Annotated in this window: 48 protein-coding genes (2 of these 48 cut by a window edge); 7 read left to right on the plus strand and 41 right to left on the minus strand. The window is 53.4% G+C overall.

Annotation, left to right across the window (positions count from 1 at the left end; all coding sequences use genetic code 11):
* The 17 genes from WMW72_RS02930 to WMW72_RS03010 form a co-directional block, all read right to left on the minus strand.
* Positions 1-201: the start of an SGNH/GDSL hydrolase family protein gene (locus tag WMW72_RS02930; RefSeq protein ID WP_341413900.1), read on the minus strand. It extends 462 nt beyond the left edge of the window; 201 of the gene's 663 nt are visible here — the first part of the coding sequence; its start codon is at positions 199-201; its stop codon lies beyond the left edge, outside the window.
* Positions 202-344: 143 nt separating this feature from the next.
* Positions 345-1379: a glycoside hydrolase family protein gene (locus WMW72_RS02935; protein ID WP_341413901.1), complete on the minus strand. Its 1035-nt coding sequence runs from the start codon at positions 1377-1379 to the stop codon at positions 345-347.
* The gene (locus tag WMW72_RS02940; protein ID WP_341413902.1) at positions 1376-3823 is read right to left on the minus strand and encodes a glycoside hydrolase family 95 protein; all 2448 of its coding nucleotides are present in this window, start codon (positions 3821-3823) and stop codon (positions 1376-1378) included. The genes WMW72_RS02935 and WMW72_RS02940 overlap by 4 nt, the downstream gene beginning before the upstream one ends.
* 56 nt (positions 3824-3879) lie before the next feature.
* Positions 3880-5826, minus strand: a complete 1947-nt coding sequence (locus WMW72_RS02945) for an alpha-L-fucosidase (protein WP_341413903.1) — start codon at positions 5824-5826, stop codon at positions 3880-3882.
* Positions 5798-7678: a cache domain-containing sensor histidine kinase gene (locus tag WMW72_RS02950; protein ID WP_341413904.1), complete on the minus strand. Its 1881-nt coding sequence runs from the start codon at positions 7676-7678 to the stop codon at positions 5798-5800. The genes WMW72_RS02945 and WMW72_RS02950 overlap by 29 nt, the downstream gene beginning before the upstream one ends.
* Entirely contained in the window at positions 7675-8691 is a 1017-nt protein-coding gene (locus WMW72_RS02955) for a response regulator transcription factor (RefSeq protein WP_341413905.1), read from the minus strand. Before WMW72_RS02955 ends, WMW72_RS02950 begins: the two co-directional genes overlap by 4 nt.
* 132 nt (positions 8692-8823) lie before the next feature.
* Entirely contained in the window at positions 8824-10389 is a 1566-nt protein-coding gene (locus WMW72_RS02960) for an extracellular solute-binding protein (protein ID WP_341413906.1), read from the minus strand.
* A gap of 163 nt (positions 10390-10552) precedes the next feature.
* On the minus strand, positions 10553-11416 hold the full coding sequence (locus WMW72_RS02965) for a carbohydrate ABC transporter permease (RefSeq protein WP_341413907.1): 864 nt from the start codon (positions 11414-11416) through the stop codon (positions 10553-10555).
* A gap of 16 nt (positions 11417-11432) precedes the next feature.
* Positions 11433-12392: an ABC transporter permease gene (locus WMW72_RS02970; protein ID WP_341413908.1), complete on the minus strand. Its 960-nt coding sequence runs from the start codon at positions 12390-12392 to the stop codon at positions 11433-11435.
* A gap of 584 nt (positions 12393-12976) precedes the next feature.
* Positions 12977-14725, minus strand: coding sequence for a hypothetical protein (locus WMW72_RS02975; protein ID WP_341413909.1), 1749 nt, complete (start codon positions 14723-14725; stop codon positions 12977-12979).
* Entirely contained in the window at positions 14722-15819 is a 1098-nt protein-coding gene (locus tag WMW72_RS02980) for a TolB family protein (protein ID WP_341413910.1), read from the minus strand. Before WMW72_RS02980 ends, WMW72_RS02975 begins: the two co-directional genes overlap by 4 nt.
* Entirely contained in the window at positions 15816-17372 is a 1557-nt protein-coding gene (locus tag WMW72_RS02985) for an extracellular solute-binding protein (RefSeq protein WP_341413911.1), read from the minus strand. Before WMW72_RS02985 ends, WMW72_RS02980 begins: the two co-directional genes overlap by 4 nt.
* A gap of 95 nt (positions 17373-17467) precedes the next feature.
* Positions 17468-18364 carry a carbohydrate ABC transporter permease gene (locus WMW72_RS02990; RefSeq protein WP_341413912.1) on the minus strand — a complete coding sequence of 299 codons (897 nt, stop codon included), beginning with the start codon at positions 18362-18364 and terminating at the stop codon, positions 17468-17470.
* 1 nt (position 18365) lies between these two features.
* Positions 18366-19352: an ABC transporter permease gene (locus WMW72_RS02995; RefSeq protein WP_341413913.1), complete on the minus strand. Its 987-nt coding sequence runs from the start codon at positions 19350-19352 to the stop codon at positions 18366-18368.
* 243 nt (positions 19353-19595) lie between these two features.
* The gene (locus WMW72_RS03000; RefSeq protein ID WP_341413914.1) at positions 19596-21932 is read right to left on the minus strand and encodes a helix-turn-helix domain-containing protein; all 2337 of its coding nucleotides are present in this window, start codon (positions 21930-21932) and stop codon (positions 19596-19598) included.
* A gap of 266 nt (positions 21933-22198) precedes the next feature.
* Positions 22199-24784, minus strand: a complete 2586-nt coding sequence (locus WMW72_RS03005) for an asparaginase domain-containing protein (RefSeq protein WP_341413915.1) — start codon at positions 24782-24784, stop codon at positions 22199-22201.
* A 25-nt stretch (positions 24785-24809) separates the two neighbouring features.
* Positions 24810-25988 carry an asparaginase domain-containing protein gene (locus WMW72_RS03010; RefSeq protein ID WP_341413916.1) on the minus strand — a complete coding sequence of 393 codons (1179 nt, stop codon included), beginning with the start codon at positions 25986-25988 and terminating at the stop codon, positions 24810-24812.
* A gap of 330 nt (positions 25989-26318) precedes the next feature.
* Here WMW72_RS03010 and WMW72_RS03015 point away from each other — a divergent pair, with 330 nt between their 5' ends.
* The 4 genes from WMW72_RS03015 (at position 26319) to WMW72_RS03030 (ending at position 31222) form a co-directional block, all read left to right on the plus strand.
* The gene (locus WMW72_RS03015) at positions 26319-27353 is read left to right on the plus strand and encodes an agmatine deiminase family protein (protein WP_341413917.1); all 1035 of its coding nucleotides are present in this window, start codon (positions 26319-26321) and stop codon (positions 27351-27353) included.
* 39 nt (positions 27354-27392) lie between these two features.
* Complete coding sequence (gene aguB, locus WMW72_RS03020; protein ID WP_341413918.1) at positions 27393-28268, plus strand: N-carbamoylputrescine amidase; 876 nt, start codon at positions 27393-27395, stop codon at positions 28266-28268.
* Positions 28269-28634: 366 nt separating this feature from the next.
* Entirely contained in the window at positions 28635-29792 is a 1158-nt protein-coding gene (yhbH, locus tag WMW72_RS03025; protein WP_341413919.1) for a sporulation protein YhbH, read from the plus strand.
* A complete protein-coding gene (locus WMW72_RS03030) occupies positions 29789-31222 on the plus strand; it encodes a SpoVR family protein (RefSeq protein ID WP_341413920.1) in 1434 nt (477 codons plus the stop codon). The genes yhbH and WMW72_RS03030 overlap by 4 nt, the downstream gene beginning before the upstream one ends.
* A 216-nt stretch (positions 31223-31438) precedes the next feature.
* On the opposite strand, the gene WMW72_RS03035 is transcribed toward WMW72_RS03030, so the two are convergent.
* On the minus strand, positions 31439-31639 hold the full coding sequence (locus tag WMW72_RS03035) for a cold-shock protein (protein WP_072330115.1): 201 nt from the start codon (positions 31637-31639) through the stop codon (positions 31439-31441).
* A 320-nt stretch (positions 31640-31959) separates the two neighbouring features.
* The gene (locus tag WMW72_RS03040; RefSeq protein WP_341413921.1) at positions 31960-32742 is read right to left on the minus strand and encodes a Cof-type HAD-IIB family hydrolase; all 783 of its coding nucleotides are present in this window, start codon (positions 32740-32742) and stop codon (positions 31960-31962) included.
* A 188-nt stretch (positions 32743-32930) separates the two neighbouring features.
* Here WMW72_RS03040 and WMW72_RS03045 point away from each other — a divergent pair, with 188 nt between their 5' ends.
* Positions 32931-35114: a PAS domain S-box protein gene (locus WMW72_RS03045; protein WP_341413922.1), complete on the plus strand. Its 2184-nt coding sequence runs from the start codon at positions 32931-32933 to the stop codon at positions 35112-35114.
* Between the two features lie 121 nt (positions 35115-35235).
* Here WMW72_RS03045 and WMW72_RS03050 read toward each other — a convergent pair whose 3' ends face one another.
* The 10 genes from WMW72_RS03050 to WMW72_RS03095 all read right to left on the minus strand — a co-directional run bounded on the left by WMW72_RS03050 (position 35236) and on the right by WMW72_RS03095 (position 47062).
* Positions 35236-36351: a PQQ-dependent sugar dehydrogenase gene (locus WMW72_RS03050; RefSeq protein WP_341413923.1), complete on the minus strand. Its 1116-nt coding sequence runs from the start codon at positions 36349-36351 to the stop codon at positions 35236-35238.
* A gap of 204 nt (positions 36352-36555) precedes the next feature.
* A complete protein-coding gene (gene ptsP / locus WMW72_RS03055; protein WP_341413924.1) occupies positions 36556-38295 on the minus strand; it encodes a phosphoenolpyruvate--protein phosphotransferase in 1740 nt (579 codons plus the stop codon).
* Between the two features lie 2 nt (positions 38296-38297).
* Positions 38298-38576, minus strand: a complete 279-nt coding sequence (locus WMW72_RS03060) for an HPr family phosphocarrier protein (protein WP_341413925.1) — start codon at positions 38574-38576, stop codon at positions 38298-38300.
* Positions 38577-38655: 79 nt separating this feature from the next.
* Complete coding sequence (locus WMW72_RS03065; RefSeq protein WP_341413926.1) at positions 38656-40095, minus strand: PTS transporter subunit EIIC; 1440 nt, start codon at positions 40093-40095, stop codon at positions 38656-38658.
* A gap of 31 nt (positions 40096-40126) precedes the next feature.
* Entirely contained in the window at positions 40127-40630 is a 504-nt protein-coding gene (locus tag WMW72_RS03070; RefSeq protein WP_341413927.1) for a PTS sugar transporter subunit IIA, read from the minus strand.
* Between the two features lie 19 nt (positions 40631-40649).
* Entirely contained in the window at positions 40650-41543 is an 894-nt protein-coding gene (locus WMW72_RS03075; protein ID WP_341413928.1) for a BglG family transcription antiterminator, read from the minus strand.
* A 210-nt stretch (positions 41544-41753) separates the two neighbouring features.
* Positions 41754-42023, minus strand: a complete 270-nt coding sequence (locus WMW72_RS03080) for a hypothetical protein (RefSeq protein ID WP_341413929.1) — start codon at positions 42021-42023, stop codon at positions 41754-41756.
* Positions 42024-42077: 54 nt separating this feature from the next.
* Entirely contained in the window at positions 42078-42812 is a 735-nt protein-coding gene (locus WMW72_RS03085) for a response regulator transcription factor (protein ID WP_341413930.1), read from the minus strand.
* A 76-nt stretch (positions 42813-42888) separates the two neighbouring features.
* A complete protein-coding gene (locus WMW72_RS03090) occupies positions 42889-45090 on the minus strand; it encodes an ATP-binding protein (RefSeq protein ID WP_341413931.1) in 2202 nt (733 codons plus the stop codon).
* Between the two features lie 43 nt (positions 45091-45133).
* Positions 45134-47062, minus strand: coding sequence for a DUF2334 domain-containing protein (locus WMW72_RS03095; protein ID WP_341413932.1), 1929 nt, complete (start codon positions 47060-47062; stop codon positions 45134-45136).
* A gap of 221 nt (positions 47063-47283) precedes the next feature.
* Here WMW72_RS03095 and WMW72_RS03100 point away from each other — a divergent pair, with 221 nt between their 5' ends.
* The gene (locus WMW72_RS03100) at positions 47284-47451 is read left to right on the plus strand and encodes a hypothetical protein (RefSeq protein ID WP_341413933.1); all 168 of its coding nucleotides are present in this window, start codon (positions 47284-47286) and stop codon (positions 47449-47451) included.
* A gap of 92 nt (positions 47452-47543) precedes the next feature.
* Here WMW72_RS03100 and WMW72_RS03105 read toward each other — a convergent pair whose 3' ends face one another.
* Both WMW72_RS03105 and WMW72_RS03110 read right to left on the minus strand, forming a co-directional pair.
* Positions 47544-47804 carry a hypothetical protein gene (locus WMW72_RS03105; RefSeq protein ID WP_341413934.1) on the minus strand — a complete coding sequence of 87 codons (261 nt, stop codon included), beginning with the start codon at positions 47802-47804 and terminating at the stop codon, positions 47544-47546.
* On the minus strand, positions 47779-47928 hold the full coding sequence (locus tag WMW72_RS03110; RefSeq protein ID WP_341413935.1) for a hypothetical protein: 150 nt from the start codon (positions 47926-47928) through the stop codon (positions 47779-47781). The genes WMW72_RS03105 and WMW72_RS03110 overlap by 26 nt, the downstream gene beginning before the upstream one ends.
* Positions 47929-48083: 155 nt before the next feature.
* Here WMW72_RS03110 and WMW72_RS03115 point away from each other — a divergent pair, with 155 nt between their 5' ends.
* On the plus strand, positions 48084-48215 hold the full coding sequence (locus tag WMW72_RS03115) for a hypothetical protein (RefSeq protein ID WP_341413936.1): 132 nt from the start codon (positions 48084-48086) through the stop codon (positions 48213-48215).
* Between the two features lie 145 nt (positions 48216-48360).
* On the opposite strand, the gene WMW72_RS03120 is transcribed toward WMW72_RS03115, so the two are convergent.
* The 10 genes from WMW72_RS03120 to WMW72_RS03165 form a co-directional block, all read right to left on the minus strand.
* Positions 48361-49152, minus strand: a complete 792-nt coding sequence (locus WMW72_RS03120) for a methyltransferase domain-containing protein (RefSeq protein WP_341413937.1) — start codon at positions 49150-49152, stop codon at positions 48361-48363.
* Between the two features lie 143 nt (positions 49153-49295).
* Positions 49296-50315, minus strand: a complete 1020-nt coding sequence (locus tag WMW72_RS03125; RefSeq protein WP_341413938.1) for a copper amine oxidase N-terminal domain-containing protein — start codon at positions 50313-50315, stop codon at positions 49296-49298.
* A gap of 44 nt (positions 50316-50359) precedes the next feature.
* The gene (locus WMW72_RS03130; protein WP_341413939.1) at positions 50360-50962 is read right to left on the minus strand and encodes a hypothetical protein; all 603 of its coding nucleotides are present in this window, start codon (positions 50960-50962) and stop codon (positions 50360-50362) included.
* A 3-nt stretch (positions 50963-50965) separates the two neighbouring features.
* The gene (locus WMW72_RS03135; RefSeq protein WP_341413940.1) at positions 50966-51697 is read right to left on the minus strand and encodes a hypothetical protein; all 732 of its coding nucleotides are present in this window, start codon (positions 51695-51697) and stop codon (positions 50966-50968) included.
* A gap of 25 nt (positions 51698-51722) precedes the next feature.
* Complete coding sequence (gene rfbB, locus WMW72_RS03140) at positions 51723-52724, minus strand: dTDP-glucose 4,6-dehydratase (protein ID WP_341413941.1); 1002 nt, start codon at positions 52722-52724, stop codon at positions 51723-51725.
* An 87-nt stretch (positions 52725-52811) separates the two neighbouring features.
* Positions 52812-53690, minus strand: a complete 879-nt coding sequence (gene rfbA / locus WMW72_RS03145) for a glucose-1-phosphate thymidylyltransferase RfbA (RefSeq protein ID WP_341413942.1) — start codon at positions 53688-53690, stop codon at positions 52812-52814.
* Positions 53691-54027: 337 nt separating this feature from the next.
* Positions 54028-55170, minus strand: a complete 1143-nt coding sequence (locus tag WMW72_RS03150; RefSeq protein ID WP_341413943.1) for a DegT/DnrJ/EryC1/StrS family aminotransferase — start codon at positions 55168-55170, stop codon at positions 54028-54030.
* A gap of 4 nt (positions 55171-55174) precedes the next feature.
* Positions 55175-55813 (minus strand): acetyltransferase, encoded by a 639-nt coding sequence (locus tag WMW72_RS03155; RefSeq protein WP_341413944.1) that lies wholly within the window; start codon positions 55811-55813, stop codon positions 55175-55177.
* The gene (locus WMW72_RS03160) at positions 55806-56402 is read right to left on the minus strand and encodes a sugar transferase (RefSeq protein WP_341413945.1); all 597 of its coding nucleotides are present in this window, start codon (positions 56400-56402) and stop codon (positions 55806-55808) included. Before WMW72_RS03160 ends, WMW72_RS03155 begins: the two co-directional genes overlap by 8 nt.
* An 802-nt stretch (positions 56403-57204) precedes the next feature.
* Positions 57205-57671 carry the final stretch of a hypothetical protein gene (locus WMW72_RS03165; RefSeq protein ID WP_341413946.1) on the minus strand. It continues 778 nt past the right edge of the window, so 467 of the gene's 1245 nt are visible here — the last part of the coding sequence; the start codon falls outside the window, past its right edge — the gene reads right to left on this strand; its stop codon occupies positions 57205-57207.

A 57671-nucleotide genomic window follows, 5' to 3' on the forward strand; every position in this document is an offset into this window, starting at 1 on the left:
GCGGACGGTATTGCCCGATATGCCCGTATTGATGAGCCTCAGCTTCAGCTCTGGATACGTCGATTGCAGCAGCGCGTTGATTGCCGAAACGTATCCGGTGCCGTACGCATCGTTGCGGCCTTCCCCATACGGACGTTTGCGGCCGCAATCCGTAATGGAATCTCCGATCAGGACAAGCTTGTCTTCTTGGGCAAATAGCAATTGGACCCTCTCCCTTTTTGCAACCGTTTACCTCGCATATTGTACACCTGTGCTTCACAGCATTCAAGCGAAAAATACGTCTGGCTTGCCAGGGAAAATAGGTAGGAAACCGCCGATAGGATAAGGGTATCTATGGAAAAAACTTATTCAGGCGCTATAGGGATGACCATATTCCAGGTTTCAGTAGCATGCCGGAAGCCGCCGGGGCCGTCCGCCGTCGCGGCAAATAAATGGGTCGGCCTGCCGTCCTGGAACAGCAGGAACGGCCGCTCCAGCTGGCCCATCCGGCGCGTGACTCCGTCCTCCCACAGAATATCTCGGGAATAAGCCTTCGGCCTGTCCGACAGATGCCAAGCCAGGCCGTCGGGAGATAAGGCATGAATACCGCCATGCTTCTCTCCGCATAGATGGCCGTCCATATCCTTGGCGATCATCTCATACTGCAGCCCGTTGTTCCATACGAAAGGGTCCTCGATATGGAACCGTTCCGGCTGGAAAACAGGCTCCTCCATCAAGCGGCGGTAAGGTCCCTCGGCCTGATCGGCCCAAGCTGCGCCGATCGTCATCTGCCCGTGCTCACGCCCTACGTAGGCCCGGGCTTTGTAGATCAGCAGCACCGACCCGTCCGGGTTCACGCAAGGGGCCGGATTGGACGTAAGGTAGCTGTCGAACTTGCCGGGTCGCGTCTCCAGGATCGGCTTGTCCGGACGGCTCCAGGGACCGAATACCGATGAAGCTGTGGCAATGCCGACACGCTTGCCCGCACGGGCCACGATGCAGCGCGGGTCGTCCAAGCCAAATGCTTCCACAGGCGAAACCTCCGGCAGCGGATGCGTAGAGCCCATATAATACAGCACATACCGGCCGTTCTGCTTCGTAATATGCGGGTTATGCGCGCTGCAACCGTCCCAATAGGCCGGACTTCGTGCCCCTAGCACGACCTCCTCGAACCGGTACGGTCCTTCCGGGGTATCGGAAGATGCGCGGACAATCTCCGAGGCGACCAGCCAGCCCGGATGCATCGGCAGATGCTTGGGCCAACGGGAGGCGAACATATGGAAGCGGCCGTCCTCTCCACGGATGACGGAGCCGCACCATACCCAGTAGCCTTCCATGCGGAATCCGCCCTGTAGGGGAGCAGGGAGCAGACGATCCGCCAAGCTTGCGTTGCTCGTCACTTCTCTTCGCCCCCTTCCGCTTCGTTGATAGGCTCCAGCCTGTAAGCCAGGCCAGGCTTGGCTTGCCAGGCGAGCAGGTACTCTCCCGATGCCGCTTCCTGCACGGACAGGCTTCCCGTATCTGCATCCGAAGCTTTCGCCGATCCTTCCCCACTTCCGTACCCAGCATAGGTGTCAGCTACAGAAGCGGACACGATGCGCAGCGGCACGGCGCTCCGTATACGGCATCGCCCTGTCAGATTCGCGACAATATCCGCCTGCGTTAGCGTGCCGTCTCTCCAGCGCATGTCGACGGTAAAGCCTCCCCTGGCCCGAAGCCCGGATACGCTTCCCTGATCCCAGGCCCCGGGCAGCGCAGGCAGCAGATGCAGCTCTTCCTGATGGCTCTGCAGCAGCATCTCGGCCATCCCGGCCGTCCCTCCGAAGTTCCCGTCGATCTGGAAGGGCGGATGCGCGTCGAACAGATTCGGATACGTGGAGTGGCTGAGCAGCCGCCTCACGTACGTATAGGCCTGCTCTCCGTCGCCGAGCCGGGCAAACATATTGACGATCCAGGCGCAGCTCCAGCCGGTATGCCCGCCTCCGTGAGCCAGCCGCTCCAGCAAGGTCGTGCGGGCGGCTGCAGCCAGCTCAGGTGTCCTTCTCGGATCGATACCCGTGCCCGGATGAAGGGCAAATAAATGCGAGATATGCCGGTGGCCCCGGTCGGCTTCCTCATACTCCTCCAGCCACTCCAGCAGCTGCCCTCGGCTGCCGATCTCCACCTCAGGCAGCTTGGTCCGTGCGGTCTCCAGACGTGCTGCGAAATCATCATCGCCGCCAAGCAGCGCCGCGCTCCGGCAGCAAGCTCCGAACAGCTCCCGGACGATCTGGGTGTCCATGGACGGTCCCATGCACATCGCCCCCTGCTCGCCGCTCGGAAGCACGTACGTATTCTCCGGCGACAGCGACGGACCCGTGACAAGCCGGCCGTCCGGCAGCTCCGTCATATAATTCAGGAAGAAAACCGCCGCTTCCCGGAGCACTGGATACGCCCGCTCCGCGAGGAATTTCGGATCCCCGGTAAACAAGAAGCGCTCCCACAGATGCAGGCTGAGCCATGCCCCTCCCATCGGCCACAGCACGCTCGTCGGCAGAATGCCCTCCGGCCGCGTTTCGCCCCACAGATTGGTGTTATGATGCGCGACGAAGCCTTCGCAGCCGTACAGCTTGCGGGCCGTTTCCCGCCCATGGGGACGCATCCGGTCCAGCAGGTCGAACAAAGGCTCATGGCATTCCGACAGACCGCATACCTCCGCAGGCCAATAGTTCATCTGCGTATTCACATTGATGGTGTATTTCGACTCCCACGGAGGTGTAAAGGAATCATTCCACAGCCCCTGCAGGTTCGCAGGCAGGCTTCCCGGTCGTGATGAGGCAATCAGCAGATAGCGGCCATACTGAAAATATAACTGTTCCAGTCCAAGATCTGGCTTTCCCTGCCGCATAAGCTCCAGCCGCTCATCGGTGGGCAAATCCTCAGCACCTGAAGCATCTGAAGCATCTGATGCACCTGAAGCGCCTCCAGCGTTTCCAGCCTCTCGGCCCAGCTCAAGCCGCACCCTCCCGTACAGTGCCGAAGCATCCGCTACATGCCTGGCGCGCAGCTCCGCATAGGGGATAGCCGCCGCTCGCTCCAGCCGCCCGACTACCGCAGACTGCGGGTCGCTCTCGCGAAAGGTGCTCGCCGCCGCCAGCAGCAGCGTCACCCGGGTAGCCCCTTCGATCTGGATAAAGTCACCAAGCATACGGACGACCCCATCCTCCGCCACCGCCTGAACCGCACAACAGAAGTCCACGCCGTTCCGGCCGCACTCGCCGTTCATCAGGATGCGGTCCGTGCCGTCCGCGCGGGTGTCGCCTTCGTACGGACGACGGTTCAGATTAACGCCTAGTCTCAGTCTGCCCGGCTCGCTGCAGGTCAGCCGAACGACCAGCATCTGATCCGGCTCGCTGCTGAAATACTCCCGGCGGTAGACCGCCCCGCCCGCTTCATACGAGACCTCGGCCACGGCCTCATCCAGCCGCAGCTGACGGTGGTAGCGATCCGCCTGCGCCAGCTGTCCGTGATGGAATAGCCTCAGATCGCCTAACGGCTGATAGGGGGCAAAATATTTGGGCGTGGAGAACACGCCCATCCGAGCCAGCTCGGTCGCTTCACTCAGGCGTCCCTCCAGCAGCAGAGAGCGAACCTCCGGCAGCACGGCAGCCGCGTCCGGATTCTCTCCGCTGCGCGGTCCGCCATACCAGATCGTATCCTCATTGAGTCCGATCCGCTCCTCCTTCACCTGACCGAAAATCATTGCCCCCAGCCGCCCGTTGCCCAGAGGCAGTGCTTCCGTCCATACGGAGGCCGGCTTGCGATACCATAGGCTGTTCCGATCTGACATCGGTTCTCCACTCATCGTCTGTCCTCCTTCTGACATGTATGTTAAAGCTCTTTGTCCCTTCAGGTTTTCGCTTAAAGAGACAGCAGCTCCAGTCTTTTCATCTGCACGCATGCCTGTACAACGTCCGGCTCCCAAACTAAACGAAGCCTGTAAGAAGCTCCACCCTCCAGGCCGATCTCTCCCGCCAAGGCAGCTACGAATTGCTCCTTGCTCTCTGTAGTCCTCACCGGCACACGGAACATTTGGGCAGCAGCCTTCACGTCGGCATCTGTGTTCTCGACTCCACCATTCCCCTGCCTAACCACGCTCACGACGAAGGTTCCCAGGCCCACTTCCTCCTGCTGACTCTCCATCTGCATAGCAGCGGAAGAGGCTGTATCGTCTCCGGCTTCAACAGGACTCTTAGCCTCATTGACCGGCTCCGCGCCATAGACAACCGACAAAGCGAACTGTCCGGGCTCATTCGTCCGGAACGTCCATTCTGCTGCATCATCGGCGCTGCTCCAGCCGAGGAGGTTATCCCGGCCTACCTTGCCCGTATCGTAACGAAGCGTCGGACCTGCGATCTCCGCGTCGAAAGCCCCGAACCGGTTCGGATACGTTCCAGCCGACAAGAGCGAGACGTCCGTCGCCTCTAGGCGGCCGTTCTCCGTCTCGCATTCCACCACAAGCACGGATACATCGCCATCTGGAGCCGAAGCCGGAACACGCAGCCTCACATCGTCTGCGCTCACCCGTTCCACGACAAGCGGCCGGCGCTCAGGGTCCGCCAGCAAATACGCTGTCTTCACCGGACTACGCAGCCCTGGGACAAGCAGCTGGCCGTCCTCTGGCCACTCGAACACATGGGCATACAAAGTCCCGCCCTTGACTGTGCACCGCCCCCATGGAGGGATGCCGACAGGACTTTGCTCCGTACCGTGTATCGCTTCCCCGTTCACCTTCATCCACCGGGCCAGCTGGACCATCAGGTTCAGCGATGCCGGATCCCATGCCCCGTCGCCCATCGGACCAACATTGATCAGAAAGTTGCCGCCTCGGCTTACCACATCGATCATCTGGGTCAAGATGGTGCCGATCGGCTTCCACTGATCATCCGTCTTCTTATACCCCCAGGAATCATTCAGCGTGACAATCGACTCCCAATCCCGGCGCGGAGGGCGGGCATAGGGCTGATTGTCGGCCGTATTGCCGTAATCGCCCATCGGCTCCAGCCATACGCGCCGATTTACCAGACAATCCGGCTGCACGCCGTAGACCTGCTCCAGGAACGCTTCTCCCTGCTGCTCGGTCAGCTTATGCCCGCAGTCGAACCACATGACCCCGACAGGGCCGTACTTCTCCAGCAGCTCCTTCACCTGCGGCAGCGCCCGCTCCTGCAAGTACCGCTCGTAGCGCCTGCGCTTGTCCTCGTCGCTCACCCAGGAGGCGACCTCATCGTACGCCCCGATATTGCCCAGGTAATCCCAAGTATTTCCTTGGGAATCCGGATGATGCCAATCCATCGCATGGGAATAGTAGATGCCCAGCTTCACATCCTGCTCGCGACACTCATCGGCCAGTTCGCGCAGCGGATCGCGCCCGAACGGTGTCCGGCGTACGATGTTATAGTCCGACACGTCCGAGTCGTACATGGCAAAGCCGTCGTGATGCTTGGCCGTGAAGACGAGATACTCCAGCCCCGCCTCCTTGGCGGCACGCACCCAAGCCTTCGCATCGAACCGTTCGGCGGTAAACTCTCCGGCAATACCGGCATATTCCGCATCCGGGATGCGGGCACGCAGCATCAGATGCTCCGCGTACGAGCCCTTCACTTCCTCGCCTTTCCAGATCCCCGCAGGCAGCGAATACAAGCCCCAGTGAATAAATAGTCCGACGCGCGCCTCGCGCCACCAGGCCATTTTGGCGTCTTGTGCCTGCATGGCCTTATGCCGCTGTCGGTCTTCAGCCTGAAGCCCTGCCTGAGATCTTCCTGCGGAAGTTCGGGCATCATCCATCAAATCCTCTTGCTCGTTCATCCGTATCCACTCCTTGCAGCTCTTGACGTTTATCTTGTTTCTCCCGCTTCTCATCCAGACGAGGCATCCTCATGATCATTCTCGTGCCCTTGTCCTCCTGGCTTTCGATGCTCAGCCCATATTGATCCCCGTATACCATCTGAATACGGCGATGCACATTCACCACTCCGATGCCGCCCGCTTTCCCTTGTGGGGAGACGTCAGCCAGCCGGTTGGCGCTTAGCTTCTCCCGGAGCTGCGCCAGCGCCTCTTCTTCAATCCCGGCTCCGTTATCCTCGACACTGATCCAGAACATATCCCCATCCATGCCGCCATCGATGCGGATGTAGTGATAATCCTCAATCCCGTCGGGAAAGGCATGCTGGAACACGTTCTCCACCAGCGGCTGCATGGTCAGCCGGACCATATGATGCAGCAGAAATTCCGGGGGCACGACGACATCGAGCTCGAACTCCCGGCCGATCCGGTGCTGCAGGACGACGATGAACAGCATCACATGCTTAAGCTCATTGGCTACCGTAATTTCCTCCAGATTCGTCTGCACCGAGTAGCGCAGCATATAAGCGAGCGCCTTGACGATCTCGGATATTTCCTTGGAATCGCGCACGAAAGCATAGCACACGATCGTCTCCAGCGTGTTGTACAGGAAGTGCGGATTGATCTGAAGCTGCAGCGACTGGAATTCCGCCTTCTGCCTCTCCAGCCGGTTCTCCTGATCGCGCAGCTCCGCCTGGTACACCTTGTCCACCAGCTCCGAGAGACGGCCCACCATCGTATTGTAGCGCTTCATCAGCTCGGCGATTTCGTCGCGGTGCTCGGGAACGGGGATGATGGCCCAGTTCCCCTTCTCCGTCTCCCGCATCGCCTCCTTCAGCTCCTGGAGCGGCCGTGTAATGGAGATGCCGAAGCGCCGGGCCAGCCATAGCGACAAGGCCAGTGTCAGCGCCCCAACAACGATTGTCGAGGTGCGGATCGTCTGCACCGGACCTTGCAGCTCGTCCAGCGGCATGGAGATCACAAGCCGCCAACCGCCGAAGGACGACCGCCGGCTCATATACATCCGCTCGGCTCCCCCCTCCCCGGAGACGAAAGCCTCATTCCCAGCCTGCAGCACCTGCTCCTTCAGCTTGGGCGACAGCTTCGATCCAACCAGCCCCCGGTCAGGGTGATAGACAAAGGTGCCTTCCTCGTCGGCAATAAAGAAGTAGCCATTGTCACCCAGATCCATTCCCTTCCACAAGCTCGACAACTCCGCCGAGCGCAGCTCAATGGCGAGCACCCCCCGGTTATTCGGGGAAGAGAGCCCCCGGATTTGCCTGACAAGCGTAAGCGTCTTGTTCTGCTGGTCGGGCAGAATGCTCCGGTTCAGGATCGCCAGCGAGCCGTCGGGCTTCGACGCCTGCTTGTACATCTCAGCGTATTTCCGGGTTTCTTCCTGGGAGAACGAATAGCCCAGCGTATCGTTATAGAAGGTCAGCGCATTGCCCTCGAAGCTCATCAGATACACCGCCGCCACCTCCGGGTTGCGGATGAACACCGAATCGATGCTGCTTTCCTTGATCATTTTACGGTTTTCATAATACAGATAGCCCTTCTCATCCGCCGGCAGGTCCAGGAACCGCTTCATCTCGACATTCGAGAGCAGAGACACCATCGAGCGCTCGTAGGATTGCAGGTACAAGTCGGTGTGATGCACAGCATTGCCGGCAATTTGCGACATCTGCGTCTCGATCAGCTTATCGAGCTCCGACGAGGACATGTAGTAGGAAAACACGCCTACGCCCGTCATGGAGACGAAAATCACGATCAGGAAGGACAGCAGCAGCTTCGGGTAAAGTCCGGCCCTTTTCATTTGATCCCGAGCGAGCTGCGGTATTCGGACGGAGATACCCCGACGATTTTCTTGAAGGTTTTCGTAAAATGCGGATAATCGTCATAGCCGACCTCAGATGCCACATCAACGGTCCGCAGATGAGGGAAAGCGAGCAGCTCGCGCGCCTTCTCCATTCGGCGGTTGATGCGGTAGCTGACGAAATTCTCGTGAGTCAGCTTCTTGAACAGCGCGCTGAAATAGGTCGGAGTCAGTCCGACCATCTCGGCGACCTCCTTCAGCGTTATTTCCTGGGACAGGTGACTGTCGATATAGGCCTTCGCCTCCTGCATAGGGTCCTTGAAATTACCCTTGCGCGAGGCAGACAGCTCATCCGTGATCGATTGCAGGCAGGCCTCAAATTCCGCAAACAGCTCCGCCTTGCTCTGACCGCTCATCGCATAACGTCCCGTCGCCTTGATCGGACGGTTTTTCTCTTGAAAGCGCTTGTAAAGAAGGTCCATCGCATCATTCTGCTTGCTTCTCAGCTGCTGCGTATTGAGATGGGCGCAATCCTCTCTCCACTCCGCATGCATACGGCTCATCTCATCGCCCTGCAAGGACCAGATATGCTGCTCCATCCGCTCGATCCATTCCACATAGCGCGATACTGGCACATAGCCTTGAAGCTGCGCCTTCATCAGCTGATCGAGAGTTTCGTGCAGATCGGGCGCCGTCACAGGTTTGAGCAGGTAGTGCTTGACTCCGTAGGACAGGCATTTCTGGGCATAATCGAAATCATTGTAGCCCGAGATCACCACGGTCTGAATATGACTGTATCCCTGGTAGACATAGCGGCAAAGCTCCAGTCCATCCATCTTCGGCATCCGGATATCCGTCAGAATAATATCCGGCTCGTTCTCAGCGATTCGTTCCAAAGCCTCGGCACCGTTCGCGGCTGTCTCGATAGCATCGAACGCAGGCACATAATGTTCGGCCATCTTCAGCAGCCCCGTACGAATAATCGGTTCGTCATCCACGACTAGCAATCGCATGCTTTCGCCCCCTTGTGCTCTGATCTTACTACGCTGGCGTATGCCGGGCAATGGACGATACAGGCAACCGGGCACCGGCACGCTCGGCAACAATCGCCGGATGCGGACGGAACCCGGCCACAAGCTTCTAAACTATTTACGGTTTTCGAGGACGTTCACGCCTTCTTTCTTGGCGTACCGCTCGCTCGCTTCCTTCACAATGTCATTGCCGCCCTTGGACTTCCATTCCTCGACCACCTTCGGCCAGTCGGAGATCGGCTCCTTGCCGTAGATCATCTTGATCATATGATCGACGATAAGCTTGGGAGGCGTGTCGCTGCCTTGGGGCGCCAGATCCGGATAGGTCGCGAACGAAGTCAGGTCCGGCGTGAACATGACGCTGCCCAGTCCTTCCTTGCCCAGTACGTTATCGAAGGCCTTCATCAGATCCTGCCCGTCCTTGGTCATCTCCGAACGGACACGGTTGAAGCCGGCATCGCGGATGAACCACAGCGTATTGGAGCGGAAGATATCCTCATCGACCTCTTCCTTCGTTTTCGGCTGCTTGAAGTTGATCTTGCTGCCTTCCTTCGTGTAGTTCTCTCCTTCATTGCCGAAGCTGAAGAAGTTCTGGGCCTCGTCGCTCTGCATCCATTCCAGGAACTTGATGATGCCAATGGCCTTTTCCTTGCTGACCTTCTTGTTAATGAACGTGCTTGTCGTGACCGGGCTGTACAGCAGATGCCCGCCATAGCCCTCCGGCCCCTTCGGCGCCGGGATGATGTCGATTTTGACATCGGGCACGGACTCGACAATTTTCGTCCGGTAGTTAGTCAGGCCTTCCGCGTTGGCGCTCCACATACCGGCTTTGCCGGCTTGGATGTTTTTGCCGTAGTCTCCGCTGGAGATCGTAGCGAAATCCTTCGGAATAAGTCCCTCGTCAAACATCGTCTTGTACGTCTGCAGCGCTTTCATCATATTCTCGCTATCGAAGAATTTCGGCACAACCTGACCGTCCTTCACTTCGAACTGACTGCCGATCGCATCAAACGAACCGAAGAACGTATCCGCATACTTAAAGTTCTCACGCATCTGGTACGGATGCTCGACCCCCAGCTTCTTGAAGGCGCGCATCACATTCAGCAGCTCGTCCAGCGTCTTGGGCGCCTGGAGTCCGGCCTTCTCCAGCAGGTCCGTCCGGATGAACAGAGCCCTTCTGGACGGGTTGGACAGCCACGCCGGGATGCCATAAATCTTGCCTTGGTAGCTGGTCTCGGCCCAGGCTTCCTTCGGAATGTTTTTCAATAGGGTCGGCGCATACTCCTTGAGCAGATCGTCCAGCGGCATGTACAGGCCAGCTTCCACAGAACCCGCCATCGCCTTGCCGGTCGCCCCGCCTACTGTCTGGACCGCATCGGGAATGTCGTTGCCTGCGAACATAACGGCCATCTTCTGGTTGAACTCCTTATGCGGGATCAGCCGGATATCCATATCTACGTTCGCCAGCTGCTCCAGCTTTTTAACCCATTTATCTTCATTGATATTGGGCGAGCTCTCGGCATACGCGTTGCTCCCCGACGTGATTGAGATCGAGAATTTCGTTGGGCCCGCGGTAGCTGTTCCTCCCTGTGTGCCCCCTGTTTCCTGCGGAGCGCTGGAACAGCCGGCCGCCGACACGGCCAGTGTGCCGGCAAGTACGGAACTGACTATCTTTTTCATAGCATGGAGTCCCCCTCTATTAATCTGAGTGATGACCGGTCAGGTCGACAAAGAGCCTTTTGCTTAACGTGGCTTGATCCGGTGGGTTTTATGATAACGCGGCAGGCCAGATCATCCCATTGGGATTTTTACGTTCCTGCTGTGTTTTTTAGCGTTCTGTCCGTCAGGACTTGATCGAGCCGATCAACATCCCCTTGATGAAGAATCGCTGCAGGAACGGATACACCATCATGATGGGCAGCGCAGAGAATGCGATAACCGCCATCTTGACCCCTTCAGGCGACATCGCACCGAACACCTCGAATTGATCGGATGAGCCGAACTGGTCGGTGATGACGATCTCCCTGAGCCGCACCTGAAGCGGGTACAAGGTCCGGCTATTGATATAATACAGAGCGTTGGAGTATGCGTTCCACAGGGAGACGCCATAGAACAAGCCCATCGTCGCCATCGCCGGCTTGGAGAGCGGCAGTACGATGCTCCACATGATCCGCAGTTCCCCCGCTCCGTCCATCCGTCCGCAATCGATCAGCTCGTTAGGCAGATTCAGGAAGAAGGAGCGCATGACGAACAGATTATAAGCACTAATCGCCCCAGGAATGATCAAAACCCAGATGGTATCGATCATGTGCAGGTTTTTCAGCAGTAAATAGTTCGGAATCAGCGGCGCATGGAAGATCATCGTGACCAGCACAAGCATCAGCACATACTTGCGCCCGGCAAACTCCGGTCTGGACAGCGGATAAGCGAGCATGGAGGTAAACGCCAGGCTGATGAAGGTGCCGAAGGCCGTTACGAACACGCTGACGCCGAAGGACCGCCAAATGGATAAGTCATTCAGGATGATACGGTAATTCGCCAGCGTCGGTTCCACGGGCCACAGAAACACACTTCCGCTATTGATGGCCTTATCGGCGCTGAGCGATAGAGAGATGACATGGAGAACGGGAAACACCATCGCGCAGGCCAGCAGTGTCATCACCAGATAGTTTGTATAATCGAACCACGTATTTGTCTTGGTATGCATCGCTTCTCACCGCCTCCTAGTAAAGACCCTGATCGGTCACCCGGCGGCTGAGCGTATTGCCGATGACGATCAGAATAAGCCCGACGACCGACTTGAACAGTCCGATCGCGGTCGTATAGCTGTACTGCCGCTCCTGTAAGCCCGCCCGGTAAATATACGTATCGAGAATATCTCCGTTGACAGCATTCAGCGGGTTCAGGAACACATATACGCGCTCGAAGCCGAAGTCCAGGAAATTGCCGATATGCAGCAGGAACAGAATGACGATGGTCGGCAGGATGCAGGGAATCGTGATCGACAGCGTCTGCCGCAAGCGGCCCGCTCCGTCTATTCGCGCCGCCTCGTACAGCTCCGGGTTGATTCCGGCCAGCGCCGCCAGATACACAATCGTTCCCCAGCCGCTATCCTTCCAGACGCCTGCGCTAACGAGGATCGTGCGGATGTACGAATCCTCACCTAGGAAGTAAACGGACTCGATACCGAACAGATTCAGTATATGATTGACAACCCCGGTCGTCGGTGAGAGGATGCCGACCGCAATTCCCCCGATAATAACCCAGGACAGAAAGTGCGGGACATAGATGACCGTCTGCACGATCCGCTTGTACATCGCCAGGCGCATCTCGTTGAGCAGCAGCGCTAGGAGGATGGGGACAGGGAAGGCAAAGACGAGATCATAGAGGCCGATCAGAATCGTATTGAAGAGAATATTCGTGAATTCCTCATACGCAAACATCCGTTTGAAATGGGCCAGTCCCACCCAAGGACTGCCAGTGATGCCCTTGAAGATGTTGTAGTTCTGGAAGGCCATCACCGAGCCGAATAATGGAATATATTTGAATACTACGAAATAGAAAATACCGGGTATCGAGATAAGGTAGATAGCCGGGTACTTCCTCATCAATCGCCAGACTTCTCTGGCCCGCGACGGGGACTTGACGGTGCTCCGGGCAGCTTGCTGCAGGTTGGCGGGCATGGGGCTTTCCTCCTTGTGTCGTAAGTTCTGCTCCTAGCTTACAACGCAAAAAGCGGGCCAACCATGGGGAAACTTGCATCCGAACTGTGTTTTCTTACGATTCGGATATCAAGTTTTCCAGATTGGTCCCGCTTTAGAGGGATCAGCCTTCCGTTATTAGCAAGCTTCCCATAGGGAAAGCTATCTTCCCTCCGGGTAAAGAAATGCCGCCCGGCTTATGCCTGAGCTCCCATCACGCGAAGCCATGCTTGCGACCGTATCCCCCTGCTTGATCGGCATCGTCCCCATAACAGGTATTCTTCCCGGTCTAGGTAATGGTTGGGCGCTTGTGTTGAAAGCGCTTATAACACTTCATCATTCTAGCAAATCTAGAGGCGGGCTGCGATGCACAATGTACAGAAAAAGTTGGACTAAATAAAGCTATTCAACGGGTGTCCGCAAAATACACAGGACCATCGTTAGAGGTGATTTTTCGATTACAAAATCAGAAAGGTGACGGCGAATGATCCAATCAGCTTCTTCAATAGGTCAGGCAGCGCGTTGTCTTTCCCCGGTTAGCCTTCTGAAGTGCTAGGCGGAACCATTCAGGTCTGCACCGCCTCGTGAAAGAGCTCATGGCGGCTGAGCGGCTTGCCTCCCTGCCGCAGAATCAGCTGGGCCTCACCTTTTCCCAGCATGGCCGTCACGGTACCGTCGCCCTCCAATCGGATGCCCGCATCAGGCCCTTCATCCGGTTGTCCCAAGGATAGTGCAAACAGAAACAAAACCCGCTCCATCTCATGAAAGTCGATGTCCCGGGTCGCCCCGCTATACAAGACTACATCCAGACCGATCACCCCATCCGCCTCCGTTCGCTCCAGACGGAACGGACCGAGACCACTGGCTTCCCCGTGCAGGAATTGCAGACGCATCTCCACATCCAACGCTTCGAATCGGACACAAGCCTCCCTTCCCTCCCGTACCGAGCATACTGGAGCCTGACGCTTGCTTCCGATCTCCAGACGGATGCGCAGGTCGGAAGCAGCGATCCGGCCGTCCGCCGGATCGAGATTCGGATGCGTGTCGCCTCCATCTAGCGCAAACCGGATGCCAAACAGTGCATTACCCTCCCGCTGCTCGCCGATATAGACAGCCGAGCAATAGTCGTATCCATCATGCAGCACGCGGAGCCTGACATAAGAGTGATCCGCCCCCGAGCTTCCGGCGAAGGCGAGCAGGTTCCGGCATTGGTTCCACATGATCCCGTGGTTGAAGGAGCCCAGCGTCCAGGACGGCGTCATATACGTATAGGCAGTCCTCGTGCGGAACTCCCCGGACTGCGGCAGTTCCCTCAGAAGCTCCCGTGTGCCTGGCTCGGTCAACAGCGGAAGCAGACGCTCGGGACAACGGATGCCGTTGCCGTACCACTCCAGCTCGTAATGCATCTTCTCCTCGTCCACGAAAGGGATGGTTCCTTCGCAAGCCATGTACAGGAAGGACAACCGGGACTCCTTAAGGAATGTATCGTATGATCTCGCATGCGGTCCGGCCCATTCCAGCGTGCCCGCGTGAAAATGCTCCGCTATCATCGTCCAGGTCAGCTCCAGCAGATCCCCGGCAAGCTGCAGACTCTCCTCATCGCTGACCTGAGCCACGAGTCCCGACAGCTCGACGATGCAGACAATCCCATAGGCTGGGCTGTTGTATTCCAGAAAGCTGCCTGACTGCATCGTATAGGCGTGAAGACGCTGCAGACGGGTGATGCCATAATTCCGGATACGTCCATCCTGCAGAACCTCTCCCCCGACCAAGGTCACGAAGGTTCCCATAATAGCGATATTGGTGTATTCGGGCCCGACGTTGCGCCGGATAATGGACTCGCAGCAATGCCTTACCGCATCAGCCACCAGTTCTCTCAGCTCCCCGGGCATGACTCCTCCATGGCGGATCAGAATCAGCAGCAGCCGCTTGCCGATAAAGTCGGCCCAGTTCCAGTCCGGCGGAGACATCTTGGCTAACGGTTCTTCCCAGAACCACGACCAGATGCCGTAGGTCGCCGACTCCGTGTTCTGATCCTGAAGCGAGATCACTTGCCGGATGATGGCATAGGCCCGCTCCCGGTATGCAGCGTCTCCCTCATCCAGCAGTCCCAGCGCATAGTCCGTCGTATCCCGGATCGGATAAGCAAACTCTGCCTGCTTGATGGTCGTATGATAGCCAGGGCTGGAGAAAGGCCGGCGCAGCATCCCGTTGTCCGGATTGTAGCTGTCATGCATGGAGGCCAGCACCCGCTGCAGATGCGGAAACCAGCGGCTGTCAGCAGGACGACCTTCCTTGCGGTTCATAACATTCATGGTGATATATGCTCCTTCCCAAGTACACTGGATGAAAGGTCGATGCAGCCTACCCGCAGGCAGTCCGCTTCATCGGCGAATATAAACGCAATCTTGCGGCTGTCCACGCTGAAAGACGGATGCGGATGCCCCGGATGATGCGGCCAGCGCTTCACCTCGCACAGCACCTCGGCTCTGCCTGTAGCCACCTCGGTCAGTACGATCTTGCTCGTATGATCGTCCGATTCCGTATCGGATACGAGCCATCGTCCATCCGGACTTGGAGCGGCATGCCAGTGTCGGTAGTCTCCGTTGATATTCCCGGATTCCGTTCCCTGCCTGTTGACATAACCTAGACCCTTAGGCGAAAGCGGACTGCTGCTGTACCGGACAAAGTATAGACGTTCCCCGTCGAACGACCAGGCTTCATGCCCGACATACTCGCCGAGCTCCCCGCCTTGCAACATGCGCTGATCGTACAGATTCCTCGGATTGCCGCCCAGAACGGACGTATCGGCCAGCCAGATCCGGTCCGGGATATCCTGCGTGCGGCCTTCATGCGCATAGAAAATCAGATGCGGATGCTCCGGGTTGACCATCGCATGATTGGCTACCTCGTAGGGAGCGGTAAAGCCGGGCGTGAGGGTAGCATGCACCTCGCCCGTCCGCACGTCCGCCCAGCCTATGGTCCACCGGTCATCCTGCTTCCAGTACAGACCTAGCGTCCGCCCGTCATTGGTGATGGACAGCGGCCCGCCGTACACTCTATCATCTCCTGCTGGTATCGTCAGCACGGTTTCTTGCGTTGTGAGATCAATCCCTCTGATCCCGCCATTCTTCAGGTAATACAGCCTATCATCCAAGGAAACGACTCCGCCTCCCCAGCTCGCATTTTCCTCCAGCAGCACGCTCTCTCCGCTCGTCAGGTCGTAGGAGACAAAGCTGCATAACATCGCATCCAGGGAGACGTCCGTGCTCAGGATCAAGCGGCTGCTATCCGGACGCCAGGTCATGGCCGTGAAGTAATGATGCGTCGTATGGCTGCCCTCGCGTCCGATCGACCTATAAGTCAGACCGGTGGAGGCGTCGGTGATCTGTTTCGTATCCAGCGTCATTGGAGCTGCTCCTTGTTCTTCTGGTACCACTCGTTCACCAGCTTCTCAACATTGTCTCCGCCAAGACGCTTCCACTCCTTGCGGATTTCCTCCATGCCTGCCTGCGCCGTCATCGAAGCGCCTCCCGTAATGACTTTGGCCTCGATCTGCTGGGCCAGCGGAGCAAAGGTCGCGATCAGCTGGCTGACCTCCGGAAGACTCGGACTATAAGCAATATCCCGGCGATACTTGTTCTTGAGAGCTACCTCCAGCGATTTGGATTTTTCCTTGGCGTAGGCTTGCGAGATATCGTCGGATGCGGCCATCACAGGAAACCATTCCGGCTTCGGCATGTACTGGTTCATCACCGCATACTCACCCGCATAGCTGACTTCCTTGCGGAACTTGTCGCTGTCTATCGTCTGAGGGACTTCGTTCACAAGCTTGTAATGCGTATTCTCTTCGCCTAATTTCAGTGGCTTCCAGCCCTTCTCCAGCACCCAGTCAAGGAAGTGAATGGACGCCTCGATCTTATCTTCCTTCATTCTGCTGTTGAAGGCCGTCAGAATACTCGGCGGGGTTTCCTGGTACAGGCCGTTCTTGCCATACTTGGAAGCTACCGGCTCCAGCGGAACCATCTGAGCCCCCGGCACATTTTTCATCAGATCGCGATAATCGTTCTCCATGTTCCAGGACCCCATGTAGATGCCTGATTTTCCCGTGGTCCAGAACTGGCGGGAGCGCTGGAAGTTCTTATCCGTGATGTATTCCTTATCGATCAAGCCCTCATCAAACAGCTGCTTCTGGAAAGCCAGAGAATCTCCAAAGCGGTCCATCGTTCTGCTGAATTGCAGCTTGCCGTCCTCCACGTACCACTGGTTCTCGCTCGTGAAGAACAACGCCCGGATGATAGCGACCGAATTGCCATGGAAGGCGATCGGCACCGTATCGGCCTTGCCGTTGCCATCGGGATCTCCGTCCCTGAATTTCCGTGCGACCTCCAGCAGCTCCTCTATCGTCGTCGGCGCTTTGAGCCCCAGCTTGTCGAGCCAGTCCTGCCGGATCCACATGGCATGATTCGCCACGGCATCCATGCCGCGCACACTTGAAACCGCATACATCTTACCCTCCATCGTCAGGTAAGATTTCAGCTCCGGATGCTCCTTGAGATAGTTTTTGTACGTGGTGCTGTACTTCTCGATATACGTATCGATCGGCTGGATAGCCCCTTGATTGGCGAGCTGGGCAATATAGTTCCGGTCGAATTCCCAGATCAGGTCCGGGGCCGTGCCGGAGGCGACGAGCGTATTGAGCTTGGTCTGCGCTTCATTGCGGGGGACGGGTACCCACTTGACGAGAGCCGGGGAGTTCTCGTTGATCCACTTGGTCCAGCGGTTGCTTTCATAGCTGCCTTCCTCCGCAGCAACCTGCCCGCGGTCGAAAATCGAGATGCTAATTTCTTTTTTCGGTCCGGCGGCGGAGCCTGCCGATGCTTGCGACGAAGGCTCTTGCGGATTAGCGGTGCAGGCTGCCAGCAGCGATGCCGACAAGCCGGTGACGAATAGCGATTTCATGGCCTTACCCGACTTAACCAATTGCTTCATCCCCTTTTACTTTGAATAAATGATGTATTCTATATCAAGGGCAGAGCTTAGTCTTCCCGATGATATCAGCCTTTGACCGAGCCGATCAATACGCCTTTGACAAAATGCTTCTGGAGAAACGGGTACACGCACAGAATAGGCGTGATCGCAATGACAACCGCGGCTGCCTTGATGCCTTCCGGCGTTAAGGTGACCTGAACGGCGCCCTCACTGCCGGCACCGCTGTCCAGCAGGCTCTGATCGACCTGCTTGATCATCTGATACAGCTTGAGCATCAAGGTCTGCAGATCGGATTTCGTAATGAACAGCATGACGTTGAAGTACGAGTTCCACCAGCTCACCGCATAGAACAAGGACAGCGCAGCCAGAATCGGCTTGCACAGAGGCATAATGATCTGCGCCAAAATTCTCCAGTTGCCCGCTCCGTCTATCGAAGCGGATTCCTCGATCTCATCGGGCAGTCCCTCCATGAAGGTCTTCATGACGAACATGTTGTAGGTGCTGATCAATCCGGGCAGCCAGAGCGCGAGGTACGAATCCATCAAACCCAGCGATTTGATCAGGATAAAGTTGGGAATCAGCCCGGAGACAAAGATCATCGTGAAGGTGATGAACATCAGCAGAGCCCCGCGTCCATACAGCCTTCTCCGGGACAACGGATAAGCGGCCAGTACGGTCATCACCATATTGAGCGCGGTGCCGATTCCCGTGACGATGACGGTATTACCCATGGCTTTGAGCAATTGTCCGTCCTGGAACAGCCTCCGGTAAGCCTCCACATTGAACTCCACGGGCCAGAGAAACACCTCCCCCGCCGTGATGGCCCGGCTGCTGCTGAAGGAGGCGGCAATCTCGTACCAGAAGGGATATAGCGTTATCAAAGACAGGACGCCCAGGAATACATAGTTCACCGAGGAGCCTGCCCATGCCCACCAGGGCGTTCTTGCTGAAGCCGTCCGCATCCTACCATAACCCCCTCTCGCCAAACGAACGGATCAGCCGGTTCACGCCGACGACCAGAATCAGGCCGATCAGCGATTGAAACAGTCCTAGAGCCGTCGTGTAGCTGTAATTCATGTTTTGCAACCCGATGCGGTACACATAGGTGCTGATCACATCCGCCACATCGAGGACGGAGTCATTCTGCAGGGCGAGCGTCTGCTCCAGCCCTACATCCATCATGCTGCCCATCCGCAGGATAAGCAGGATGGCAATTGTGCTGCGGATGCCTGGAATCGTGACATGCCAGATCTGGCGCAGCTTATTCGCCCCATCGATCTTGGCCGCTTCATAGAGCTGGGAATCGATAGAGGCCATCGCTGCCAGGTACAGAATCGTCCCCCAGCCCGCCTCTCTCCAGATGGAGGACAGCGTGTAGGCGACCGGCCACCAGCCGGAGCTGGCCATGAAGTAGATCGGCTCCAACCCAAATAGGTTGACGAGCAGCAGGTTGACCACACCGGTGCTGGGCGAGAGCAGCGCGATCAGAATGCCGCCCAGCACGACCCAGGAGATGAAGTGGGGAATGTAGAGCAGATTCTGCACCAGCCTCTTGTAGGCCTCCCGCCGTACTTCATTCAGAAGCAGCGCCAGCAGGATCGGAACGGGAAATCCAAAGACCAGGCTGTACACGTTCAGCAGCAGCGTGTTGCGCAGCACCCGCCAGAAATCCGAACTCTCGAACAGCAGCCGGAAATGCTTGAACCCCACCCACGGGCTGCCGAGAATGCCATCAATGAACCGATAATTTTTGAAGGCGATGATTTCCCCGGCCATCGGTGCGTACTTGAATATTAGATAGAAGGCCACGACCGGAATCAGCATGGCATACAGCGACTTGTCCTGCTTCATTCTCTTCCATAGGCGCCCTCGGCGTACCGGAGCGGCAGAGGGCATTCTTTGGCCGCCTACGGTTGCGGCCTCCCCCGGGACTGAACGGGACTCTCTCATCTCTTTCATCCTTTCACATTTGGCGGTTTCGCTTTTGTCGCGGTGGATGCTTCCATCGTAGGGGCTGGCGCTCCCCCTTGCCTACAGACGCTTTCCAGCATGGGTTCATTTTTTTATTCCCGCCATGGTCACATTTCTTAAGACCCGTGTCTTTTTTTGAAATCGATAGCGGCAAATCCATGACTAGACCTATTATTGGCGCATGCCAAAGAGGCCCCTTTCCCAGAAAGGAGCCTCGCCTGGTCAGGTAGCCTGCTCGGACTTCTCTTCGTGCACCATCCGCTCGCGGAATTCCGTCGGCGTCAGTCCCGTATATTTCTTGAAAGCCCGCAGGAAGCTGCGGCTGTTGGCATAGCCCACGGCATCGGAGATGTCGCCGACCTTGATCTGCTTGTCTCGGAGCAGCTCTTGAGCGGCTTGAAGCCGGATCTCGATCAAGTAATCGATGAAATTGCCCTCCGTGTACTCCTTGAACAGCTTGCTGATATACGGCGGACTAAGGCCAAACTCACCGGCCAGCCGGTCCAGCGACAGGCTGCTGTCCCGGTAATGCGTCTGAATATAAACCAACACCTTCTCGATCGTATCGTTTTTCCCCCGGAGTCTCCGCCGCTGCTCGATGCTTCCTGCGAAGCCCTCAAGCACCGACAGCACCAGACGATGTGCATCCCTCCAGTTCTCGCACTGCTGGATGCGCTCATGGACATTGCCCATACCGCTCAGAGCCTCCTCCGTCTGGACGCCGATGGATTCGACAGTCTGTACGGACCTCATCACGAGCTCAAAAGCAAATTGCCGGATCAGATCGGGCGAGAGGTTATCCCGCACTGCAAGATGGAACGCTTCGTTCACAAGCTCCTGCATCCGCCCGCCCTCCGCTTGCTTCAAAGCTTCCTGAATACGGTCCATCATCTGGGAAAGCCGATAGTAATGCTGATGGCTCGCCACTTGAACATCCTCGATGGAAATGACGGCATGGTGGCCGCTCACCATCTTGTACCTGAGTGCCTGCTGCGATTCGTCATAGGAAAGCGGAATATCCTTCATATCATGGTAGCACCGTCCGATGCCAGCTGTTACAGTCAGCCCAATCTGCTTGTGCATCACGGCCAGCACATGCTCCATCAGCTCCGCAGCCCGCAGATGGTTTTGCTCCTCATCGCCTTCGGCAAAGCTGAACAGAATCACGGCGCGACCTCCGCCCAGATCGATACCGACGCCGGCATGCTCCATATTGATCATTTCTTCAGCCACATTACACAACGCGTAGCTGTAAAGGGTTTCGTCCTTCGGATCAATGCCGCCCTCTTTGCCAATCTCCGCCGTACCTACCACAAACCGCTCGGGATACAGCCGTACTCCGATAAATTCGAGATGATGCTTCACCATCGTGTACTCGCTCCGGTACCCGACCAACATATCCATCACGGTCCGCCACTTCAGCATGGGCTTCGCATCGCGTACCTGCTTCTCCAGCTGCTCGCGATCCAGGAACATCTGATCGAAAACATTCTCCAGATAGGATACACCCCTGGGAGCCTGCTTGGCCGCCGCTAACGCAGTCAGCCCGGATTGCACCGGCTTGTAAGCGCCGGAGAGCTTGCTGATCAGCCGGTCTACCGGCTTGAAGGCCCACCGGTTCACATAGAACAACACCGCGCAGGCGAGCACGAACATCCCTAGCGCGAACGCGATCAGCAGGTTTCTCATCACCGTCAGCGGCTTGTACACTTGACTCTCGGGCACCACGCTCACGATCGTCCAGCCGGTATAGCCCGAGGGCTTGTAGAATACAGTCTGCTTCACGCCATCCAGCTCCGTACCGAACGCACCTCCGTCCTTCCCGGACAAAATACGCTGAACGAAGGGGAGCGCTTTCATATTGCTATACAGCTTGCTTTTATCATCATGCGTGACGACCTCTCCCTTCTCGTCGAGAATGAAGGTTTGTCCCTGAACGCCCTCCGCATAGATGCCCTGTATCATCTGGTAGAGGACTTCCTCCTTCATGTTGACGGCCAGCAGACCCGTGCGGTAGCCGGGGGCGCTCAGTGCGGGATAAGAGCGGACTAGCGTGATCACATCGCCGTGCGCCTCCCCATCCCAGATGCGGTGCGTGGTCAGCCACTGAAAATAATTCGGCATGTTCAGATAGCCTGTCAGCCACTGATTCTCCGACATGTCCTTCTTCATAAAGGTTTTCTCCGTCAAGATGTCACCGGTTATATCCGAGTACACAAAAATCGAAGAGAACTGCAAGTTTTTATTCATAAACTTGGTCAGCTTGGCGTTCAGCGCATAGAAGTTCGCGTAGCGCTGGGCATCGTCCTTGTAGCTGTTGTTCATGAAATAAACGAATTCCAGCTCATTGGTCAGTTGAAGCAGATCCTTCTCCGTCTGCTGGAAGGCCATCTCGATCTTCTGGTCAATCTGCTTGAGCAGCGCCATATTGGTTTCCTTGAGCTGCCGGTCCAGACGACCGACGGTTCCCCAGTAGGAGAACACGAAGGTGAGCGAAATAATCATCAGCCATACGAAGCCATAGATGAGCATGCTCCTGCCGGTAATACTTAGTCTCATGCGCAAACCTCCTATACCTGTAAGACGGCTTGGTCTGTCATTCAGCATCTGCCGTCATCACGGACAGCTTCTTGCAAGCGCTTTATTAACCGATGCCATTAATCATAGTGAACGTCCGGCGCTTTTGCAATGCTTGCGGAGGAAGAAGGCTGTCAGAGGCAGACAGCCCGGCAACAGCAAACGGCGTGCCCCCGTCTGTGACGGGGAGCACGCCGCTCTCACTTGACTGCAAGCAGCCGGCTCATGACACCGGACTGCTTGTTTGATTATCGGCTGCCAGGCAGCAGCTTGAGTATGATCGTTGCCGCTTCTCCGCGGGTAGCGGACGCGGCTGGAGCAAACTCGCCGCCGCTGCGGCCCTCAACAATGCCTTGCTTGCGGATCGCATCCACCGCTCCCTTGGCCCATGCCGGGATGTCGCCGTCATCCGCGAAGCCGGTAGCTGCGCCACCCTGCAGCTTAAGCCCCTTCGCTCCGGCGATCATCACCGCCATCTCGGCCCGGTTGATCCGGGCGCCTGGACGGAAGGTACCGTCCTCGTAGCCTTGGATCGCACCTTGCTGAACCGCCTGCGCTATGGCCTGTGCGGCCCATGTGCCGATCTCATTCTGATCGGCGAATTTCGTTGCAGGAGCATTAGCTTCAGGACCCAGCGCCGTCATCAGCATGAGCGTAAACTCAGCGCGCGTCACGGCACCGTCAGGCTTGAAGCTGCCATCCGGATAACCCGACACAATGCCCAGAGCTGCCGCCTTCTTCACGGCTTCCTCCGACCAGTGTCCGGCCAGGTCCGTGAAGCTGACGAGCGGCTTCTCAACCGGTGCATCGACCCCGAATACAGCGAATTTCGTGAAGTGGTCCACTTCGACGGTAATACGGCCACCGGATACCGTTCCGATGCCGACCAGCGTCCAAGCCTTCTTCGCTTCATCGAAGTAGAAGACGGCCGGTACTTGACCCGGCTTCAGCTTGCCAGCCTCGAACGGCAAGGTGACGCTCACCGGCTTATCGAAGCTGCCGCTGAAGTTTTTCAGAAGCTCGAACACCGGGCTGAGCAGCACCTGCTCCTTCGTCACCAGTCCCGAGACATCCTCTACCTGCTGCACGGACAGCTTAAGCTCTTGTCCGGCCGCTCCTGCCGGAATCTTGATCGTGACATTCTTGAAGTCTATCGTACCGCCTTCACCGGCAGGCAGCGTCAACTCCTTCTTCTCTTGAACAGGTGCTGTCACAGGGCCGGAGCCGCTGCCGGAACCGCCGTTCGAGGAGCCCTCATCCGTATTGGACGACAAGGTCGTGACGCCCTGCGTCAGAGCCGTGCTCTCGTTGCCCGCTTCATCAACGGCCTTCACAGAGAACGTATAAAGCGTTCCCGGGTTCAATCCCGTTATCCGCTGGGCGTATACATTCTCGTACACACTGCCATAGACGCTCGTCTGGACCTTTCCCTTGGAACCCGTCGAAGCGTAAACCGAGGTGCTGACAGTAGCGAGCGGCAGATTGCTGCCGGCTTCGTACACACGGTATTTGCTGACGCCCACATTGTCCTGAGCAGCCGGCCATGCCAGCGTGACAGCTGTCTGTGAGACATCGGACGCAATCAGCTTGATGCCCGGCGGCCAGACCGGCGCTTCCTTGTCCTCCGCCGGAACAGGCTTCATCGTAATATCCTGATTGCCTACAGTCTCGAAATATCCCTTAATCGTCTGGAAGTCCGACGAGAACGCCATGGATACGGCCAGCAGGATGCGCGCATGCGGGGCATTCAGGCTGTCTCCGGCAATGATGCCGTTGCTGCTGCCATACATCGTGCCTGACCCTGTTCTCGTCGTCGTGACGAAGATCACGCCCTGCTGAATCGCTTTGCTGCGGGCCGCGCTCATCTTGGACGATAGGCCGCCTGCACCGGTACCCGATGTTACGATGCCCTTCACGCCGTCCTGGACGAACTGGGTGATGGCGCCGCCTCCGGCATCCTGATAAGCATAGGCGATCTCAACCGGAGGAATTTTATCCTTGGTGATCGTGGTCAGATCGAACGGCGTCGCCCACTCGGGACTTCCCGCTTTGAGTGCACGGTTCGTCAGCCGGTACATCCGGATATTGCTTTCATCGATGTAGCCCAGCGCTCCCAGCATCGGCGTGTTGAACGTATCCATCCGGTGGGAGTTGCTCTTGGTCACGTCGCGTGCTGCCTGGATGACGTCGTTCAGCATGATGACCGTGCCGTACGATTTCGTCTTGCCGCTGCCAGCGAGCTTGATCGCATTGTACAGATTCGCCGGAGCGTCGGTGCCGATCACGTCCCATGGACGCATAGCCCCCGTGACGACGACCGGCTTTTCGCTGCGTACCGTCAAATCGAGGAAGTAAGCAATTTCCTCCATCGTATCGGTCCCCGTGGTAACGACGGCGCCGTCATATTGCGCGAGCGCAGCATCGACCGTTTGCGAGAGATCGTACAGGTCTGCCAGCGTGTAAGCGCCGGACCCTTTATTGCCGAATTGGGCGCTGGCCACATCGGCGATCTTGGACTTGTTCGGCAGTTGGCCGACCAGATCGGCGATCGGGAATGTGCCCGCTCTATAATTCTGGAAGCTCGTCGCATCCGCTGCCTTGCCGGCCAGCGTTCCGCCGGTGCCGATGACGATGACATTCGGCAGCGGGGATTGCTTGAAATCCTCCGTCAGCTCCGGCAGCGGAATCGAGGCCACCGGAGGCTTGGCAGACAATTGCTCCGCCTTCACTGCGGAAGGAGACGAGAAGATCGTGGACGCCGCAGCGATCAAGGTTAGCAGGAGCAGCGGTACATATCGCCTTGTAGACGCGGAATGGTTTTGAATGTAAGTCATGACTTTCCCCTCCTGCCTGTCAGGCTCACAGCGGACCTACATCCTGCGTGCCATAAGTTGCGAACCAGTTTTTAATCGTATTGAAGTCGCTCGAGAAGGCCATCGACAGTGTCAGCATGATCCGGGCGTGCTGGGCATTCAGGTTATCCCCGGCGATGATGCCATTGCTTCCGCCGTACATCGTACCCGAGCCCGTTCTCGTCGTCGTGACGAAGATGACGCCCTTCTTGATCGCCTCAGAACGGGCTGTGCCCATCTTGGAAGACAATCCGCCCGCTCCGGTTCCCGCGGTCACGATACCCTTGGCTCCTTCGGCAACAAATCCGTTGATAGCGCCAGCGCCTGCATCCTGATAAGCATAAGCGATCTCGACCGGAGGCAGCTGGGTTTTGGCAATCGTCTTCAGGTCGAACGGGGTCGCCCAGTCTGGCTGTCCTGCCTTCAGGGCCCGGCCCGGAGCGCGGTAGATGCGAATGTTTTTCTCATCGATATAGCCCAGCGCGCCGAGCATCGGAGTTTCGAACGTATCCATACGATGGGAGTTGGACTTCGTCACTTCACGGGCTGCGTGAATCACGTCATTCAGCATCAGCACCGTACCGAAGGAAGTCGTTTTGCCGCTGCCGGCCAGCTTGATCGCGTTGTACAGGTTCGCCGGACCGTCTGTTCCGATCACATCCCATGGACGCATCGCGCCGGTGACGACCACCGGCTTCTCGCTGCGCACGGTCAGATCGAGAAAATAGGCGATCTCTTCCATTGTGTCGGTGCCTGTCGTGACGACAGCTCCGTCATAGATCTCAAGCGCCGCGTCTACGGAAAGCGCAAGATCGTACAGATCGGCAAGCGTGTAGCCGCCCGAACCTTTATTCCCAAACTGATAGGTCGAGACATCGGCAATCTTCTGCTTGTCCGGCAGTTGACTGACCAGATCGGCCATCAGGTAGGTGCCTGCTCTATAGTTTTGGAAGCTGGTCTGATCGGCAGCTTTGCCCGCCAGCGTACCGCCGGTTGCCACCACAATCACATTGGGAAGCGGCGATTGCTTGAATTCCTCGGTCAGCGGGGGAATAGGAATAGCCGGATCTGCGGCTTTGGCCGAGTTAAGCCCTGTGAACAGAGCCATCATGGCGCTCACGAGAGATAGGATCAGTGCATAAACCAGGGTGCGTTTCATCGACATGCCACGAAAAGCTAACATCATAGTTTCATTCCTCCACCTTTTTGTTATAGATTCTGTATGTACTACGAATAGAACTCTACTATATGTTAGATTATATTACAACAGTTTTATTTTATCGCTAGAAATACTGTTATATCCTGTGACTTAGATAAAAAAATGTAAGTAAACCTAACATTAAAATGTATATAGCACTGAAAACTAACGTCTTCTGCCTTTTCTTCTACCCGCATGTTTTATTGAAACCTTCATGTTTCTTACATTGAGCCTTCGCCTCTTTTGGTATATGATGAAAGATGGTGCCGTCTGCAAGACGCATACCGGACAAATTCAAGGATAAGCGAGTTGGATGAGATGAATGCTAAAGAATTACACTATACAATGCCTGCCGAATGGACGACCCATGAGCGCACCTTCATTTCATGGCCGGTTCAAGCTTCCATGGTGTATCCCGAGGATCACCTGACCGTCACGCAGGGGTATGCCGATCTGGTTCATGCCATTGCGGAGTTCGAGCCCGTTACCGTCATCGTCAACCCGGCGGATGCCGAGCAGGTAAAAGCGAAAATTACCGCGTCCAACGTCGACTTCCTGGTCATCGAGCATAATGATGCCTGGTTCCGTGATAACGGACCGACCTTCCTGTTGAACGGTCAGCAGCAGCTCGCCGCTGTGAACTGGAAGTTCAACGCCTGGGGTGGCAAATATTCGCCGTGGGACCTCGATGATGCAGTGGCTCCTCAAGTGCTGGAGCACTACGGAGTCAAGCGCCTCGACGCTCCGCTCGTGATGGAGGGCGGCTCCATACACGTCGATGGAGAAGGCACGCTGCTCACGACAGAGGAATGCCTGCTGAATACGAACCGCAACCCTGAGCTGAGCCGGGAGCAGATCGAAGAGCATGTGAAAAACTTCGTCAATGTGGATACAATCATCTGGCTGAAGCGCGGGCTGGACGGCGACGAGACCGACGGGCATGTGGACAATATCGCCTGTTTCGCCGCTCCGGGACGCATTATCCTGCAGGTGTGTAACGATCCCGCGGATGAGAACTATGCGATCACGCAAGAGAATCTGAGCATTCTGCGCCAGACGACCGATGCGAAGGGCCGTTCGTTCGAGATTATCGAGATCGAACAGCCGCCGAAGACTTTCTTCGAAGAACAGCGTCTGACCTTGAGCTATCTGAACTTTTACTTCGTAAACGGCGGCATCATCCTGCCTGTCTTCGGCGGCACGGCCGAAGCAACAGACCGGGAAGCGATCCGCGTGCTTAGCGAGACGTTCCCGGACCGCCGAATCCGCACGATCAACGGCATGTCCATTATCAAGGAGGGCGGCAACGTCCACTGCACGACCCAGCAAATGCCGGCTGGCACGAGAGGTTAAGCTCCCGTCAGCCCATTCTCCACTATGAGGTGATTTTCAATGAGACAAGTGAAGGTCGCAGCGACACAAATGAGCTGCTCGACGAATATTGAGGAAAATATCCGCAAGGCAGAAGCGCTCGTGCGCGATGCGGCAGCCCAAGGCGCCCAGATCATCCTGATCCAGGAGCTGTTCGAGACGCCGTATTTCTGTCAGAAGGAAAAATCGGACTACTATCATTACGCTACCGAGCTGGAGAACAACAAGGCGGTCAATCACTTCCGCGCCATCGCCAAGGAACTGCAGGTCGTCCTGCCGATCAGCTTCTATGAGAAGAAAAACTACGCCCGCTATAACTCGCTGGCTGTGATCGACGCCGACGGCGAAGTGCTCGGCCTGTACCGCAAAAGCCATATTCCGGACGGTCCCGGCTATGAGGAGAAGTTCTACTTCAACCCGGGCGACACCGGGTTCAAGGTATGGAAGACCCGCTATGCGAAGATCGGCGTCGGCGTATGCTGGGACCAGTGGTACCCGGAAGCGGCACGCTGCATGGCGCTGATGGGCGCCGAGCTGCTGTTCTATCCGACGGCCATCGGTTCCGAGCCACAAGACGGCTCCATCGACTCCAAGGATCACTGGCAGATGTGCATGCGCGGCCATGCTGCCTCCAACCTGATGCCGGTTATCGCGTCCAACCGGATCGGCCGGGAGGAAGATGAGGATTCCAGCATCGACTTCTACGGCTCCTCCTTCATCGCCGGGCCTCAGGGCAACAAGATCGTCGAAGCCGGACGCACCGAGGAAACGGTGCTGGTCGCCGAGTTCGATCTCGATCAGCTGGAAGTTCAGCGCATCGAATGGGGAATCTTCCGTGACCGCCGTCCAGACCTGTACAAAGCGATCGCGACGTATGACGGCAATCAGGTGTTTTAACTCCCTATCCTTACATTCATTCGTATCGAAAAGCAGCCATCCCCATCGGGATGGCTGTTTGTTTGGTGTGTATTCCCTTATTCGAATGCGCTCTGCCGCCAGCTTCTCGAAGGTCATCTCCTCACCTCGCCCTCCCTATCACCTTGCCTCTCTGCCCCTCCGGCTCAAAAATAGGCATCTATCCTGCTCACATATCCCCGTCCCGCTTGAATATATTTAGTAACAAGCACTCTTTTTCTGACTCTATAAGCGCACAGGACAAGAACGGTGAAGCGGAACACAGCCTCAGCCCCACACGCCCGCTATCCGTCTCCAAGCCGTCAAAGCCGCCGCGCTGCGCAAAACCGCCAGGAGGTGTCCCGCTAGATGAAACCATTATTTACCGTATCCCGCGAGGATTGGTCGCTGCACCGCAAGGGCTATCAGGATCAAACGCGGCACCAGCAAAAGGTGCGCGAAGCCATCAAGCAAAATCTGCCCGACCTGATCACCGATGAGAGCATCGTCATGTCCGATGGCCGGCAAATCGTCAAGGTGCCGATTCGCAGCCTCGATGAATACCGTCTTCGCTACAACTTCAACAAGAGCAAGCATGTGGGTCAAGGGGATGGCGACAGCCAGGTAGGCGATGTGCTCGGAGTCGACCCTCAAGCCTCAGCCGGTCCCGGCAAGGGCGAAGGCGCAGGCGATCAGCCCGGCGAAGATTACTACGATGCCGAAGTGCAGATGGAGGAGCTGCAGTCCATGCTCTTCGAGGAGCTGGAGCTGCCTAATCTGGAGCAGAAGGAAAAAGACAACGTGATGAGCAAGGAAATTATTTTCAACGACGTGCGGAAGAAAGGCATCATGTCCAACATCGACAAGAAGCGGACGATCCTTGAAAACCTGCGCCGCAACTCGCGAGAAGGCGATCCGGGCATCCATGGCATCAGCCCCGATGACCTGCGCTTCCGTACCTGGGAGGAGATTGTCACTCCCCAGTCCAATGCCTTGATTCTCGCGATGATGGATACATCCGGCAGCATGGGGTCGTTCGAGAAATATATCGCCCGCAGCTTCTTCTTCTGGATGACCCGCTTCCTGCGGACGAAATACGAGCACGTGGACATCATCTTCATCGCCCATCATACCGAAGCGAAGATCGTGACCGAGGAGGAGTTTTTCACGAAGGGCGAGAGCGGGGGCACGATCTGCTCGTCGGCCTACCAGCTCGCCGTCGACCTGATTGACCGGAAATATCCCCCTTCGCGGTACAATATATATCCGTTTCACTTCTCAGACGGCGACAATCTGACCTCAGACAACGAGCGCTGCGTCAAGCTGATTGGCGACCTCATCAAGCGCAGCAACCTGTTCGGCTACGGGGAGGTTAACCAATACAACCGCAGCAGCACCCTGATGTCCGCTTTCCGCAATCTGAGTGATCCGAAGTTCGTCCATTACGTCATCCGCGAGAAGGGCGAGGTCTATAAAGCATTGCGGACCTTTTTCCCCAAGCAAGCCGAAGGAGGCCTGGCCCGATGACCCCAGATGATATGAGCAAGCTCGAATATGCGATTGATGAGATTACCGAGGTCGCCACCGGCTTCGGTCTCGACTTCTATCCGATGCGCTACGAAATCTGCCCCGCCGATATTATCTACACCTTCGGGGCTTACGGCATGCCGACCCGGTACAGCCACTGGTCCTTCGGCAAAAACTTTCACCGGATGAAGATGCAATATGACTTCGGCCTTAGCAAAATTTATGAGCTCGTGATCAACTCCGATCCGTGCTATGCCTTTCTGCTCGACGGCAACTCCCTGATCCAGAACAAGCTGATCGTCGCCCACGTGCTCGCCCACTGCGATTTCTTCAAGAATAACGCGCGCTTCTCCAAGACCAACCGCAATATGGTCGAGAGCATGTCCGCCACTGCGGAGCGTATTCGCCAATACGAGACGGAATTCGGCGCCCAGGAAGTCGAGCAGTTTATCGACGCCGTCCTTACGATCCAGGAGCATGTGGATCCGGTCATCTCCAAGCCTTATCGCCAGGGCAAAGAACGCCATGTCCATGCACGTACCTCCAGCTCGGAGCGCACCGAACGAACCTTCGGCTACGAGGATTTATGGGATCTGGACAAAGTAAAGAATGCGGACGACAGCTCTGAGGCCGCCGAGAAGGAAACCCGCTTCCCCCCCAGCCCCGAGAAGGATCTGCTGCTGTTCATCGAGGAATATGCTCCGTATCTGAAGGAATGGCAGCGGGATATATTGACGATGCTGCGCGATGAGATGCTGTATTTCTGGCCGCAGCTCGAGACGAAGATCATGAACGAAGGCTGGGCTTCGTATTGGCATCAGCGTATCCTGCGCGAGCTCGATCTCACCGAGGACGAAACGATCGAATACGCCAAGCTGAACTCCTCTGTCGTCGTCCCTTCGCGGCATACGCTGAATCCGTACTATCTGGGCCTCAAAATATTCGAGGATATCGAGAAGCGCTGGGATAAACCTACCCAGGAAGAGCGCGAACGGTTCGGACGGGAGCCTGGTCGCGGACGGGAGAAGATGTTCGAGGTCCGTGAGCTCGACTCCGACCAGTCCTTCCTGCGGAATTATATGAATAAACAGCTTTGCGACGAACTGGATCTATACGTCTTTGAGAAGAAAGGGCCTGAGTGGAAAATCACTGATAAGTCATGGGAGAATATCCGCGACCAGCTCGTCTATTCACGCGTCAACGGCGGCTTTCCTTACATCGTGGTCGTCGATGGAGACTATAACCGGACGGGAGAGCTGTATACGCAGCATGTGTACGAAGGAACAGAGCTGGACCTGAAATACGTCGAGCGGACGCTCCCCTACATCTATCAGCTATGGGGTAAGCCGGCTCACCTGGAGACCCGGATCGAGGATAAGCCCGTACTGTTCAGCTACGACGGGAAAAAGCATCAGCGGAAGTTTTTGTAACGGAGCCTACACAGGAGCCTGGCAACAGCTAGGCTCCTACAGCAGCTATGCACGCAAACCTGCCCTGTCGGTTGCCCGCTAGGAAGAAAAATGAAAAACCTGGCCGATTTGGGCCAGGTTTTTTTGGGCACTTCTCTTCCAGCTCGGACGCTCAATCCCGAAACAATAAAAAACTGTCCTAACCCGAAGGTTAGGACAGTCTTGAGTAAGCTAAGCTTACAGTTTTACAACGTTCTCAGCTTGTGGACCACGGTTGCCTTGAACAACGTTGAACTCAACGCGTTGGCCTTCGTCCAAAGTTTTGAAACCTTCGCCAGTGATTGCGGAGAAGTGTACGAATACATCGTTGCCGCCTTCAACTTCGATAAAACCGAAACCTTTTTCTGCGTTAAACCATTTAACTGTACCTGTTTGCATGGGAAATTCCTCCAAAAGTTTATTAACATGTTCTTTTTATTCCGCCATATAGCAAATAAAAAATTCACACATTGAAAAAGGTTCCATAGCACAAATGAAAACCCTTTGCATTATGTGAATTCATTTTCTATTCGAGACTTATCGTACCACACTCCAAAAGGAAATGCAACACGCTTACTCACGTTAAGCGGTAATTTATTCCGAAGCCGGCATCTACGCCTGATTTGGCTGAGGTTTGGAGCCATAGAGGATAACCCCCATGGCTCTTCTCCAAGCCGGTATGGCCACCCTGAACGACAGCTCCGGTAGAGCCGCTGCCGCTACACGGGCAGCAGCCACGTATCGACAGCGTAAGCGATGCCGTCTTCGCGCATCGGCCGGGTGACGTGCCGGGCGACAGCCTTCAGCTCGTCGATCCCATTGCCCATCGCTATACCTGTTCCTACCGACGCCAGCAGCTCCATATCGTTCAGGCCGTCGCCGAAGGCAGCCGCATCCTCCGGGGCAATCTGCAGATGCTCCAGCAGCCGGCGCAGGCCGATAGCCTTATTCATGCCGCTGGGATTCAGATCGACCGCCCACGGTCTCCAGCGGTGGATATAGAAATCATGCGAGCTCCCGCCTGTGTACAGATGCTCCTCATGCTCTTCGCAGAATACGATGCTCTGGTAAACCTCCGGGAGCGACGCCTCTCCTCCGGACAAATCGAGCAAAATAGGCTCCAGGAAGCCGATCTCCTCCCTCGCCCGCAGGAACAGCGGATCTTCCGCCCGGTTCGTGTACATCCCCTCTGCCCCGTACAGCAGGAGGCCGTGATTGGAGCGCCCGGCTTCAGACAGCCAGTCTCTTACCGTCTCCTGCGGGAACGGCGTACCGAATGCCGTTTTTCCCTGATAGCCGATATGGCTGCCATTGCAGGTAATCGCCCAATCCATCCCTAGCTCTTCGCGGAGCGATGACATCTCATATTCGCTTCTTCCCGTACAGAGCACCAGGATAACCCCATTCTCCTTCAGCCGCTGAAGGGCTACACGCGTAGACTCCGGCAGGTAGTCCCGGTCGCGCAAGGTACCGTCGACATCGAAGGCCGCTAATTTGACCATATCTCTCCTTCACTCCATTCTATATTCTGCCTTTTATTATAGCAGAGAACCCGGCCAAGAAGAGGAAGCGAAGATTTTTTCAATTTTTTTCTAATATTTGTGAAATGATTCAAAGGGATTTGCAAACAATCGGCGAACTTAACATTCCATAGGAGTCTGTCTACATCAATGTCCAGGGGAGTCATGGCATGATCCAATATTGGCAAGGGTATTACAATGTATATTTAGTCGCTTGTTCCTTCTTAATATCCGTATTAACCTCTTACTTTGCTATAGATACGGCCGTCAAAATCCGGAAGGCGGACAGCTCCACGCGAACCGTTCTCCTTGTGGGCGGCTCCTTTTCCATAGGGACGGGCTTATGGTCGATGCAATTCATGTCCATTCTCGCGCTGGAATCCAGCTTACAGGTCCGTTATGACGTGTGGCTGACTCTGCTGTCCCTGTTATGGCCTGTGGCGGCATCTCTGGCGGCACTGCTCCTGATCAGCCGCAAGCATGCGCGGATCTCCCATTTTATCGGGGCAGGTTTATCCCTGGGGATGGGCATCAGCATGATGCACTATACGGCGATCAGCGCGATCCGGTCAGAGAGCCTGATCCGGTATGATCTTTTTTTTGCAATCGGTTCAATGGGTATCACTCTGGCCTTATCGCTCGCAGCCTTCATCCTGAGGCCGAATCTAGACTCTCGCCTGCAGCAATGGAAGCTGACCAGCGCCTCCATCCTCGGCATCGCGATCTGCGCCATCCATCAGATCGGGATCAAGGCCGCGACCTTCAACAGTGACCGCGTGGAAGCGGACCGGTACTGGTCCTTCGCCATGACGCCGACACTGCTAGCGGTCGTTATGGGCATTGTAACCGTGATTATCTTCTGCTTTGCCATCCTGTTCGCTACGATCGGCAAGCAGCTCCGAACAAGTCAAAGCCATCATCATTCTCTCTTCGAGCAGAATCCGGATATGATCTTCTCTATCGATCCTGAGGGCGTCATTCTGAATACGAATATGTCCGTACTCACGGCAGCCGGATATGACAAACCCCACTGTGTAGGGAGATCGTTCTTCGATTTTGTGGCCGTGGATGATCACAAGCCATTCCGGGAGTTTTTCCAGCGGAGCGTGCAGGGAGAGAGCTTCGAGTTCGTCATTCAGTTCCACCATGCGGACGGCTCGATCCGTCACGTATTCATCCGCACCGTGCCGATGACGGACGAGGGCGGCACGCAGGGCGTCTATATCATCGGACGGGATATTACTGAAACCAAGGCCAACCGCGAGAAATTCGAAACGCTCAGCCGGACCCACTCGCTTATTCTCAACAGCATTAACGAAGGCGTATACGGCATCGATGTGCAGGCGAAGACGATTTTCTGGAATGCTGCCTCGGAACGTATGACAGGATTTTCCTTCGACGAGGTCGCGAACCGGAGCATCCACCGTTTATTTCATCACACGAGAGCTGATGGAACCGCCTATCCAGAGGACGAATGCCCCGTGATTCGATCGCTGGTCTCCGGCGTGCCCGTTCACGTCAACGACGAGCTGTTCTGGAGAAAGGACGGCTCGTCCTTCAGTGTCGAGTACCGGGTCTATCCGGTACGGGACGAGCATATGCCGCTAGGCGCGGTCGTCACCTTCAATGATATTACGGAGCGGAAGCGTACGGAGGAGCTAATGCTGTCATCCGAGAAGCTGTCCGTAGCCGGACAGCTTGCGGCCGGTATCGCCCACGAGATCCGCAACCCCCTCACTGCGATCAAGGGCTTCTTGCAGCTCATGAATGCAGGCACAGCCAAGAAAAGCTATATGGACGTAATATTCTCGGAGATGGACCGGATCGAGCTTATTATTACAGAGCTGCTCGTCCTGGCTAAGCCTCAGCCGTCCAAGCGGGAGCAGAAGCCGATTATTCCACTGCTGAACCATGTCATCACCCTGCTGGAGAGCCAAGCCAATATCCACAATATCATGCTCGTTAGGGAGTACGAGGAGCCAAGTCCGACGATACTGTGTGACGAGAATCAACTGAAGCAGGTCTTTATCAATATGATCAAAAACGCCATCGAATCGATGACGGACGGCGGCTTTATCTTTATTCGGGTCAAGCGGCTCACTCTAGACAGCTTCTCCGTCGAGGTGGAAGATCAGGGCTGCGGTATCCCGCCCGAGCGCCTCGGCCGTCTCGGGGAGCCGTTCTACTCCACCAAGGAGAAGGGAACCGGGCTAGGTCTGATGGTAAGCAAAAAAATATTGGCCAACCATGGAGGTACTTTGAAGGTGACAAGCGCGGTCAACAAGGGAACCAAAATTGAAGTGAGCTTCCCCGGAAAATCGGGTATAAAACGTCAAGCCTGGGGTACCCGCTAATAATCAGCGTCGGCCTCCCAGGCTTCTTTATGCACATGACGGTGAAAGCGGCTTGTCGTAGCAGTTACAGACAAAACGCCTTCCTCGTCTCCTCCCGTTGCTGCTTGGACCACGAATCGTCCTACTGCTCCTTGAACCGGAACAGCCGGTCGTCCGTCGGCCCCGGCTTCCCGCGGCCATCTGTATTGTTCGTTATCACATAAACGTATCCATCCTTCACCTTCACATCACGCAGCCTGCCCTGCTTGTCCAATACGACTTGGAGCTGCTGAGGCTGCTTCGGGTCGAACCGGTATAAGGTTTCCCCCACCAAAGTTGCTACAAGGAAGCGGTCTTGAGAATCCGTCGCTATTCCGGATGGAGCGATGGCCTTCTCCCCGGTATGATATAACGGAGGCTCCGTCCCCTCTTTCTTCTCATCGCCGATCACCAGCGGCCAGCCATAATTGGCGCCAGGCTTGATCAGATTCATCTCATCATGACCGCCGGGCGAGCCGGATGGACCGTGCTCCGAGCTGTACAGATGTCCTGTGCTGTCCCAGGCAATCCCCTGAGAATTACGGTGCCCGTACGAGAATACGTAGGAGCCGGGGAACGGATTATCCTTGGGAACCTTTCCTTGCAGTGTCATACGCAAAATTTTCCCCGCCAGGCTCTTCTTATCCTGGGCAGAGCTCTCCGTCTGGGCATCTCCTGTCGTGATATAGAGCTGCTTGTCCGGACCGATCGCCAACCGTCCGCCATTGTGATAGATCGAGCCCGGTATGTTCTCCAGCAAAGGCTTCACTTCCTGCCAGCCGTTCCCCGTCTGCCGCAGCAGCACCACCCGGTTCAGCATTTTCCCCTTCTCCTGGTAGGTATGATAGGCATAGGCCTGACGGCTCCGGTCAAAATCAGGCGCCAATACGAAACCGAGGAATCCGCCCTCCCCCTTCTGAAGCACGGGCTTCAGCAGCTTCACCTTCTGGCGCTCCGTCTTGCCTCCTGCGATCTTGACGATATCGCCTTCGCGCTCGCTGATATAGATCGTATCCCCGTCGAAATCAATGGCCCAGGGCGTCTTCAGCTTCTCCGCTATCGTCTCCAGCACAGGCTCTGCCCGCCTGCTCTCGATTCCCTTACTAGGCTGCACCACGTCCACTACAGCACCTGTAGCCGGAGACTTCGGTTCGAAGCAGCCGGTGAGCGTTGTCAGGGTCATGATCAGAGCTGCCAGCATACCTGCTGCTTTGAACATGTACAATCCCCTCCTTTTCCCTAGTTATCCTTTAATCTTTATATTGTAGCATAGGTGCTGTTGTAAACAATCGCGAATGCTGCCCCTAGCCAGCGTCTATTTTTGTCATATTTCTCGGGAAATAATTCGACAGGACGGCAAAAAGACCGCATTACGCTCCCTCTACAAGAAGCTTAAGCAGTCTCTTTCCCTTCCGATATCCATCTACACAAACTCCCGAATCCAGGGAATCCTCTCTTCGATGTATGTCTTCACCTCGCCAGGATCATCCAGCTCCAGTACGGCTTCGGCTAGAGGCCTGAGCTTACGGGCATCCAGCCTCGCTAACAACGCCCGCGTACGCGGCACGGACAGACTGTTCATGCTGAATTCATGCAGACCAAGACCTAGCAGGACCGGCACGGCATGAGGCTGTCCCGCCATCTCACCGCACATGCCGACCCACTTTCCCTGACGCTCCGCAGCGCGAATCACCTGGGCGATCAGACGCAGCACAGCAGGGTGCAGCGGATCGCTCAGATAGGACAGCTTCGGATTCATCCGGTCTGCGGCCATCGTGTACTGCACGAGATCGTTGGTGCCGATACTGAAGAAATCGACCTCTTTGGCCAGACGATCGGCCATCAGAGCGGCTGACGGCACCTCGATCATCACGCCGGTTTCCAGGTTTGGATTGAACGGAATGCCTTCGGTTTGCAGCTCCGCCTTGACATCCTCCAGCATGGCCCTGGCCTTCCGCCATTCACCTACCGTGGCGATCATCGGAAACATTAGCTTGACGTTACCTTGAGCACTAGCCCGCAGTACAGCACGCAGCTGCGTCCGGAATAATTCCGGACGATCCAGGCTGATCCGTATAGCCCGGTATCCGAGGAACGGATTATCCTCCTTAGGCAGTTCCAGCGCTGGCAGCTCCTTATCCCCGCCAATATCCATCGTACGGATAATAACGGGAGCCTCCGGTGTGAAAGCACGAACCACAGCGGCATAAGCTGCGTACTGCTCCTCCTCTGTTGGCAGCGCGGAACGTTCCATATAGAGAAACTCCGTCCGGAACAAGCCAACCCCTTCAGCACCCTCGCGGGCTGCGGCCTCCGCCTCCTGCGGCGACCCGATATTGGACACCAGCTCAGGATGGATACCATCGAGCGTCACCGTCGGCCGCTCCCGGAATGACGCATAGTAGGTCTGGCGATCAGCGAGCTGCCTCGCCTTCTGACGGTATTCCGCAAGCTGGGCCGCATCCGGATCGATCCACAGTTCACCGAGACTCCCATCCACGATGACGACTTGGCCGTCCTTGAGTTCGTCCAGTACACGCTCTCCAAGGCCCACCACAGCCGGAATGCCGAGTGACCGGGCTAGTATGGAAGAATGCGAGGTCCTCCCGCCCAGGGCTGAAATAAAGCCAGCCGTCGTCTGAGGGTTCAGACGCGCCGTATCCGAAGGGGATAGCTCGGAAGCCACCCAGATCTCAGGCTCCCCCGCTCCGGCTTGGGCACCCTCCGTCTCGGAGCCGGACAAAATCCGGATGACCCTGCGCATGACATCGCGGATATCAGCGGCCCGCTCCCGCAAGTAAGCATCGTCGAGGCTTTCGATGACAGCGACCGTTTCCTGCATGGCGGTATCCACCGCGAATTCCGCGCTGACCTTCTCCTCGTTTACTATTGAGCGAGCGCGACCTATAAGCTCCTCGTCCTGCAGGAATAGCAGATGGCCTTCAAAGATTTCGGCCTCTTCCTCTTGGCCCCGCTCCGTCAAGCTCTCGCAGATGGACGCAAGCTGCTGCTCAGCCAGCAACAGCGCAGCTTCCAGCCTCCCCAGCTCGACAGCCTCCTGGCCGGGAAGAAGGCGCCGCCGCTCCGGCGGTGCTTCTTCCCTCAACAGGCGAACAGGACCGATGGCGATGCCGGATGCGGCGGCGACCCCTGACCATCTCATCCTTAGGACTCCTTCCTGGCAGGCGATTCGATAAGTTCCGACAGGATGGCCCCGATCTCCTGCTGGGCCGCTTCAGCTTGCTCGCCTTCCGTAATCAGGGTCACCGTATCCCCGTGCTTAGCCCCGATGGTCAGCACATTGACCAGGCTTTTCGCGCTGACTCGCTTGCCGTCCTTCTCAAGCCATACGTCACCCGCGAGCCGGGATGCGATTTGCACAATTTTTTTGGCGGGTCTGACGTGCAGCCCCAGCTGATTTTGAATCACATAATCTTTTTGCATAATAAGCAGCTCCTTGCTTGAGTAGGGTATAAGCTCTGGTCCGAATCCGAATAACATGTACAGCTCTATTTATCTAAGATTACATAATCTGTTTGATTTCATCTTTCAATCGCTCCGACTGCGGTCCGAAGATAACCTGTACGGCTCCCTGGCCCAAGCGCATCACGCCTGACGCACCAAGACTCTTGAGAGACTTGTCATCGACAGCCTTATCGTCCTGAACGACCAGTCGCAAGCGGGTGATGCACGCATCAATCCCCACGATATTGTTCGAGCCTCCGATGGCAACCAGAATCTGTGAAGCCTTGGAGCCCGCTGCCGGTGCCTTCGATACTGCCGTGACTTCCTCGTCTTCCTCGCGTCCAGGCGTCTTCAGGTTCAGCTTGACGATCAGGAAGCGGAACAGGAAGTAATAGACCACCGCAAAAGCAAGGCCGACCGGTATAAGAAGAAGCGGCTTCGTAGCCAGCGGGTAGTTCACCACATAGTCGATCAAGCCGGCCGAGAACCCGAAGCCGTGCTTGGCTCCGATGACATAGGTGATGTAGCCAGATACGCCAGTCAGTACAGCGTGAATGCCGTACAACAGCGGAGACAGGAACATGAAGGCAAATTCCAGCGGCTCGGTAATCCCAGTCAGGAACGAAGCGAGTGCCGTTCCCAGCATGATAGATGCGATTTGCTTCCTGCGTTCCGGACGGGCGGTATGGACGATGGCCAGGGCGGCAGCAGGCAGCGCGAACATCATGATCGGGAAGAAGCCTGTCATGAACATGCCGGCCGTCTTGTCTCCGGCGAAGAAGCGCGTTAAGTCACCATGCACAACCTTGCCTGCAGCATCGGTGAAGTCCCCGATCTGGAACCAGGCGATCGAGTTGAAAATATGATGAAGACCGAATGGCAGCAGCAGCCGGTTGCCCAGTTGGAAGCCTGCCGAGCCCCATGCGCCCAGACCTACGATAAAGCGCCCGAAGGTATCCAGCACCTCTTGGACCGGAGCCCAGATCAGACCGAAGATCAAGCCGATAAATACCATCGCCAGCGAGGTGATAATCGGTACGAAGCGCTTGCCGGAGAAGAAGCCGAGCCAATCCGGCAGCTGAATATTATGGTACCTCTTATAGAAGAAGGCGGCAAAGGCACCGGAAGCGATCCCTCCGAGTACGCCCATGTTCAGCTTCACGTCCTTGCCGATGAACTCAAACGCCCCAGGAACCTTACCCAGCACGTTGGCAAGCACGAAGTAAGCGATTACAGCGGTGAAAGCAGCAACAGCGTCGCCAGCCAGACCGATCGCCACGCCGACAGCGAAAATCATCGGCAGATTGTCGAAGATCGCAGAGCCGCCAGCCAGCAAAAACGGAGCGATATACTGGTTCAGGAAGCCGCCGAAGCTGTCTCCAAGATGGAACTCCTTCACGTAATCGATGGCGCCGAAGCGCAGCAGCAGAGCTGCCGCAGGCATCGACGCAACAGGAAGCATAAGTGCTTTACCTACTTTTTGAAGTCCGGCTAACATAGGCTCAACCCTTTCGCGAGTAACTGTAGTTTTAGGTTTTCAATACGACTTGCAAAGCTCCCGCTTCTCCTGCCCGGACAGCTCCGAATCTGGATTCCAGCGATTCCACGCTTTCTTCTTCGTTCGCTATAACGACCGGCGTAATAACCGGGTAACCGGCTGCCTGGATGGCAGCCATATCGAACTCGATCAGCAGTTGCCCCGCCTTGACTTCATCGCCGGTCTGTACATAGGCCGTGAAGCCTTCTCCCCCCAGCGCTACCGTATTGATCCCGATATGCACGAGCAGCTGCAGACCGGATTCATGCTCTAGAATGACCGCATGACGGGTATTGATCATATGGGCTACCTTGCCATCGAAAGGAGCAATCAGCTTGCCCTCGGACGGTTCGACAGCGACCCCGTCCCCCATGTATTTCTCGGCGAAGGCCTGGTCGGGCACCTGCGACAGGGGTACTGCTGTACCTGTCATAGGCGAGGCGATTTCGAGCCGATTGTCACTTGCTTTATTTTTGGAGAATAATTTGCTGAACATGATGAGTCCCTCCTTGATGTTAGGAACGATGCGGCACATAAGCTTGGAACAATCGGTACAAATGCATAACCAGGTAGCCGATTTCCTCTTCCGGTACTTCCGTGTGCAGACGTTCTGTCATCAATTTCCCTAATTCCGAAGCTATCCGGTATTCTTGTCTGTAGCGTGTTTGCAATTCCTGCATGAATGGGTTACCGACAACTTTATTCTGTGAGATGCGCTCCACGGTGAACCTCAGATGCGTGATAAGCCGGACATAGTCCATGCTGTCCCGGGTAATGGTGTTCCCCAGCTCTCCTTCGATCAGCTCGACGCATTCATTGATCAGATTCGAGAACTTGACCAGCTCTCCCACGGATACATCGTTGACCGCGGAATGCACATGAAAGGCAAGGAAACCGATCTCATCCTCCGGCACCTCGAGATGGAAGGCTTGGCTGATCATCTCTGCCGCCTGCTTCGCAATCTCATATTCCTTGGGGAAGCAGAGCTGCGTTTCCTGCAGGAACGGATTCGTAATATCCATTCCGTTGCGCAGCCGGTACACGGCAAACTGAATGTGACTCGGAAGCGCAAAGTACACCTTGCTGCTGGGCTGCAGGGAGAACGAGTCCGTCACACGCCCGATAATCTGCTCAGAAATCCGAATGACCTCCGGATCGATGCCTTCGAGCAGAGTCTGATACTCGTTCAGCTGATCCCGGTCATCCAGACGAAACCGCTTCTCGATGCGGGGGTCCTTGGCCTCAATCGTCCCGCTGCCTTTGGAAGAGAAGCCGATTCCTTTTCCAAGCAATACGTATTCTTTTCCCGAGTCCGGATCAACAACCATGATCACATTGTTGCTGATGACCCGTTCGATGCGCAGGAGACTTTTTGGCTGCAAGGCATGGTTCACCACCTTTATTCTCATGTGTTCATGCCACCGGATCGGAAGGGACAAAAAAAGAGCCAAAAAAAGAATCTACTCGTCATCTAAGTAGTCTTTTCTTGGCTCATGCCCTTTATCCGGTAACACGCCAATTTCGTGTATTCGGTTACAATGCTGTAGCTACATTTCAAATCATAACCCGATTAAGGCTGTTCGTCAACAGCAATCTTTGGCCAGGATGCTTCCAGCGGTTTACTCCGCTGGAAGCGCCTGCATAGCCGAATCAATCAGGGCATCGAACAGCTCATCGTCTTCCTCCAGGCGGGCTTCCACGGCAAGAATATCCTCTTCGCTGCCAGATTCCTTGGCGAAGCTCAAACTGTAATTCCAGTCGCGCGAGTTTTTGCTCTGCAGCGTGAGCTCGAAATACGTGGGCTTCTCCTTCCATTGGAAGATCACCCGTCCCAAATAACCATCTTCCTTGGAATGGTTCATGACCGATTCAATAATGCGCGCGTCCATGACTACGCCTCCTTCTGTATCTTCAGCGCGCCGCGAGGCGCGCCTGCCTGTTCCCTAGTGCGTATGATCGTAAGCTTCGCTGCGCTGCATGAATTTATACCCTACTCCATGCACATTAATAATATACTTCGGGCAGGACGGGTCCGGCTCGATCTTCTTCCGCAGGTTGCTGACATGCACGATAATCGTACGCGTATCGTTGAAGCTCTCCTGTCCCCAGATCTGGCGGAACAACTGTTCATGGGTGAACGTTCTCCCGGGATTGGACCCCAGGAAATAAAGTAGATCGAACTCCTTGCGGGACAAAGGAACCGGCTGGCCGTCTATCCGTACGACTCGGCTCCAGCCATCGATATGCATAGACCCGAACACGAGCCTGGCGGCTTGCGCTTCTTCAGACTGCACTTCCTTCTCCTTGTTCAAATAAGGTCTGCGGAGATGAGCCCGAACCCGGGCGACCAGCTCGTTCGGCGAGAAGGGCTTGGTCATATAGTCATCGCCGCCTAGGTTGAGCGCGGCAATCTTGTCCGATTCTTCCTTCAGGCAGCTCAAGAAAAGAACCGGCACGGAAGATATCTCCCTCAGTTCCTGGCATACGACGAATCCCGTCTTGCCCGGCAGGAGCACATCCAAGATCGCCAAATCCGGCTTATCTGCCTTCATCAGTTTAAGAGCGTCATCGCCATTATCCGCGCACACGACACGGAACCCGTTCTTCTCCAAATAAAGCCGGGTGACATTCCTGATCTCGGCATCGTCTTCCACAATCATAATTGTTTGGATTGTCATGCTAGCTACCACCGTTCACCGTATCGTTCCAGGCTCCTTGCACTAAGATTAGCATAGGCAAAGAAACAGGCCTGCGTCAAGCTTTTTCTGCCGGAATCGAGAAGCAGACCACCGTCCCCCGGTCAGGTGCCGTTCGCTCGATCCAGATTCGCCCTCCATGCACCTCAACGATCTCCCTGGCGATCGATAAGCCCAGCCCCTTGCCGCCCGTATGCGCATTCCGTGAAGTATTGCTGGTATAGAAGCGGTCGAACACAAAAGGAAGATCATCGGCCGTAATGCCTTGGCCTGTATCGCTGATCCGGCATACGATTCCGTCGCCGTTGTCCGTCATCTCCACCAGAATACGGCCTCCAGCAGGTGTAAATTTGATCGAGTTGTAGATCAAGTTGCCGTACACCTGATGCATCCGCTCCGGGTCGGCCAGCACGGTGGAATATGGCCCCCGCCGGACGGCTTCACCCCGGAGAGCCAGCTCATAGGTCAGACCTGCATTGCGCGCGTCCAGCTCATAACGATGAAATAAGCGTTCCATGAGCCGGTCTGAGGCTATGGGAAGCAGCTTGAACTCCACCTGCCTGGCCTCCAGACGGGAGAGCTGGAACAAATCCTCGATCAGCCGGTCCATGCCCCGCACCTTGCCGTGAATGATTCGCAGATAAGCCTCACGCTGCTGCTCCGTATCGACGATGCCGTCAAGAATCGCCTCGACATGACATTGGATGGTCGTCAGCGGGGTGCCCAAGTCATGCGAGATGTTGCTGATGAGCTGACTCCGGGACTTTTCCAGCCGGACCATATCCTCATTCCTCATCCGCAGTGCTTCGTTAGCCTCCTCCAGGTCTAACGTCCGCTCTCTGACCTTCTCCTGCAGACCTTCATTCAGATCCGTGAGCGCCGCAGACAGCTTCTCCTCGTTCACAAAGGCCCTCGACAGCTTGATCGACAGCAGCACCGACTGGAAGAATACAAAGATAAGCAGAGCGAAGGCAGACATGCGGTCCGTCGTCTGAATGAGCTCATGGGCAAACAGCATATCGTTTACAATAGCCACACCCAGCAGCATGCACGGCACCAACAACACCGCCGCCCCCTCCCGTCTCCGGGCAAAGGCTACCGCGATGATCGACAAAATATACGCTACGCCCAGCAGTACGAGCACCTGCAATACCCACAGCCCTTGGGTGAACAGGCGCGGAGGCAGCGTCACGATCAGCACCGAGTAGGTCAGCACAACGATCGTCAGCACCTTATTGAGAAGACGTGAGCTTTCCTTCGGATACAGACTGGCAACAAAGGCAGCAAAGACCGGAAGCGAGAGCGCAGCCGTCACGTATTCGAGCACCAGCGCCAGCTCCCAGCTAAACTTGGGAAATAACTTGATCAGCAGTATTTCGCCCAGCAGCGACATCCGCAGACCGAACAGCAGGCAGAAGATACCGAACCACAAAGTCGAGGGCTCCTTGGTCCGCGCAGTGAACAGTCCGATGTGATACAGCCCCATAATGAGCAGACTGCCGATCACCAGCGTATCGAAGCCGACCGACAGCTCCTTCTCCCGTGCGACGGCATCGAAAAAACCTAGCTCGATCGGCTGCCGTATACCGCCCTTCTGATGGTCAAAGTTGGACACCTGAAGCACCAGCTCAAGCTCCTCCTGACCCGACGGCGTTCCTGACAACATCGGCATGAACTGAGGCTTTGACAACTGGGCCGTCGTGCCCACAATGCCAGCCACCGCAATCGGCCGACCGTTGATCCACAGCTTGTAAGCCGTATTGATCGTCGGCACTCGTACTGCCAGCTCCCGCTCCTGCTTGGACAGCAGCACGCGCAGCCGGTAGGTCGCGTAACCCTCTCCGCCAATAGCCTGTCCAGCTACGATCTGGCCGTTCCATGGTCCCGGTACCGTCGCATAATCCGGGTCCAGCTTGCCTTGTGCCGCCCAAAACTCCGAAGGCCGCCACAGCTGCTTCCAGTAAAACTCCCACTCTCCGTTCAAATTAACCGTGGGCTCCTGCTTCCACTTCCAGCCGCGCAGATCCAGAACCCCGGCCTGGGCCGTTGGCCCGGCTGAGGTATATAGGAGCTGCTTGCCGCCCAGTACGAGCACCAGCAGCAGCACGGCCAGCAGAAGGAACGGAATCACCCTCATATTGATATGTCGGCTCACCACATAAACTCCTGGCTCCGGATCTAACCGGTTCAGTTGTGCAGATCTATCCTTCGACAAGGGTAACGGACATTCCTGCTGAACGGCAACGCGCAAAAAGAACATCCGCCGCCTCTCCTCCAGACACGGGCGGATGTCCTGCTATGCGTTACTGGCGGATAAAGGACAACGCCGCGTCCAGTTCCCCTGTCTTGGTGTTTTCGAGCACCAGGTCGCTCTTGCCATTACCGTTAAGATCGACCGTAAGCAACTGGAGATCAGCCGCGGCATCTCCCCATGGTCCGAAGCCTGACAGCAGCTTCCATCCGCCCTCGGCTGTCCTCAGATACACGGTACCAATCATCTGGCGCTTATTCCAGCGGATGACATCCTCCAGTCCATCGCCGTTGAAGTCGCCGAAATACAGCCGTCCCGTCTCGTTAGGCACCTCCAGCTCTACCCGCTGCAGCTTCCACTCCTGCTTATCGGCATCCGGGGTAAACTCAATGCCGTCAGATGCGCCTTCCTTGGAGGTAAACAAGGTACCGTTGCCGCCCATCCGCGGCTGCAGATCCGAACGAAGCTCGCTGCGGAATTTGTAAGGCTTCAGAGGCTTCATCTCATCGTTATGAATCAGCCAGCCATACAGCTCCCGACGTTCTTGGGTCAACCCAGCAATCAACGTATCCCCACCGTTCAGAGGCATCGCATAAAGGCTGCTCCAGCTTCGCGCCTCTACATTCCAGCTGCGTTTCAACTCGAAACGATTGCCGCTGGCCGTGAACCGCTGCAGCTTCCCATTCGGGCCAGCCGTCCACAAGCTGCAGGGACCTAGACTATCCGGACCGCTGACAGCGGCTGCCGAGCCCTTCTTGTACTCGGCCCGGCCCCACCGGACCGGAGGTCCAGGCGGCGTATTCCGCTGCAGGCGAAACTTGCCTTGCTCGACATAAAGACCGCCGTCGCTTTCGCTCCAATAGATCGCGTCCTTCTGACCGGACCCGTACGCATCGCCAAGCAGCAGCTTCGCCGGCAGCACACCGGCACCGGCAGCGACATGATGCGCAGGCGTAAAAGGAACATAATCCTGAATTGAGTAGAACGTATATCCCTTGGCCTTCAGTCCGGTTATAAGCCGCTGCAGCACGCTCTTATTCGGACCCGGATACTGGTATACCGGAATTCCGTCACGGTACACCGCTTCTCCGTCTTCATTAATCACCGGATTCAGCTGCTTGAACTCCAGGAAAGGATGATAGAAGAAAGAAGGGATGTGCTGCGATTTGCCAATCCGGTCCAAGATGACCTTCTCATCCTTGTTGTACGGAATATAATCGAACGGCGTCGGCACGTAAGCCGCGCCCAGAGTAGACTCACCGTAGCCAGTATTTCGTTTATTCCAGAATAGCGCATCGGGAGCATTCCTGTGGGACTGGACCTCTGCCTGGTAATTCAAGCCGAAGTAGGAGCGGAACACCGCATCCTGCGCGCTATTGGTATGGTAATGCGGAGCCTCCCAGAATTGGGGTATAAGGCCCGCTTTATTCAAGATGTCCAGGCCTTCCTTCACGCGTTCCTCGGCGAATGCCGGGGTCTGCGTAGCCGGAACATCCGTCACGTCGAATTCATTGCCGATGCCGGATTCATGATGCCCGTCATCTCTGCGGCTGCTGCCAACCTGATGCGTATAGCCATGCATGCCCAGCGTAGCGTTGCCGTCCGCCGCCTCATGAAGCACTTTGCGGAACGCTGCCGTATACGGGTCGTCCGGCTGATCGAGACGAACGTCGTAGGCAGGTCCATCCTTGGGATAATCGATCCAGCGTGGAATCATCCCAATATGGTAAGCTACGCCTTGCGCCTTGAGGTAATCCAGCACAGCCCGCAGCTTCCCGAGCTGCTCTATGGACGCATATTGCCCGCCCGGACCGATATCCTCCAGACGGATCATGACGAAGGGACTCAGCCGTCCCTCGCCCTGCACATCCGCCAGATGATAGCCCGCGACTAGCGAACCAAGCACCACCAGCGATAAAGCCAGGCGCAGCCACTTCATCTTGAATGCCTTGATCTTCTTAAGCTTGCCGGATATTTTCATGGATAACAGGTCCCTTCCTCGCTGTAGACATCCATGAAGCACCGGGCGCTGCTTTCTTACCCTGGCGGCACTGGCTATATCTAGAAGCGCTTACAAAAATAGTTTTATAACCTATGAAAATTGATGAAAATATGCCAACTACCGACATAAACCGAGAACACCTGTCGAATCTATTATATGATAAGTTTATAGACTTTGTAATACGTCAGGAGGAGAAAAGTTTGGAAAATCATCTTCAAGCCATTACAGCCGAACTGCTCGCTCTTCACCACAAATATTCAAGCATCGGCGACAGCTTCGAAGAGCTGGACAAATGGCTAAGCAAGATCGAAGACCGCATGTGCGACCTAGAAACCAAGGCAGCCGTTCTGCCCGCAACTGGCAAATAAAAACAAGAAAATCCAAATACGGGAGATGCGTCGCGACGGCGTATCTCCCGTTTGCGCATTCACCCTCAACCTCTAGTAGATAGGATGGGAGATCACTCTTCATCATAGATAGAGGTGAACAAAGGCGGAAGCTTCATTTGCTGCGCTGCCTTGGTTAAATAGGCATCGTTGACAAGCAGCTTGTGCAAGCTAGTTGTGTCCAAGCGGTTAGGAAGCCGTTCATGATGAGCAGATGAATGTATCCTTCCAATAGCGCCCAAGGTTTGTAGATCCCGCCGGTAAATGGCTGCATCCCGGCGAATGCCGGACAATACACAGGAGACCGCTTCAATCGGAAAGTCCGATATCCTCATGGTTTCGAATCCACTTCTCATCGCCCACGACTCCTGTCAGATACTCATCATCCTCGAAGCCATCCAGCTTAGTCATGGTCCCCAATTGATAGTGCCCGATCATACTCAGATAAGGTTCTACCATCGTACAGGCATCCACATGTCGATTTAATAGATGATCCAGACTTTTTTTGGAATCCTGACTAATTATATGCGGCTGTATGCGTGTCTCATGAATCAGTGCTTTAAATAACCGACGCCATTACTGCCAAAGGTAGCACCGTAGAAACCCAGCTTCGCATGCTTCTCAAGCAGGAAGGCTTGGGCGTATCCAACGACAAGAACGGCGTTCAGCTTCTTGTGCGTTCTCCTTCGGATAGCTTCACGGCTTCCGGCAACATGAGATTGATGCTGGTTATATTCGGGACGTGAAAAAGGAAAATCTTGCGCTGGCCCCATTCTTCGATCTATCGATGCTTGCGAGCTTCTGAAGGAGAAGTAATCCCGCCCGTCAGCGGATGCACAAAACGGGAGATACGCTTGGATCTGCGTATCTCCCGTTCTGTATGGTGGTCGCTTATACCGGCTTAACCGCATGTACCCGAATTCTCCGGTAATCCGCCTCCCAGTATTCTCCGTTAAACAAGCTGGGGCGCAGCTCGCGAATACAGCTATCCACCACCTGCTCCTTCTCCTGCGTGCTCAATCCCTTGAGAAATGTGCCTGCGAAGGCCTGCAGCCAGTGACGCATGCCGTTGTCTCCATCACTAAGACGCGTTGGGCGGTCAAACAGCTCGGCAAAGCCGACCCGAAACCCTTGCTGCTCCAGTATGGATGCATACTCACCAATCGTAGGAAAATACCACGGGTACCGGGACTTCCAGTCCAATCCCAGGTTCTCCATCTCACGGCATATCGCTTGGACAATTCTCCCTACATTGCCCGCTCCGCCAAACTCGGCCACAAACCGCCCCCCTGGCCTCAGCGCCAGCCACACCGACTCCACTACCAACTCTGGCCGCTTCATCCAGTGCAAGGCAGCATTCGAGAATACTGCATCGTACGGCTGCTCCCCAGCCTCTAGACGGAATACTTCTCCATCGGCTTGGCGGAACTGCAAGGATGGATACTTCACCTTCGCCTGATCGATCATGTCCTGCGAATAGTCGATTCCGGTGCATTCCGCTCCTGTTCGGCTGATTTCCTCGGCCAGGTCTCCGGTGCCGCAGCCCAGATCCAAGATTCTCTCGCCCGGTTGCGGGTTCAGTAAAGCTACGACACCTCTCCCCAGTTGAGAGACGAAGCTGATTTGCTCATCATAGTGTTGGGCGTTCCATTGTTGAGACGGTGATGGTGGTTGGTTGGACATCTATGTCACTCCTTTCCCTTGTTGAGTTCATTATGGGGGAAAGGAGGGTTATTGGGGAAATATATAGAAGTGATAGAGGTTATAGGTATAATGAATAAAATCACTGGCCCCGGTGGGTCAGTGCTGGATTTATAAAAGTTGGGTTAACGACCAAGTAGCTTTTTCTGTTCTTCTTTTTTTTCTTCATATTTTGAGCTTAATTCAGTCACTTTAGCTGTTTGGTAATTGTTTGCCGTCAATTCTTGAGAAAGAGAATCCATCCACCCATAGAACCTGCTATCGTATTCAGCTAACTTAGTTTTAGCAGCAGCTTTAATCTCATCTTGCTGGGCTGGGTTACCTAAGAATTTAATTAAAGCTTCTGTGAAATAAGCGTTAGCTTCAGATTCAAGACCGCGAATTTTATCTAAATACGGATTTACAATATCCGTTTCAGACTTCGTCGTCGATGAGCCTCCCCCTCCAACAGAGCCACCTCCTCCAGCGCCCCCGATTGTCGCAGGAGTGTCTTTCTTCTTCTCTTCAGCCGCTTTTTTCTCTGCAGCAGCCTTTTCCGCAGCGGCCTTCTCAGCGGCCTCTTTGTCTGCCTTCAGCTTAGCCGGAGAAACAGCTGTGATCGTATAGCTCTTATCGTTCCACTCGATTTTATTGCCTACGGACTCCGAGAAGAAGCGCAGTGGTACATACAGCTTGTTATTCACAAATAAACCTGGAAGATCTTCGCCAATCTCCTTTTCTTTCCCGTCGAAGATATACTTCACTTTTTCTTGGTAAACCTCGATATTGGATGAAGTTAATTGAGAAGCGTTAAATTCATCACGCAGCTTGCCGCCACGAACCTTCGTATTGAGGTTGTGATCTGCGATTTCAAGCTTATCCTTCTCCTTCGGATCTTGCACAGAAACCGTGTATGTATCCCCCTCCCATTGAACAGCCTTGTTCAAGGAGTAAGAGATAAAGCGCAACGGCACATAGGTACTACCCTCATAGATAAAAGCCTGCTGGTCTTGAGGCGGAGCCACCTGCTCCCCGTCAAATACAAATTGAAGTGGAACATAGTACACATCAACATTCTTGGGAGTTTGCGCTCCGAAAGCTGTAGTTGTCAGGCTGGAAACAAACAGAGCACTAGCCAACAAAGCCATTTTAAACTTTTTCATCATCGAATCTCCTTTTCTGATCATCAGTCATTCTGGATTAAGAACAATCACTTAGAAACTGCCTTGCGTACGGCATCAATCTCCGCTTGCGTGAACTTGGAGTACGCAATCTTCTTCAGCTCCGCCTTTTTCTCCGGAGTCAGGTCACCGCTCGCCATCTGCCTGATGTTATTGATTTCAGATGCGGTGAAACGGCCCATGACGAACTTGACGGCTTGCTGTCTGTCGGTGAATTGAAGGTCAGGGTTGCCTGGAGACTTATCTCCATTGCTTGAGGGAGTAGCAGGCCCAACATTAGTTGAGTTGGTTGATTGTTCATTGCTCTCAGCATCCTTCTGCTCTTGGGCATTGCCCGTGGCTGACGGACCGACAGGGGTAGAGCCAGGTTTTTCGGTTCCTGAAGGAGTGGCTGCTGAGGATTGCCCCCCGTCCTTGACCCCAGTAGAACTAGTCGGATTCTGGCCGGAAGCCAGCAGCTTGTCCAATTCCCCCGACAACTCCGTATTCTTGTCCAGCTCCTTGGACAGCTCGACCGCGATCTTATCAGCCGCCAGATTCAAAGCATAATCGTAAGCCCAGTAACCGCCGCCTCCAAGCACCGCTGCTATGACTGCCAGAGAGATTAGGGTCTTCCGTTTCAGTAGGGTCACCCCCTAAGGATTTTTCACAATATGCTGCTCTTTCAACGAATCCTTGTAGTCTTTCCCTTGACTAAGCCCATACTTGGCTGCTATGGCAATAAGTTCATTATACTCGTCTTCTGAAAGCTTGTTTAGAATAATCTTCTTGGCTTCCTTTTTCTCTTCCACGGATAAGCCATTGCCCATCATCTTGGTGAAAAGCTGAATTTCGCTGGCGCTAAGTTTTGAGACTAGCATGGTCATGATTTTAGCTTTTTCACGCAAAGTAACACTCTCCTGGACTTTCTCGGCCTTGTCTTTGGAGATGGTGGCTGAGTAGTTGGAGGAGGTGGGTGCTTTGGGCGAGTCTTTTGGTTGTTCTTTTAATGGTTCTTCCGTAGGTTTGTTCTTTTCCTCTGTTTTATTTTCGCTTGCTTTAAAAGTTTCGCCCGGTTCACTTTTCAAAGTTTCTTCTTGTGCTTCTAATTTTCTTGTAGCATCAGGAACGATATTTAAAGGTGTATTCTGATTTTTTTCTTGGCTTCGATCCGCGCTGTTCTTTTCACTTTCTAATTCTACATCTGTAGCGTCTTTTCTTTCGTCTTCATTATTTCGGGAGGAAGGCGAACTGTTGATGATATGTGTCGCCTCTTCTCCTCCGGCGATGCTCTTCGTTATGAAAGAAAAAGAAAAATTAACAACTGCAATAAACAAAATACCAGTGAGTGCAGCAACTGATAGAAGAAGGATAAGTTTTTTCCGCATCTCATCACCTTATGGAAATAGATTGCTATTGCTTATTTAACTGTGCTGCAATTACAAGCCTAGTCCACCACTCTTGGTTCTCCACATACCATTGAATCGTTTGAGCGATTCCAGTCTCAAAGCTATAGGCAGGTTGCCAGCCTAGATTAATTAACTTGCTAGGATCTATGGCGTAGCGCTTATCATGCCCCAAGCGATCTGTTACAAATTCAATTAAATCTTCTGATCTTCCTAGTATGCGAATAATTGTTTTCACAACTTCCAAGTTGGTACGTTCATTATGACCGCCTACATTGTATACTTCTCCGTTATCCCCCTGATGCAAAACCAAGTCAATTGCTGCACAGTGATCCTGCACATGCAACCAATCACGAATATTTTTACCATTTCCATATACTGGGATGGTCCAATTAGATAGAACACGCGATATGGTTAAGGGGATTAATTTTTCAGGAAAATGATACGGGCCGTAGTTATTGGAACATCTAGTAATATTCATAGGCAATCCATAGGTCTCATGGTAGGCTCGGACTAACAAATCTGAAGAAGCTTTACTTGCACTATAAGGACTATTAGGCTGTATTGGAGTGTTCTCCGTAAAGAAAATGTGGGGATCAAAATCAAGCTCCCCGTACACTTCATCTGTAGATACATGAACAAACTTCGCTACTCCATAGCGTCTAGCAGCGTCGAGTAGTACTTGGGTACCCATCACATTGGTCCGTATAAAAACTTCCGGATCAGTAATAGAACGATCAACATGGCTTTCCGCAGCAAAATGAGCAATATAATCAAATCTATTAGTTTTGAATATTTCCATAATAGTACTACGGTCAGCAATATCAGCCTGAATAAAATGATAGTTACTTTCATGCTCAATATGTCGGTGCTTGGATAAATCCCCGGCATAGGTTAGCAAGTCCAAATTAAAAACTTCATAGTCAGGATACTTATTTAATATATAGTGAATAAAGTTACCACCGATAAAGCCGGCTCCTCCTGTAACTAATAGTTTTTTGTTAGTCAACGAACTCACCTCTTGGATACTTAAATGAACTCGAACCTATATCATATGACAGATTGTTCTGACCAAACAAAGCCCACATTCCATCAGTCAGTATTTCACTTCCCCGTTTGCCACTTTCATCAAGTATTGACCATATCCTGTCTTCCCTAGCATTTCGGCACAATTCAGTAGCTGCTCTCTGTTAATCCAATGATTAATATAAGCTATCTCTTCTGGAGCCGCGATCTTAATTCCTTGATGTTCTTCAATTGTGCGCACAAAATTGGTAGCGTCCACCAAACTCTGATGAGTTCCTGTATCCAACCAAGTAAAGCCCCGACCCAGCAGTTCAACATTTAGCTCTCCAAGCTTCAAATAAGCTTCATTGATTGCTGTAATCTCAAGCTCCCCTCGTGCAGAAGGTTTAATGTTCTTGGCCATCTTTACCACACGATTATCATAGAAGTAAAGTCCGGTAATAGCGTAATTCGACTTTGGATGTTCGGGTTTTTCTTCAACACTTAAAACCTTTCCATTTTTATCAAACTCTACGACCCCAAATCGCTGAGGATCATGAACATGGTATCCAAAGACAGTTGCCCCGCTCTTTAATTTTGCAGCATTTTGAAGCTTACCTCGCATACCATTTCCATAATATATATTGTCCCCTAAAATCATACACACTGAATCATTTCCTATAAATTCCTCACCTAAAATAAAAGCTTGAGCCAGTCCATCCGGACTGGGTTGAACTTTATACTGTAAAGATATTCCAAACTGAGACCCATTACCTAACAAACTTTCAAACCTTGATGTGTCCTCTGGTGTGGAGATAATTAGGATTTCGCGTATGCCTGCGAGCATTAGAGTTGATAAAGGATAGTAAATCATAGGTTTATCGTAAACGGGAAGCAATTGTTTGCTTGTTACCATGGTGAGTGGGTAAAGGCGAGTTCCGCTGCCACCTGCTAGGATGATGCCCTTCATTGGAACCTCCTCTACTTTTAAATATTGTAGTTTATAGAATATGAGCCCCATGCTAATCTGTCAGGTAAGATCAGAATGAATCAAAATATCGTTCGATTACAAGCCTGCACATTTTAGTCAAACTTCAAAGCACATCTTAGATAATGAAAGCATGTTCCGTACTTTCACCTTTACCAATTGATTTACGGCACGATGCTGAAACTTACAGAATTTATCGACCAGGTACTGTGCAGCACAGACGAGTCCCTGTCTACTGCCATCATAAAGTACCACTTGGTTTCTGCTACAAAAAACTGGATAAGTCATCCTTCGTCAAGAGGAACAAAATAGACTACAATTATAGACATTCTTTTAAACAATTAATCACGTAATTTTGGTCTTCTATAGTCAAGTTTGACCCAGAAGGAAGACATACTCCTATATTAAATAATCTTTCAGAAACACTTTCTTCTTCAGTATGAGAATAGTATTGAATACCTTTAAATAAAGGTTGCAGATGCAAAGGTTTCCATACTAGACGGGCTTCAATGTTCTTTTTCTCTAAATACTCTATGATTTTTATAGGATTTCTATAAGAATTAGGTTCAATAGTTAGTGCTGTTAACCAACGAGTTGAAAAGCTAAAATCTGCTTCGGGCATAAATTTAACACCATCAATTTGTGATAACATTTCAAAATATCTCTTAAAAACAGCTCTTCTTGCACAAATACGATCTTCTAACACTTTAAGCTGAGCTATTCCAATTCCTGCAAGAACATTGCTTAACCTATAATTGAATCCTAGCTGACTATGTTGATAATATCTAGCTTGGTCTCGCGATTGTGTGGCCCAGAATCTTGCTCTCTCTAGTGCTTCAATATCATCGGAAACCAACATACCTCCCCCAGAAGTAGTAATAATTTTATTACCATTAAATGAATATATTCCGTACTTACCAAATGTACCACTCATTTTTCCTTTATAAGTAGCACCTAACGATTCGGCGGCATCTTCAATAATAGGTATATTATAGAACTTGCAGATATCTAGTAAGGGGTCCATGTCCGCATTTTGCCCGTATAAGTTAACTAGTATTAAAGCTTTTGGAATTTTACCTTTCTTACTTAATTCAACTATTGCCCTTTTAAGTGCTATGGGTGACATATTCCAAGTATCAGGCTCAGAATCTATAAAAACAGGTTGGGCACCTTCATATAAAATAGGATTAGCACTCGCAACAAAGGTAAAAGTTGAGCACAGAACTAAATCACCAGGCTTTATATTTAACAAACGAAGAGCTAGATGTATGGCCGCTGTCCCAGAACTTAGTGATAGAGCCCCCCTAACACCAACGTAATTTGCTATTTCTTGTTCAAATTGTTCGACATTAGGACCTAATGGTGCTATCCAATTTGAAGCAAATGCACTGTCAATATATTTTTGTTCTTCTCCGCTCATATGCGGAGGGGAAAGGAATATTTTTTCTCGAGCACCGCTCATTTATCTACACCTCATTATTGAATCTTTTTATCACTCTACCGGGAACACCAACCACAGTGGAGGTCGAAGGTACATTCTCTATAATTACAGCACCTGCACCAACTATTGACTCTTGATCTATTGTTATTTGTTGTATAATTGTTGCTCCTATTCCAATCCAGCAAAAATCGCCAATCCTAACACCACCAGCCAAATTAACTCCAGGAGAAAGATGTACACCTGCTCCTAATATACAGTCATGATCTACTGTGCATGCTGTATTAATAATGCAACCAAATGAAATCACTGCATTGGCATTTATTACACAATTTGCAAATATTACCGAACCTTCATCAATAATAGAATACTTACTGATTACTGCCGATGGATGTATTATTGCAGGTAATTTAAACCCAAAATCTTTAAACTTTTTAAGCAAGTTTACTCGCCGCTGATTATCACCAATTGCAACAGCAATATAATTGTAATCTTTTACACATTTAAAAGCATGTTCAATATCTCCTAACACCGGAAACGGATAATTTTTCTTTAAAATATGCTGATCATCTAAAAAAGCAATGCTACTCCATTTACCAGAAGCTTGTGCTGTATCAGCAACGACCTTACCATGTCCGCCTGCACCTATTATTAATAATTTATTCATTTTCTTTTCCTGTAAATACTTCTGTTGTTTCTTTCCCTTTCGGATTAATTCCTTCAGATTTAGCGACCTTAGCTATAGTAAGAATTAATATTTTTAAATCGAGCCAAAAAGTTCTATTATTTACATACCAAACATCTAACTCAAACTTCTCCGACCAAGATATTCCGTTCCTTCCATTTATTTGGGACCAACCTGTTATTCCAGGCCTAACGTCATGGCGTTTCATTTGTTCAGTTGTATATAGAGGTAAATATTCCATCAGCAAGGGTCTTGGACCCACTAAACTTAAATCTCCTTTAATTACATTTAATAATTGTGGAAGTTCGTCTAAACTTAACTTTCTCATAATTCTACCAGTCCCTGTCATTCTTTTTTCATCAGGCAATAAACACCCGTGCTCATCGACCTCATTTGTCATTGAGCGAAACTTATATATATAAAAAGGTTTACCGTTTAATCCAGGTCTTAATTGTTTAAAAAATACGGGAAATCCTACTCCAAAACCTACAAAAATAATTAATATTATTATTAGTGGAGACAAAACAATTAACATTAAAATAGAGAAAAAAAAATCAAACAACCTTTTCATAATGATATAACCCCCTTCTTAAAACCTATACAAACAAGATTATCAAGTATCTTTTAACTATATATCTATCTCTTAATACAAGGTGATAATACTTGCTTTTTGAATATGAAATAGAACTAATCTATTCTACCTAATTTTCTAAATATAACGATCCATTATAAGCAAGAAATCAGTATTCTTTACCTTATTTCGCAGTGAGTTCTCTTCTTAATTATAATTGAACGATAATCCTAAAAAAAAAATGCAGAAAAATATAAGATTAAAAAACTCTTGATGGGCACATCGACCAGATTCTGTTGAAGATGAATCGATGTGCCGAGATTATCAAGCAATTAATCTTACCATTTTTCCAAAAACATCAAAATCATTGCTAATCTGAAGCTTATCGGGATACTGGTTTAGAATCGAGCGAAGTATTTTGAGCGAAAGAAAAACAGTTATTCAGTCAAAGAATTCTTGTCCTTTCTGGATCGTGGTGTGAAAAAGTACAAAGGAAATTAAATCGTGGTGGCTATAGACAATATATGCATCTTCCATACACAATCAAACAATTATCCAACTTTTTCAAAAGAAACATCAAGCCAAACTTACTATGATTATTTCCCTAGGCACTGTCCAAATTTAAAAATAATTGAAGAATTACTGAGTTGGTTAAAGTTGTCTGTTAATTCACATTATCTTTTTCCACATTAAAAAATTCGAATAACCTATTAATGCTTATGCATTGATTTATGAAACGTCGACTACCACTTTTGAACGCCTTAGTCTTCAATCCTATATATTCACACCTAATATATAGGATTTAACGTCGTCTCATTATAAAGGTCAAACCTTTACTATACGTAATAATTAAGTTACGAAAAAAACTATTTGTAAAAAAAATCAAACTAAGTGATAGAATAAATATTGCTATATTAAGAAAAACTCTAAATTCATCTCCCCTAACCCATTTCATTAATAAAACTATACACATACCATAAATCAATATATCTAATATCCTTCTTTTTTTGCTTATTAAGTTATCTATAAATCCTAATATTGAACCTGCTACCCCAGCAATTAATAAGCCACCTAACCAGCCTAAATTTAAGATTGATTCGCCAATAGCCCCAGGTCTTAATTGAGCACCAGATTCCCAAACCCTCAAAAAAAACATTTGTGTTATTATACTATTTCCATCTTTAAAAGAATCCCCAAACATCCAATAAATGGGTGATAAATATGTAAATATTTTATCATCATATTTCGCATCAACCAGACTCCATAAAA

This window comes from Paenibacillus filicis, assembly GCF_038070315.1.
GTDB lineage: Bacteria > Bacillota > Bacilli > Paenibacillales > NBRC-103111 > Paenibacillus_G > Paenibacillus_G filicis.

What these genes read in the sequence shown, in the direction of transcription:
- WMW72_RS02940 (WP_341413902.1), bottom strand. Translation starts at nt 3,823, where the DNA reads ATGAGTGGAGAACCGATGTCAGATCGGAACAGCCTATGGTATCGCAAG.
- WMW72_RS02945 (WP_341413903.1), bottom strand. Translation starts at nt 5,826, where the DNA reads ATGAACGAGCAAGAGGATTTGATGGATGATGCCCGAACTTCCGCAGGA.
- WMW72_RS02950 (WP_341413904.1), bottom strand. Translation starts at nt 7,678, where the DNA reads ATGAAAAGGGCCGGACTTTACCCGAAGCTGCTGCTGTCCTTCCTGATC.
- WMW72_RS02955 (WP_341413905.1), bottom strand. Translation starts at nt 8,691, where the DNA reads ATGCGATTGCTAGTCGTGGATGACGAACCGATTATTCGTACGGGGCTG.
- WMW72_RS02960 (WP_341413906.1), bottom strand. Translation starts at nt 10,389, where the DNA reads ATGAAAAAGATAGTCAGTTCCGTACTTGCCGGCACACTGGCCGTGTCG.
- WMW72_RS02965 (WP_341413907.1), bottom strand. Translation starts at nt 11,416, where the DNA reads ATGCATACCAAGACAAATACGTGGTTCGATTATACAAACTATCTGGTG.
- WMW72_RS02970 (WP_341413908.1), bottom strand. Translation starts at nt 12,392, where the DNA reads ATGCCCGCCAACCTGCAGCAAGCTGCCCGGAGCACCGTCAAGTCCCCG.
- WMW72_RS02975 (WP_341413909.1), bottom strand. Translation starts at nt 14,725, where the DNA reads ATGAATGTTATGAACCGCAAGGAAGGTCGTCCTGCTGACAGCCGCTGG.
- WMW72_RS02980 (WP_341413910.1), bottom strand. Translation starts at nt 15,819, where the DNA reads ATGACGCTGGATACGAAACAGATCACCGACGCCTCCACCGGTCTGACT.
- WMW72_RS02985 (WP_341413911.1), bottom strand. Translation starts at nt 17,372, where the DNA reads ATGAAATCGCTATTCGTCACCGGCTTGTCGGCATCGCTGCTGGCAGCC.
- WMW72_RS02990 (WP_341413912.1), bottom strand. Translation starts at nt 18,364, where the DNA reads ATGCGGACGGCTTCAGCAAGAACGCCCTGGTGGGCATGGGCAGGCTCC.
- WMW72_RS02995 (WP_341413913.1), bottom strand. Translation starts at nt 19,352, where the DNA reads ATGAGAGAGTCCCGTTCAGTCCCGGGGGAGGCCGCAACCGTAGGCGGC.
- WMW72_RS03000 (WP_341413914.1), bottom strand. Translation starts at nt 21,932, where the DNA reads ATGAGACTAAGTATTACCGGCAGGAGCATGCTCATCTATGGCTTCGTA.
- WMW72_RS03005 (WP_341413915.1), bottom strand. Translation starts at nt 24,784, where the DNA reads ATGACTTACATTCAAAACCATTCCGCGTCTACAAGGCGATATGTACCG.
- WMW72_RS03010 (WP_341413916.1), bottom strand. Translation starts at nt 25,988, where the DNA reads ATGATGTTAGCTTTTCGTGGCATGTCGATGAAACGCACCCTGGTTTAT.
- WMW72_RS03015 (WP_341413917.1), top strand. Translation starts at nt 26,319, where the DNA reads ATGAATGCTAAAGAATTACACTATACAATGCCTGCCGAATGGACGACC.
- aguB (WP_341413918.1), top strand. Translation starts at nt 27,393, where the DNA reads ATGAGACAAGTGAAGGTCGCAGCGACACAAATGAGCTGCTCGACGAAT.
- yhbH (WP_341413919.1), top strand. Translation starts at nt 28,635, where the DNA reads ATGAAACCATTATTTACCGTATCCCGCGAGGATTGGTCGCTGCACCGC.
- WMW72_RS03030 (WP_341413920.1), top strand. Translation starts at nt 29,789, where the DNA reads ATGACCCCAGATGATATGAGCAAGCTCGAATATGCGATTGATGAGATT.
- WMW72_RS03035 (WP_072330115.1), bottom strand. Translation starts at nt 31,639, where the DNA reads ATGCAAACAGGTACAGTTAAATGGTTTAACGCAGAAAAAGGTTTCGGT.
- WMW72_RS03040 (WP_341413921.1), bottom strand. Translation starts at nt 32,742, where the DNA reads ATGGTCAAATTAGCGGCCTTCGATGTCGACGGTACCTTGCGCGACCGG.
- WMW72_RS03045 (WP_341413922.1), top strand. Translation starts at nt 32,931, where the DNA reads ATGATCCAATATTGGCAAGGGTATTACAATGTATATTTAGTCGCTTGT.
- WMW72_RS03050 (WP_341413923.1), bottom strand. Translation starts at nt 36,351, where the DNA reads ATGTTCAAAGCAGCAGGTATGCTGGCAGCTCTGATCATGACCCTGACA.
- ptsP (WP_341413924.1), bottom strand. Translation starts at nt 38,295, where the DNA reads ATGAGATGGTCAGGGGTCGCCGCCGCATCCGGCATCGCCATCGGTCCT.
- WMW72_RS03060 (WP_341413925.1), bottom strand. Translation starts at nt 38,576, where the DNA reads ATGCAAAAAGATTATGTGATTCAAAATCAGCTGGGGCTGCACGTCAGA.
- WMW72_RS03065 (WP_341413926.1), bottom strand. Translation starts at nt 40,095, where the DNA reads ATGTTAGCCGGACTTCAAAAAGTAGGTAAAGCACTTATGCTTCCTGTT.
- WMW72_RS03070 (WP_341413927.1), bottom strand. Translation starts at nt 40,630, where the DNA reads ATGTTCAGCAAATTATTCTCCAAAAATAAAGCAAGTGACAATCGGCTC.
- WMW72_RS03075 (WP_341413928.1), bottom strand. Translation starts at nt 41,543, where the DNA reads ATGAGAATAAAGGTGGTGAACCATGCCTTGCAGCCAAAAAGTCTCCTG.
- WMW72_RS03080 (WP_341413929.1), bottom strand. Translation starts at nt 42,023, where the DNA reads ATGGACGCGCGCATTATTGAATCGGTCATGAACCATTCCAAGGAAGAT.
- WMW72_RS03085 (WP_341413930.1), bottom strand. Translation starts at nt 42,812, where the DNA reads ATGACAATCCAAACAATTATGATTGTGGAAGACGATGCCGAGATCAGG.
- WMW72_RS03090 (WP_341413931.1), bottom strand. Translation starts at nt 45,090, where the DNA reads ATGTTCTTTTTGCGCGTTGCCGTTCAGCAGGAATGTCCGTTACCCTTG.
- WMW72_RS03095 (WP_341413932.1), bottom strand. Translation starts at nt 47,062, where the DNA reads ATGAAAATATCCGGCAAGCTTAAGAAGATCAAGGCATTCAAGATGAAG.
- WMW72_RS03105 (WP_341413934.1), bottom strand. Translation starts at nt 47,804, where the DNA reads ATGAGGATATCGGACTTTCCGATTGAAGCGGTCTCCTGTGTATTGTCC.
- WMW72_RS03110 (WP_341413935.1), bottom strand. Translation starts at nt 47,928, where the DNA reads ATGGTAGAACCTTATCTGAGTATGATCGGGCACTATCAATTGGGGACC.
- WMW72_RS03115 (WP_341413936.1), top strand. Translation starts at nt 48,084, where the DNA reads ATGCTTCTCAAGCAGGAAGGCTTGGGCGTATCCAACGACAAGAACGGC.
- WMW72_RS03120 (WP_341413937.1), bottom strand. Translation starts at nt 49,152, where the DNA reads ATGTCCAACCAACCACCATCACCGTCTCAACAATGGAACGCCCAACAC.
- WMW72_RS03125 (WP_341413938.1), bottom strand. Translation starts at nt 50,315, where the DNA reads ATGATGAAAAAGTTTAAAATGGCTTTGTTGGCTAGTGCTCTGTTTGTT.
- WMW72_RS03135 (WP_341413940.1), bottom strand. Translation starts at nt 51,697, where the DNA reads ATGCGGAAAAAACTTATCCTTCTTCTATCAGTTGCTGCACTCACTGGT.
- rfbA (WP_341413942.1), bottom strand. Translation starts at nt 53,690, where the DNA reads ATGAAGGGCATCATCCTAGCAGGTGGCAGCGGAACTCGCCTTTACCCA.
- WMW72_RS03150 (WP_341413943.1), bottom strand. Translation starts at nt 55,170, where the DNA reads ATGAGCGGTGCTCGAGAAAAAATATTCCTTTCCCCTCCGCATATGAGC.
- WMW72_RS03155 (WP_341413944.1), bottom strand. Translation starts at nt 55,813, where the DNA reads ATGAATAAATTATTAATAATAGGTGCAGGCGGACATGGTAAGGTCGTT.
- WMW72_RS03160 (WP_341413945.1), bottom strand. Translation starts at nt 56,402, where the DNA reads ATGAAAAGGTTGTTTGATTTTTTTTTCTCTATTTTAATGTTAATTGTT.